The sequence below is a fragment of the Pseudomonas inefficax genome, assembly GCF_900277125.1.
Lineage (GTDB): Bacteria > Pseudomonadota > Gammaproteobacteria > Pseudomonadales > Pseudomonadaceae > Aquipseudomonas > Aquipseudomonas inefficax.
This window is the reverse complement of the sequence record NZ_OPYN01000200.1, coordinates 57,672-113,281: the sequence shown is the minus strand read 5'-3', so window position 1 is coordinate 113,281 and position 55,610 is coordinate 57,672. Positions and strand designations below refer to the sequence as shown.

55 protein-coding genes and 5 tRNA genes (2 of these 60 cut by a window edge) are annotated in these 55,610 nt (G+C 62.8%); 35 read left to right on the top strand and 25 right to left on the bottom strand.

Annotated elements, in window-relative coordinates:
- The 4 genes from mprF to JV551A3_RS24530 form a co-directional block, all read right to left on the bottom strand.
- On the bottom strand, positions 1–2,608 hold the 5' portion of the coding sequence (gene mprF, locus JV551A3_RS24545; RefSeq protein ID WP_133974788.1) for a bifunctional lysylphosphatidylglycerol flippase/synthetase MprF. Its footprint begins 35 nt before the window's first position; the window shows 2,608 of its 2,643 coding nt (coding positions 1–2,608); the start codon lies at positions 2,606–2,608; its stop codon lies off the left edge, out of view.
- 261 nt (positions 2,609–2,869) lie between these two features.
- Positions 2,870–2,946, bottom strand: a tRNA-Met gene (locus JV551A3_RS24540).
- 123 nt (positions 2,947–3,069) lie between these two features.
- A tRNA-Met gene (locus tag JV551A3_RS24535) sits at positions 3,070–3,146 on the bottom strand.
- 136 nt (positions 3,147–3,282) lie between these two features.
- A tRNA-Met gene (locus tag JV551A3_RS24530) sits at positions 3,283–3,359 on the bottom strand.
- A gap of 220 nt (positions 3,360–3,579) precedes the next feature.
- Between JV551A3_RS24530 and dinB the strand changes: the two genes are divergently transcribed.
- Positions 3,580–4,638, top strand: coding sequence for a DNA polymerase IV (gene dinB, locus JV551A3_RS24525; protein ID WP_166674298.1), 1,059 nt, complete (start codon positions 3,580–3,582; stop codon positions 4,636–4,638).
- Positions 4,639–4,802: 164 nt separating this feature from the next.
- On the opposite strand, the gene JV551A3_RS24520 is transcribed toward dinB, so the two are convergent.
- From JV551A3_RS24520 to JV551A3_RS24510, 3 genes are all read right to left on the bottom strand, one after another.
- Positions 4,803–5,756: a hypothetical protein gene (locus tag JV551A3_RS24520; RefSeq protein ID WP_133974784.1), complete on the bottom strand. Its 954-nt coding sequence runs from the start codon at positions 5,754–5,756 to the stop codon at positions 4,803–4,805.
- Positions 5,757–5,776: 20 nt separating this feature from the next.
- On the bottom strand, positions 5,777–7,492 hold the full coding sequence (locus JV551A3_RS24515; protein ID WP_112254243.1) for a proline--tRNA ligase: 1,716 nt from the start codon (positions 7,490–7,492) through the stop codon (positions 5,777–5,779).
- Positions 7,493–7,652: 160 nt separating this feature from the next.
- Positions 7,653–8,918, bottom strand: a complete 1,266-nt coding sequence (locus JV551A3_RS24510; RefSeq protein WP_133974782.1) for an OprD family porin — start codon at positions 8,916–8,918, stop codon at positions 7,653–7,655.
- A gap of 690 nt (positions 8,919–9,608) precedes the next feature.
- Between JV551A3_RS24510 and JV551A3_RS24505 the strand changes: the two genes are divergently transcribed.
- Together JV551A3_RS24505 and JV551A3_RS24500 are read left to right on the top strand one after the other, a co-directional pair.
- Complete coding sequence (locus tag JV551A3_RS24505) at positions 9,609–10,028, top strand: HIT family protein (RefSeq protein ID WP_133974780.1); 420 nt, start codon at positions 9,609–9,611, stop codon at positions 10,026–10,028.
- A gap of 1 nt (position 10,029) precedes the next feature.
- Complete coding sequence (locus JV551A3_RS24500; RefSeq protein ID WP_112254240.1) at positions 10,030–10,236, top strand: SlyX family protein; 207 nt, start codon at positions 10,030–10,032, stop codon at positions 10,234–10,236.
- 139 nt (positions 10,237–10,375) lie between these two features.
- On the opposite strand, the gene JV551A3_RS31270 is transcribed toward JV551A3_RS24500, so the two are convergent.
- Positions 10,376–10,969 (bottom strand): cold-shock protein, encoded by a 594-nt coding sequence (locus tag JV551A3_RS31270; protein WP_133974776.1) that lies wholly within the window; start codon positions 10,967–10,969, stop codon positions 10,376–10,378.
- 279 nt (positions 10,970–11,248) lie between these two features.
- Between JV551A3_RS31270 and JV551A3_RS24485 the strand changes: the two genes are divergently transcribed.
- From JV551A3_RS24485 to JV551A3_RS24395, 18 genes are all read left to right on the top strand, one after another.
- Positions 11,249–11,722 (top strand): Dps family protein, encoded by a 474-nt coding sequence (locus JV551A3_RS24485; RefSeq protein ID WP_084854477.1) that lies wholly within the window; start codon positions 11,249–11,251, stop codon positions 11,720–11,722.
- Positions 11,723–11,977: 255 nt separating this feature from the next.
- Positions 11,978–12,307 (top strand): ribbon-helix-helix domain-containing protein, encoded by a 330-nt coding sequence (locus JV551A3_RS24480; RefSeq protein ID WP_133974774.1) that lies wholly within the window; start codon positions 11,978–11,980, stop codon positions 12,305–12,307.
- 92 nt (positions 12,308–12,399) lie between these two features.
- A complete protein-coding gene (locus JV551A3_RS24475; RefSeq protein WP_003254776.1) occupies positions 12,400–12,621 on the top strand; it encodes an FmdB family zinc ribbon protein in 222 nt (73 codons plus the stop codon).
- A gap of 95 nt (positions 12,622–12,716) precedes the next feature.
- Positions 12,717–14,492 carry an aspartate--tRNA ligase gene (gene aspS / locus JV551A3_RS24470; RefSeq protein WP_112254237.1) on the top strand — a complete coding sequence of 592 codons (1,776 nt, stop codon included), beginning with the start codon at positions 12,717–12,719 and terminating at the stop codon, positions 14,490–14,492.
- A 114-nt stretch (positions 14,493–14,606) separates the two neighbouring features.
- A complete protein-coding gene (locus JV551A3_RS24465; RefSeq protein WP_133974772.1) occupies positions 14,607–15,353 on the top strand; it encodes a YebC/PmpR family DNA-binding transcriptional regulator in 747 nt (248 codons plus the stop codon).
- A 184-nt stretch (positions 15,354–15,537) separates the two neighbouring features.
- On the top strand, positions 15,538–16,062 hold the full coding sequence (ruvC, locus tag JV551A3_RS24455) for a crossover junction endodeoxyribonuclease RuvC (protein WP_112254235.1): 525 nt from the start codon (positions 15,538–15,540) through the stop codon (positions 16,060–16,062).
- Positions 16,063–16,171: 109 nt separating this feature from the next.
- Complete coding sequence (ruvA, locus tag JV551A3_RS24450) at positions 16,172–16,789, top strand: Holliday junction branch migration protein RuvA (RefSeq protein WP_112254234.1); 618 nt, start codon at positions 16,172–16,174, stop codon at positions 16,787–16,789.
- Positions 16,786–17,832, top strand: coding sequence for a Holliday junction branch migration DNA helicase RuvB (gene ruvB / locus JV551A3_RS24445; protein ID WP_112254233.1), 1,047 nt, complete (start codon positions 16,786–16,788; stop codon positions 17,830–17,832). Before ruvA ends, ruvB begins: the two co-directional genes overlap by 4 nt.
- Positions 17,833–17,957: 125 nt before the next feature.
- Positions 17,958–18,410 carry a tol-pal system-associated acyl-CoA thioesterase gene (gene ybgC / locus JV551A3_RS24440; RefSeq protein WP_015271472.1) on the top strand — a complete coding sequence of 151 codons (453 nt, stop codon included), beginning with the start codon at positions 17,958–17,960 and terminating at the stop codon, positions 18,408–18,410.
- Positions 18,411–18,412: 2 nt separating this feature from the next.
- On the top strand, positions 18,413–19,108 hold the full coding sequence (gene tolQ, locus JV551A3_RS24435) for a protein TolQ (RefSeq protein ID WP_015271471.1): 696 nt from the start codon (positions 18,413–18,415) through the stop codon (positions 19,106–19,108).
- A 14-nt stretch (positions 19,109–19,122) separates the two neighbouring features.
- Positions 19,123–19,575 carry a protein TolR gene (tolR, locus tag JV551A3_RS24430; RefSeq protein ID WP_003254760.1) on the top strand — a complete coding sequence of 151 codons (453 nt, stop codon included), beginning with the start codon at positions 19,123–19,125 and terminating at the stop codon, positions 19,573–19,575.
- Positions 19,575–20,672: a cell envelope integrity protein TolA gene (tolA, locus tag JV551A3_RS24425; protein WP_112254232.1), complete on the top strand. Its 1,098-nt coding sequence runs from the start codon at positions 19,575–19,577 to the stop codon at positions 20,670–20,672. Before tolR ends, tolA begins: the two co-directional genes overlap by 1 nt.
- A 26-nt stretch (positions 20,673–20,698) precedes the next feature.
- Positions 20,699–21,970 carry a Tol-Pal system beta propeller repeat protein TolB gene (tolB, locus tag JV551A3_RS24420; protein WP_046617157.1) on the top strand — a complete coding sequence of 424 codons (1,272 nt, stop codon included), beginning with the start codon at positions 20,699–20,701 and terminating at the stop codon, positions 21,968–21,970.
- 53 nt (positions 21,971–22,023) lie between these two features.
- Entirely contained in the window at positions 22,024–22,524 is a 501-nt protein-coding gene (gene pal, locus JV551A3_RS24415; RefSeq protein ID WP_012273762.1) for a peptidoglycan-associated lipoprotein Pal, read from the top strand.
- Positions 22,525–22,530: 6 nt separating this feature from the next.
- Positions 22,531–23,337: a tol-pal system protein YbgF gene (gene ybgF, locus JV551A3_RS24410; RefSeq protein ID WP_112254231.1), complete on the top strand. Its 807-nt coding sequence runs from the start codon at positions 22,531–22,533 to the stop codon at positions 23,335–23,337.
- Positions 23,338–23,497: 160 nt separating this feature from the next.
- Positions 23,498–24,145 (top strand): 7-carboxy-7-deazaguanine synthase QueE, encoded by a 648-nt coding sequence (queE, locus tag JV551A3_RS24405; RefSeq protein ID WP_133974770.1) that lies wholly within the window; start codon positions 23,498–23,500, stop codon positions 24,143–24,145.
- A gap of 17 nt (positions 24,146–24,162) precedes the next feature.
- On the top strand, positions 24,163–24,837 hold the full coding sequence (gene queC, locus JV551A3_RS24400; RefSeq protein ID WP_133974768.1) for a 7-cyano-7-deazaguanine synthase QueC: 675 nt from the start codon (positions 24,163–24,165) through the stop codon (positions 24,835–24,837).
- 60 nt (positions 24,838–24,897) lie between these two features.
- A tRNA-Lys gene (locus tag JV551A3_RS24395) sits at positions 24,898–24,973 on the top strand.
- 161 nt (positions 24,974–25,134) lie between these two features.
- Here JV551A3_RS24395 and JV551A3_RS24390 read toward each other — a convergent pair.
- The 3 genes from JV551A3_RS24390 to JV551A3_RS24380 all read right to left on the bottom strand — a co-directional run bounded on the left by JV551A3_RS24390 (position 25,135) and on the right by JV551A3_RS24380 (position 29,737).
- A complete protein-coding gene (locus tag JV551A3_RS24390; RefSeq protein WP_112254228.1) occupies positions 25,135–26,094 on the bottom strand; it encodes a cation diffusion facilitator family transporter in 960 nt (319 codons plus the stop codon).
- A 146-nt stretch (positions 26,095–26,240) separates the two neighbouring features.
- Positions 26,241–28,304, bottom strand: coding sequence for a methyl-accepting chemotaxis protein (locus JV551A3_RS31535; protein ID WP_133974766.1), 2,064 nt, complete (start codon positions 28,302–28,304; stop codon positions 26,241–26,243).
- 80 nt (positions 28,305–28,384) lie between these two features.
- Entirely contained in the window at positions 28,385–29,737 is a 1,353-nt protein-coding gene (locus JV551A3_RS24380; RefSeq protein WP_133974764.1) for an APC family permease, read from the bottom strand.
- A 444-nt stretch (positions 29,738–30,181) separates the two neighbouring features.
- Here JV551A3_RS24380 and JV551A3_RS24375 point away from each other — a divergent pair, with 444 nt between their 5' ends.
- Positions 30,182–31,690 carry a YdgA family protein gene (locus JV551A3_RS24375; protein WP_133974762.1) on the top strand — a complete coding sequence of 503 codons (1,509 nt, stop codon included), beginning with the start codon at positions 30,182–30,184 and terminating at the stop codon, positions 31,688–31,690.
- Between the two features lie 278 nt (positions 31,691–31,968).
- Positions 31,969–33,027, top strand: a complete 1,059-nt coding sequence (nadA, locus tag JV551A3_RS24370; protein WP_112254224.1) for a quinolinate synthase NadA — start codon at positions 31,969–31,971, stop codon at positions 33,025–33,027.
- A gap of 109 nt (positions 33,028–33,136) precedes the next feature.
- On the opposite strand, the gene JV551A3_RS24365 is transcribed toward nadA, so the two are convergent.
- The gene (locus tag JV551A3_RS24365) at positions 33,137–34,573 is read right to left on the bottom strand and encodes a M48 family metalloprotease (RefSeq protein WP_025340255.1); all 1,437 of its coding nucleotides are present in this window, start codon (positions 34,571–34,573) and stop codon (positions 33,137–33,139) included.
- Positions 34,574–34,696: 123 nt separating this feature from the next.
- Between JV551A3_RS24365 and JV551A3_RS24360 the strand changes: the two genes are divergently transcribed.
- Positions 34,697–34,936: a sulfurtransferase TusA family protein gene (locus JV551A3_RS24360; protein WP_008097503.1), complete on the top strand. Its 240-nt coding sequence runs from the start codon at positions 34,697–34,699 to the stop codon at positions 34,934–34,936.
- Between the two features lie 19 nt (positions 34,937–34,955).
- Complete coding sequence (locus tag JV551A3_RS24355) at positions 34,956–36,026, top strand: AI-2E family transporter (protein WP_133979196.1); 1,071 nt, start codon at positions 34,956–34,958, stop codon at positions 36,024–36,026.
- A 120-nt stretch (positions 36,027–36,146) separates the two neighbouring features.
- Here JV551A3_RS24355 and JV551A3_RS24350 read toward each other — a convergent pair whose 3' ends face one another.
- Together JV551A3_RS24350 and JV551A3_RS24345 are read right to left on the bottom strand one after the other, a co-directional pair.
- Positions 36,147–36,620 (bottom strand): peroxiredoxin, encoded by a 474-nt coding sequence (locus JV551A3_RS24350; protein ID WP_013973794.1) that lies wholly within the window; start codon positions 36,618–36,620, stop codon positions 36,147–36,149.
- Between the two features lie 11 nt (positions 36,621–36,631).
- A complete protein-coding gene (locus tag JV551A3_RS24345; protein ID WP_003254741.1) occupies positions 36,632–37,192 on the bottom strand; it encodes a glycine cleavage system transcriptional repressor in 561 nt (186 codons plus the stop codon).
- 259 nt (positions 37,193–37,451) lie between these two features.
- Here JV551A3_RS24345 and dapA point away from each other — a divergent pair, with 259 nt between their 5' ends.
- The 5 genes from dapA to JV551A3_RS24320 all read left to right on the top strand — a co-directional run bounded on the left by dapA (position 37,452) and on the right by JV551A3_RS24320 (position 41,157).
- Positions 37,452–38,339: a 4-hydroxy-tetrahydrodipicolinate synthase gene (gene dapA / locus JV551A3_RS24340; protein ID WP_133974758.1), complete on the top strand. Its 888-nt coding sequence runs from the start codon at positions 37,452–37,454 to the stop codon at positions 38,337–38,339.
- Positions 38,340–38,354: 15 nt separating this feature from the next.
- Positions 38,355–39,476, top strand: a complete 1,122-nt coding sequence (gene bamC / locus JV551A3_RS24335; protein WP_133974756.1) for an outer membrane protein assembly factor BamC — start codon at positions 38,355–38,357, stop codon at positions 39,474–39,476.
- A complete protein-coding gene (locus JV551A3_RS24330) occupies positions 39,477–40,235 on the top strand; it encodes an MBL fold metallo-hydrolase (RefSeq protein ID WP_112254219.1) in 759 nt (252 codons plus the stop codon).
- A gap of 30 nt (positions 40,236–40,265) precedes the next feature.
- Entirely contained in the window at positions 40,266–40,976 is a 711-nt protein-coding gene (gene purC / locus JV551A3_RS24325; RefSeq protein WP_004375217.1) for a phosphoribosylaminoimidazolesuccinocarboxamide synthase, read from the top strand.
- A 91-nt stretch (positions 40,977–41,067) separates the two neighbouring features.
- Positions 41,068–41,157, top strand: a tRNA-Ser gene (locus JV551A3_RS24320).
- A 94-nt stretch (positions 41,158–41,251) separates the two neighbouring features.
- Here the strand turns inward: JV551A3_RS24320 and JV551A3_RS24315 are convergent.
- The 5 genes from JV551A3_RS24315 to JV551A3_RS24295 form a co-directional block, all read right to left on the bottom strand.
- On the bottom strand, positions 41,252–41,599 hold the full coding sequence (locus JV551A3_RS24315) for an addiction module antidote protein (RefSeq protein WP_133974754.1): 348 nt from the start codon (positions 41,597–41,599) through the stop codon (positions 41,252–41,254).
- On the bottom strand, positions 41,596–41,904 hold the full coding sequence (locus JV551A3_RS24310) for a type II toxin-antitoxin system RelE/ParE family toxin (protein ID WP_133974752.1): 309 nt from the start codon (positions 41,902–41,904) through the stop codon (positions 41,596–41,598). Before JV551A3_RS24310 ends, JV551A3_RS24315 begins: the two co-directional genes overlap by 4 nt.
- Positions 41,905–42,093: 189 nt before the next feature.
- Positions 42,094–42,366 carry a DUF3077 domain-containing protein gene (locus JV551A3_RS24305; RefSeq protein WP_025340252.1) on the bottom strand — a complete coding sequence of 91 codons (273 nt, stop codon included), beginning with the start codon at positions 42,364–42,366 and terminating at the stop codon, positions 42,094–42,096.
- A gap of 135 nt (positions 42,367–42,501) precedes the next feature.
- The gene (locus JV551A3_RS24300) at positions 42,502–42,765 is read right to left on the bottom strand and encodes a hypothetical protein (RefSeq protein WP_133974750.1); all 264 of its coding nucleotides are present in this window, start codon (positions 42,763–42,765) and stop codon (positions 42,502–42,504) included.
- A 335-nt stretch (positions 42,766–43,100) separates the two neighbouring features.
- Positions 43,101–43,718 carry a LysE family transporter gene (locus tag JV551A3_RS24295; protein WP_133974748.1) on the bottom strand — a complete coding sequence of 206 codons (618 nt, stop codon included), beginning with the start codon at positions 43,716–43,718 and terminating at the stop codon, positions 43,101–43,103.
- Positions 43,719–43,974: 256 nt separating this feature from the next.
- Here JV551A3_RS24295 and JV551A3_RS24290 point away from each other — a divergent pair, with 256 nt between their 5' ends.
- From JV551A3_RS24290 to JV551A3_RS24270, 4 genes are all read left to right on the top strand, one after another.
- Positions 43,975–44,166, top strand: coding sequence for a YhfL family protein (locus JV551A3_RS24290; RefSeq protein ID WP_046616491.1), 192 nt, complete (start codon positions 43,975–43,977; stop codon positions 44,164–44,166).
- Positions 44,167–44,599: 433 nt separating this feature from the next.
- Positions 44,600–46,237 carry a malate dehydrogenase (quinone) gene (gene mqo / locus JV551A3_RS24280; RefSeq protein ID WP_133974745.1) on the top strand — a complete coding sequence of 546 codons (1,638 nt, stop codon included), beginning with the start codon at positions 44,600–44,602 and terminating at the stop codon, positions 46,235–46,237.
- A gap of 258 nt (positions 46,238–46,495) precedes the next feature.
- Entirely contained in the window at positions 46,496–47,140 is a 645-nt protein-coding gene (locus JV551A3_RS24275) for a hypothetical protein (RefSeq protein ID WP_133974743.1), read from the top strand.
- The gene (locus tag JV551A3_RS24270; RefSeq protein WP_133974741.1) at positions 47,140–47,757 is read left to right on the top strand and encodes a helix-turn-helix transcriptional regulator; all 618 of its coding nucleotides are present in this window, start codon (positions 47,140–47,142) and stop codon (positions 47,755–47,757) included. Before JV551A3_RS24275 ends, JV551A3_RS24270 begins: the two co-directional genes overlap by 1 nt.
- Before the next feature lie 119 nt (positions 47,758–47,876).
- Here JV551A3_RS24270 and JV551A3_RS24265 read toward each other — a convergent pair whose 3' ends face one another.
- Positions 47,877–48,212, bottom strand: a complete 336-nt coding sequence (locus JV551A3_RS24265; protein ID WP_133974739.1) for an ArsR/SmtB family transcription factor — start codon at positions 48,210–48,212, stop codon at positions 47,877–47,879.
- Positions 48,213–48,262: 50 nt separating this feature from the next.
- Here JV551A3_RS24265 and xenA point away from each other — a divergent pair, with 50 nt between their 5' ends.
- A complete protein-coding gene (gene xenA, locus JV551A3_RS24260) occupies positions 48,263–49,354 on the top strand; it encodes a xenobiotic reductase XenA (protein ID WP_133974737.1) in 1,092 nt (363 codons plus the stop codon).
- Positions 49,355–49,472: 118 nt separating this feature from the next.
- Here the strand turns inward: xenA and JV551A3_RS24255 are convergent, their stop codons facing one another.
- The 5 genes from JV551A3_RS24255 to JV551A3_RS24235 form a co-directional block, all read right to left on the bottom strand.
- Positions 49,473–50,720 (bottom strand): NAD(P)/FAD-dependent oxidoreductase, encoded by a 1,248-nt coding sequence (locus tag JV551A3_RS24255; RefSeq protein ID WP_133974735.1) that lies wholly within the window; start codon positions 50,718–50,720, stop codon positions 49,473–49,475.
- A gap of 2 nt (positions 50,721–50,722) precedes the next feature.
- Positions 50,723–52,300, bottom strand: coding sequence for an aldehyde dehydrogenase (NADP(+)) (locus JV551A3_RS24250; protein WP_133974733.1), 1,578 nt, complete (start codon positions 52,298–52,300; stop codon positions 50,723–50,725).
- Between the two features lie 157 nt (positions 52,301–52,457).
- A complete protein-coding gene (locus JV551A3_RS24245; protein WP_133974731.1) occupies positions 52,458–53,405 on the bottom strand; it encodes a dihydrodipicolinate synthase family protein in 948 nt (315 codons plus the stop codon).
- Positions 53,406–53,451: 46 nt separating this feature from the next.
- The gene (locus JV551A3_RS24240; RefSeq protein ID WP_112254211.1) at positions 53,452–54,378 is read right to left on the bottom strand and encodes a 4-hydroxyproline epimerase; all 927 of its coding nucleotides are present in this window, start codon (positions 54,376–54,378) and stop codon (positions 53,452–53,454) included.
- Between the two features lie 23 nt (positions 54,379–54,401).
- Positions 54,402–55,610 carry the 3' portion of an APC family permease gene (locus tag JV551A3_RS24235; protein WP_133974729.1) on the bottom strand. The gene runs 408 nt beyond the window's last position, so only the last 1,209 of its 1,617 coding nucleotides appear in the window; its start codon lies off the right edge, out of view — the gene reads right to left on this strand; the stop codon is at positions 54,402–54,404.

Below are 55,610 nucleotides of genomic sequence, written 5' to 3'. Positions count from 1 at the left end.
TCAGGGCGGCGGTGTCGGCCAGTGCCACCAGCGGGTCGAGCCCGGCCGGCACGGCCATGTAGCGGGGTTCCCAGTCCGGTTGGAACTTGTCCTTGAAGCGTCGAAGCCCCTGGAAGTTGTAAAGCTGCTCGCCACGGCGGAACACCATCGAGCCCAGGCGCTGGGTCAAGGGCGCGCCACGCCGCGGCTGCAGGCCGGAAAGCGGCACCATGCCCAGGCTGAAGCGGGCGTAGTCATGGCGTTTGTAGTGCAAGATCAGGCCAATCATCATGAACTCCATGGTCAGCTTCGGGGCCTCGGGGTGCGCACGCATCAGGTCGAGGCTGGCCAGTTCATTGCCATGGGTTTCAAGCAGGTTGGCGAAAGCCACCGGGCGGCCCTGGAAGCGGATCAGGGCAATGCGGAAATGCTGCAGGTACTCAGGGCTGAAGCGCCCCAGCGAGAAGCCTTTCTCACGCACGTTCTTGCCGCCGAGCCAGGCGTCGGAAATTTCCTTCAGCTCTGCCAGCGGAGCATGCCCGGGTTCGTGGATTTCCAGGCTCAGGCCATCACGGCCGCCACGATTCCAGGTGTAGCGCAAGTCCTTCATCTCCTTGCCCTTGGCTTCGAGGTCGAAGCGGCGCAAGTCGACCCGGGCTTCTTCGCCCAGCTTCAGCGCGGTCAGGCCGATGTCCATGTAGAACGGCAGGTTCTCGGCGCGCACCTGATAGAACACCGGGCGGGCATGGTGCAGGTCGCACAGGTCGCGGAACTGCCAGATCATCTCGGCGCGCTCCTGGGCCGGGCCGATCGGGTCGTACAAGGCTACCAGGCTGCGACCGCGACGGGCGTACATGAGGAAGGCGTTGTCAGCAGGGTGGAACAGCAGCGCCTTGTCGCCGGTCAGGGCCAGGCCGCCGTCGGGCTGGTCAGAGGCCAGCAGAATGCGGTTGGCCCGCTGCAGTTCCTGTTCATCGGGCAGGTGGATCACCGGTGGTGCCGTGCGCAGCAGCCAGGTCAGGGCCACCGCCGCCAGCAGCAAGGCGCTGCCCATGGCGGCGCGCAAGCCGCGCGGGGCGTCGGCATCGAGGGTGAACTGCCACCACAGCTGATGGCTGTAGGGCACATCCTGGTAGGCGAACAGCAACAGCCACACCGATGCGCCCACCACACAGGCGCTGGCCACCAGAAACACCGGCGAGAACGGCAACTCGAGCAAGCGGCTGGGGCGGTAGAAGGAGCGGCGGAACAGAGCGAGCAGGGTGGCAGTAAGGGTCAGCAGGCAGGCCTCTTCCCAATCGAAGCCCTTGAGCAGCGACAGCAGGGCGCCGACCAGCAACAGCACGGTGGTCAGCAGCCAGGCGGCGGACAGGCGCCGGCGCAGGCCCTGGGCCAGCAGCAGGCACAGCACGCCGATCAGGCTGGCGCCGAAGTGCGAGGCGTCGATCAGGCGGTGCGGTACCAGGAAACCCATGTGCTCCAGGCGGGTGTCGATCTCTGGCGTGGCCCCGGAGAAAAGCAGCACCACCCCGGACAGGAACACCAGGATCGACAGGATCGGCGCAGCCAGCCCGGAAGCGGCCTTGATAGCCTGTTGCGCGAACAGCAGGCGCCGGGCTTCGTTGGCCAACAGCAGCACGCAGGCCAGCAGCAGCGGCAGCACCACGTAGATCAGCCGATACAGCAGCAGTGCCGCTGCCAGCGGCGCCGCGCCGAGTTGGTCGGCAAACGCCGCCAGCAGGATCGCTTCGAACACCCCGACGCCGCCCGGTACGTGGCTGAGCACACCTGCGGCCAAGGCCAGCAAGTACACCAGGACAAAGGCACCAAATGGCGGTGCTTCGGGCAGCAGCAGATACAGCACGGTGGCGGCAGCCGCGACATCCAGTGCGGTGATCAGCAGTTGCAGGGCGGTCAGGCGGGCGCCGGGCAGGCGCAGTGTGCGCCGGCCTAGTTGCACCAGCAGGTTGTCGGCCAGTGGTTGTTCGGCCAGGCGCCGGCGGTACAGGCCGAACACCAGCACGCTGCACAGCACCAGCACGGCTATGGCGATAGCCGCCAGCAAGCCTGTCGCCAGGCCCAGTGCGGCCGAGGCCGCCGGCAGGTCGCTCAGGGTCGCCAAGGCGGCCAGGGGCGGTAGCGCACAGCCCAGCGATAGGCTGGCGAACACGCTCATCCGCGCCACTTCGCCTGCGCCGACCCCTTGCCGCGCGTACAGGCGGTAGCGCACCGAACCTCCCGACAGCATCGACAGGCCGATGGCGTTGCCGATGGCAAAGGCACTGAAGCCGCCCAGCAGCAGGCTGGGCAGCGGCAGTTTCACACCGGCATAGCGGCTGGCCGACCACTCGTAACCCAGCAGAATCAGGAAGCCGGCCACGGTTGCCAGCAAGGCCCCCAGCAGTGCCTGGGTCGGTACGCTGAGCATGGCATCGTGCAAGGCATAGATATCCAACTCGCTCAACAGGTGGCGGCAGGCGATCAAGGCCATGGTGAACAACACCAGGGTCACTACCAGGCTGATGGGCTGACGGTAGCGGCTCAAGCGCTCGAGCAAGGGCAGGCGTTGCACGGCCCCCGGCAGCGCCGAGGCGAGCGGCGCTGCCGGTTCTGGGTTTGGCGAAGTCATTGGTTGCCTCGGGCATGCAGCGCGAGGAGAGGGGAAGGTGCGGCCAAGTGAAAGTCCCTTAGAAAAACGTATCCCATGTTACTCCGGGCTCGGGCGCTTGCAGCGGCCTGGCCGGGTTAAAGATAGTTCATCCAAGGCACGCCCTTTCTAGCCAGGGGGTGGCTGAGGGGGCGAGGGAATTCGAGGCGAGGAAAAAGCAGAGGTGCGAAAACGACAAACCCCGCGCTGCTGTTACACAGGCGGGGTTTGTTCTGACGAATATGGTTGCGGGAGCCGGATTTGAACCGACGACCTTCGGGTTATGAGCCCGACGAGCTACCAGGCTGCTCCATCCCGCGTCAGAGGGCGCATTCTACAGCTTGGCGATTGGTTGTCAAGCTTTTTGAACTTCAGGCTAGCGATGCACATTTTCAGAGGCAAAGAAAAAGGCCACTGTGTATACAGTGGCCTTTTCTTGAATCTGGTTGCGGGAGCCGGATTTGAACCGACGACCTTCGGGTTATGAGCCCGACGAGCTACCAGGCTGCTCCATCCCGCGTCAGTGGGGGGAATTCTACAGCTTGTGGCGAGTGTGTCAAGCGCTAACGTTTGATTTCTCGACACTTTTTGCTGGCAGAGGTTTTCTGCGCACAAAGAAAAAGGCCACTGCGTTAACAGTGGCCTTTTCTCGAATCTGGTTGCGGGAGCCGGATTTGAACCGACGACCTTCGGGTTATGAGCCCGACGAGCTACCAGGCTGCTCCATCCCGCGCCTGTGAGATCGAATTCTACGGATTTTCTCTCCCTTGTCAAGCAAAAGTTCTGAAAAAACCTTTTTTGTTCAAACCCTTAGCGTATTCAAATGAATGCAGCTCAGGCACGGTGGGGCTTTCAGGCCGATTGTCGTGTGCCGAAGCGGGTGAGCTGTTTCACAACAGTACGCATGCGATACTATCTGTATGAATTTACAGTGCTGACGGTCATCCATGTCCTTGCGCAAGATCATCCACGTCGACTGCGATTGCTTCTATGCCGCGATCGAAATGCGTGACGACCCGCGCCTGGCCGGCCGGCCCATGGCGGTGGGGGGCTCGGCCGACCATCGTGGGGTGATCGCCACCTGCAACTATGAGGCGCGTGCCTACGGTGTGCGTTCGGCCATGTCGTCGCGGCACGCGCTGAAACTGTGCCCGGACCTGCTGATCGTCAAGCCGCGCTTCGAGGCCTACCGCGAGGCCTCGCGGGAAATTCACACGATCTTCCGCGACTACACCGAGCTGATCGAGCCGCTGTCGCTGGACGAGGCCTATCTGGATGTGAGCGACAGCCAGTGGTACTCAGGCAGCGCCACGCGCATTGCCGAAGATATCCGCCGCCGCGTCGCCCGCACCCTGCATATCACTGTCTCGGCCGGTGTGGCGCCGAACAAGTTCCTGGCCAAGATCGCCAGTGACTGGCGCAAGCCCAATGGTCTGTTCGTAATTACCCCGGACGAAGTGGAGGCATTTGTCGCCGCCCTGCCGGTGGCCAGGTTGCACGGAGTGGGCAAGGTAACGGCAGACAAGATGGCGCGGTTGGGTATCGAAACCTGCCTGGAGCTGCGCGAGTGGTCGCGTCTGGCGCTGGTGCGCGAGTTCGGCAGCTTTGGCGAGCGGTTGTGGGGGCTGGCGCGGGGTATCGATGAGCGTGCGGTACACAATGACAGCCGCCGACAGTCGGTCAGCGTGGAAAACACCTACGACACCGACCTGCCGGACCTGGCCAGTTGCCTGGCACGGCTGCCCGAACTGCTGGAAAGCCTGAACCAGCGTATCGCCCGCATGGACAGTAGTTACCGGCCGGAAAAACCCTTCGTCAAGGTCAAGTTCCATGACTTCAGCCAGACCACCATGGAGCAGGCGGGGGCGGGCAGGGACCTTGAGAGTTATCGCCAGTTGCTGGGGCAGGCGTTTGCCCGTGGTGGCAAGCCGGTGCGCTTGTTGGGGGTGGGCGTGAGGTTGCGGGACTTGCGCGGGGCGCATGAGCAGCTGGAGCTGTTTGCGCCTGAATAAAAGGCCTGGGTCTGGCTGCACGGCCCCCTGTGGGAGTGGCCTTGTGTCGCGAAAGGGCCGCGCGGCGGCCCCAGGATTCAGCAGTGATGCATCAATTGTCGGGGCTGCTCTGCAGCCCTTTCGCGACACAAGGCCGCTCCCACAGGGAATGCGTTGCGTAGCAGTTACTGCGCGCCCGGGTCAGCCACCAACCTGCCAGTGGCCTTGGTCAGCGACTGCAGAAACTCCTGCTGCAACTCCGGGTCGTTGCGGGTCAGTTCGATCAGGCTCTGTTCCATTTCACTGGCTTCCTCTTCCAGGCCCAGTTCGGACAAGCGCTTGACCCGGTGTACCCATTGGCCGACATCGTCATCTTCGAGGTCATCGAAGATCAGTTCATGGGCTTCGAGCAGCTTGTTGCGCAGGGTGGCGCTGACCAGCAGGCTGGCATCGCCACGTACCCCGTTGTCCTCGTCCAGCACCTGCAGGTGCAGGGTGCCGATGTGGTTGAGGTTCTGCTCGGAGAACGGGCTGTCGAGCAGGTTCAGGCGCAGCACGCCGTTCCTGTCGGTGGTCAGCTCGTGGGTCATCTTGCCAGCCTTCACCTCGACCAGGCGCTCGCTCCAGGGCAGGCTGGTAGATTCCTCACGCTTGCCTTTCTGCACTTCGCTGATCCCGGCCAGGTTCTGTTGGGCACGGCCGTTGGACGGCACGTTCATGAACGGGTTGAGCCCGTCCACGCCGTAGCTGAGCCAGTCGTGGGTGATGCTTTCCGGCAGGTTGCCCAGGGCGAACACATTGACCACGTTGGCACCCACGCCTGCCACCACAGCCACCGCACCCAGCGGGATCTCGTAGATCTCCCGCCAGGGTTGGTAAGGCGTATAGCGGTCATAGCTGCGGGTGACTTCGAATTCGGTGACTTCGAAGCGCTTCTGCTCATGCACGCGCACACGCCGTTGCGGAAGCTCCATCACCTTCGGCTCGCCGACATCGATCTGCAGGGTGTGCTCGAGCAGTTTGCGCTCGACGCGCTCCTCATGGTCGCTGCGCTGGGACATCTGGTTGGCGCAGCCACTGACGAGCAGGGCGCCGCACAGTGCGGCGCCCCCCAGGGGAAAGGTACTTCGCTTGGACATGATCACTCGTGCATTGGTTATCAGCGGCGAACGCGGGCCTGCAGGAAGGTCAGCACTTCATCGAGCGGCAGCGGTTGGGCGTCCTGCTCGGTGCGGTGCTTGTACTCCAGGTTGCCATCGGCCAGGCCGCGATCGCTGACGACGATGCGGTGCGGGATGCCGATCAGTTCCATGTCGGCAAACTTGATGCCTGGGCTGGTCTTCTTGTCACGGTCGTCCAGCAGCACTTCGTAGCCGGCAGCAGTCAGTTCGGCGTACAGCTTGTCGGTCGCCTCGCGAACCACCTCGGTTTCGTAGCGCAGCGGGACCAGGGCGATCTGGAACGGAGCCAGGGCGTCGTTCCAGATGATGCCCTTGTCGTCATAGCTCTGCTCGATGGCAGCTGCGACCACGCGGGACACACCGATGCCGTAGCAGCCCATGGACAGGGTGACCGGTTTGCCGTTCTCCCCCAGTACCTGGCACTTCAGTGCCTCGCTGTACTTGGTGCCAAGCTGGAAGATGTGGCCCACTTCGATGCCGCGCTTGATCACCAGGGTACCCTGGCCGTCCGGGCTCGGGTCGCCTTCGACCACGTTACGCAGGTCGGCGACCTGTGGAACCGGCAGGTCGCGCTCCCAGTTCACGCCGAAGTAGTGCTTGTCGTCGATGTTGGCGCCGATGCCGAAGTCGCTCATCAGGGCAACCGAACGGTCGATGATGATTTCCAGCGGCAGGTTCAGCGGGCCGAGCGAACCTGCGCCGGCACCGATGGCCTCGCGCAGTTCGGCGTCGCTGGCCATGACCAGCGGGTCGGCAACCTGTTCCAGCTTGGCGGCCTTGATTTCGTTGAGCTCATGGTCGCCACGCACGATCAGTGCAACCAGCTTGCCCTCTTCGGCGCCGCGCACGATCAGGGTCTTGACGGTCTTCTCGATCGGCAGGCCGAAGTTTTCCACCAACTGGGCGATGGTCTTGGCGTTCGGCGTGTCAACCAGGCGCAGCTCCTCGGTAGGGGCTGGGCGCACGGTTTCACGCGGGATGGCTTCGGCCTTCTCGATGTTGGCGGCGTAGTCGGAGCTGTCGCTGAAGATCACATCGTCTTCGCCAGACTCGGCCAGTACGTGGAACTCGTGCGAGTAGCTGCCACCGATGGAGCCGGTGTCGGCCTGCACCGGGCGGAAGTCCAGGCCCAGGCGGGTGAAGATATTGGTGTACGCCTGATGCATGCGATCGTAGGTTTCCTGCAGGGAAGCCTGGTCGGCATGGAACGAGTAGGCGTCCTTCATGATGAACTCGCGGCCGCGCATCAAGCCGAAGCGCGGGCGGATCTCGTCACGGAACTTGGTCTGGATCTGGTACATGTTGAGCGGCAGCTGTTTATAGCTGGACAGCTCGTTGCGGGCCAGGTCGGTGATCACTTCTTCGTGGGTCGGGCCGACGCAGAAGTCGCGCTGGTGGCGATCCTTCAGGCGCAGCAGCTCGGGGCCGTACTGCTCCCAGCGGCCGGATTCCTGCCACAGTTCGGCGGGCTGGATGCTGGGCATCAGCACTTCCAGGGCGCCGGCGGCGTTCATTTCCTCACGCACCACGGCCTCGACCTTGCGCATCACCCGCAAGCCCATCGGCAGCCAGGTGTACAGGCCGGAGGCCAGTTTGCGGATCATGCCGGCACGCAGCATGAGCTGATGGCTGATGACCACTGCGTCGGCAGGGGTTTCTTTCTGGGTGGCGAGCAAATATTGACTGGTGCGCATGGTGAGCCGTGTCGATTGCCTAAGACATTGAAATGACCCCGCATTGTACGGGGGCGAAACGAAGGCGTACAGGATGCCCCAGGGCGTGACACTTGTCAGCCAAGAAAAAGCCCGGCGTGATCGCCGGGCTTTTTCAAGTGCGGGGCACTGCAAGCCAGGCTTACAGGATGCTCAGCGGGTACTCCACGATCAGGCGCAGTTCGTCGATCGATGGGGAATCGTAGTAGGTACCATCGGAAGAACGATAGGTAGCCTGACGTACGCGGAAGCTCAGGTCTTTCGCCGGGCCGCTCTGCAGCACGTACTTGATATCGACGTCGCGTTCCCATTCCTTGCCGTTGCTGGTGCCGGTGACGTTGGCATCGGTACCGCGTACATAACGGGTCATGAAGGTCAGACCCGGAATGCCGTATTCGGCAAAGTTCAGGTCGTAGCGAGCCTGCCAGGATTTCTCGTCTTCGGCGTTGAAGTCGGAACGGGCCACGGAGTTGGCCAGGAAGATGGTGCCGCCACCGTCGATGCCGTAGCCGTAGTCGCCGTCACCGGTAACTTTCTGGTAGGCCAGGGTGAAGGTGTGAGCGCCGATGTTGTAGGCGCCCGACAGGCTGAACGCGCGGTTGTCCAGTTTGTCGCCATCGAATGCGCGGTACTCGGCCGAGCCTTCGCTCTTGGTGTCATAGATGTTGAAGTCGAACACCAGGCCTTGCTTGTCCGAGATCGGCAGCGCCCAGTTGACGTTGGCGTAGTACTTGCGCCAGTAGTCTTCAACCTTCGAGTAGTACAGGCTGGTGCTGAGGTTGTCGGTGAAGGCGTAGGTACCACCTACCACGTTGGCTTCCTTCAGGTGGAAGCTGTCGCGGTCGGTCTGCTCCTGGGCGGTCAGGCTGGTGAAATGACCAGCGTGCAGGGTCAGGCCCTCGATCTCGTTGCTGGTGATCAGGGTGCCCTGGGCGATTTCTGGCAGCAGGCGGCTATCGTCGGTGGCGAAGACCGGCAGGGCGGTGAACTGGTCACCCACTTTCAGCACGGTGTCGGAGATGCGGAATTTGACCGCGCCGCCGCCCTTGGAGTAGTCATCCTGCGAACGGCCGTCGGAGCCGGTCGGGAACAGGCCGGTACCGGCGCGGCCCTTGCCGCTGTCCAGTTTCAGGCCGAGCATGCCGATGGCATCCACACCCACACCCACGGTGCCCTGGGTGAAACCGGACTCGAAGGTGCCGAGGAAGCCCAGGCCGGTTTCTTCGCGACGGCTCTGGCCGCCTTCGTTGTTACGGAAGTCACGGCTGAAGTACAGCATGCGGGTCTTGACGTTCAGCTTGCTGTCTTCGATGAAACCTTTGGACTCGTCCTGGGACGAGGCCACTGCCAACTGCGAGGTCCCTGCCGCAACGGCCAGGGCGATCATGCTCCACTTCATCACGCGCATCGTGATTTGCTCCTTTGGTTTTTAGGAAGAGTACCGCTGCGTCCAAGTGTTTTAGTTATATGGGGCAGCTCTTTCTTGTTATGTCGGCGAAAATGTATAGCACGCTGACTGTTGTTGGCGATATGGGTATAAACATCCTTTGCGGAACTTTTTCACCATGTCGCTTTCAGGTATTTCCATGTCGCAAATCACGCCCGATTCAAGGGCCGTTCAACACCAGCGCTGTTTCTTTCACCGTAATGAATCTGTAACTACCGATTCCGGTTGGGAAACTCCCTGGTAACCAATGCCGCTGTTGTTATTTGTCGCGTACACCTGTCGATGCAGATGTCGTGCCGACTTGGCGTGAAAGGAATGCAACAAGCGTGCTCAAAATTCGCAACGCTTCATGAAATTTTCACAAAACCCGCTACCGGGGGTCGGAAAGTGCCGTAAATACGGGGCGGGAGCCGCCTGGCGGGGTATTACAGTCAAGAATCATTAAAATTTGAAAAGCTGTCATGAAAGTCAATGTGTTACCGCAACTTGTTCATGCAGTGTCACCTGTGGGGTGGCATGTGTGGTGCCAGGTGTATCGGCAGCCTCATTTTGGTGCGAAAAGTAGCGCTGTGTTACCGGGAATGTGCAGGGTATCCTTGCAGGCCTGTTTTCCGCGTGAAGCGGGTTGGTTCTGCCTGAAGGAGATTTGCCGTGTTCGTCCTCGATTCGCGTTTGCAGCAGGATTCGCTGGTGCTGGGGGAATTTGCGCTGTGCCAGTTGCTGCTGAGCAAGGATGCCAACTATCCATGGTTCATTCTGGTGCCCAAGCGCGCCGGCATCAGTGAACTGTTCGAGCTCGATGTCGCGGAGCAGCAGCAGTTGTGGCAGGAAACCACCCTGCTGGCCGAAGCGCTGAAGGCCAGCTACGGCGCCGACAAGATGAATGTGGCCACCCTGGGCAATGTGGTCAGCCAGTTGCATATGCACGTGATCGCGCGCCAGCGCGACGACGCCGCCTGGCCGGCACCGGTGTGGGGCAAGTGCCCGGCAGTGGCCTATACCGATGAGCAGGTCGAAGCCATTCGCCAACGCCTGCGTGAACTGAAACTCGATGGTTACACAGAGGCCTGATATGTCGTTGGAAATGCGAATGGTCGAGCTGGAAACCCGTCAGGCGTTCCAGGATGACACCATCCAGGCGCTGAATGACGTGGTGGTCGAGCAGGGGCGGGTGATCGAACGGCTGCAGTTGCAGATGGCCGAGCTGATCAAGCGTTACGAAGAGATGGTTGGCCAGTACGGCAGCGAAGGGGACGAGGCGCCGCCGCCTCATTACTAATACCTGAAACTACTGCACCCATTGCGCTGAGTGCACACGAACCCTGTGGGAGCGGGCAAGCCCGCGAACACCGGCAAAGCCGGTGCCATGCACCGCGTCGCTTGGTTCGCGGGCATGCCCGCTCCCACAGGGGGGATAATCAGCGGCGGGTTACCGCAACCACATCCTCGGCCTGCAGGCCCTTGTCGCGGTGCATCACGGAAAACTCCACACGCTGGCCTTCCACCAGGATGCGGTGGCCTTCGCCGCGAATGGCGCGAAAGTGCACGAAGATATCATCGCCCGAGTCGCGGGAGATGAAGCCGAAGCCTTTGGATGTATTGAACCACTTCACGGTACCGGTATCACGATTGCCGGCATCCTGCGCCGCGTGTTGGCTGGCGCGGGCCTTGCGCGGGCTGCGGGCAAAGCCCACGGCCAGGTGCACGGCCACGGCCAGTGCTGCGCAGACCAGTGCGGCCAGGTTGCCCATTTCCGGGCGGGCCAGCAGTGTCAGGGTCTGCAGTACCACGGCCACTACCAGCAAGGCGCACGCCAGGTGCTGCAACTGCTGCCGCGCGCCGCGGTAGTACAGTGGCACGACCGGGGCCAGGACCAGGTTGAGCAGGCCGAGCAGGGCCAGGTAGACCGCGTCGGGTTGTTGCAGGAAGGGTGAAGCATCGGTTTTCAGGCTGGGTATGAGCGATAGCAGCAAGGCTGCCACGCCCGTCACCAGATGGACGATCTTGAACATGGGGGTTGGCTCACAGTTATAAGGCCGATCACAGGAAGAGCGGGCTGCACGGTGCGCATGAGGTGTAGGGCGCGAAAACGTGACAGGCCAGCCTATGCACCCGGCAATGACAATCCGCACGGGTGGCACCGTGCCTATTTAACAGTAAAGCCGCAGGGTACTCAAACCGCAGGCCGCGCGGAGCGATGTGTTGCGCCATGTCACATGCGGCGTGCACCAAGTGTTGCTACAGTGGTCGGCACCCGCTTGGGTCTCAAGCCTTATGGAAAGGGGAACTTCATGGCAATCGATATCGGTATCAGTGAAGAAGATCGCAAGTCCATCGTCGATGGGCTGTCCCGGCTGTTGTCGGATACCTACGTGCTGTATCTGAAAACCCATAACTTCCACTGGAACGTCACCGGTCCGTCGTTCCGTACCCTGCACCTGATGTTCGAAGAGCAGTACAACGAACTGGCGCTTGCGGTCGACTCGATCGCCGAGCGCATTCGCGCCCTGGGCTTCCCGGCACCCGGGTCCTATGCATTTTATGCACGGCACTCATCGATCAAGGAGGAGGAAGGGGTACCGCCTGCCGACGAGATGATCCGCCAGCTGGTGCAGGGCCAGGAAGCCGTGGTGCGTACCGCGCGCAGCATCTTCCCGGTGGTGGACAAAGTCAGTGACGAGCCGACCGCCGACCTGCTGACCCAGCGTATGCAGGTGCACGAGAAAACCGCGTGGATGCTGCGGGTGCTGCTCGACGGTAATTAAGTTCACAAATTCGTCCGCCTGCACTGATCCTTGTGGGAGCGGCCTTGTGTCGCGATGGGCTGCGCAGCAGCCCCAAGATTGCAGCCTCAGCAAAGAATGCCGGGGCTGCTGCGCAGCCCATCGCGACACAAGGCCGCTCCCACAGGTCCTGTTAAGGCCTTATGTATTTTGTACAGGAAGATTTTGCCGCTGCTTCAAGCTCGCCGATCAGCGCTTCATAGGCCACCTGGTACCTGTGACGAGGAAGTGTGGCGCATGATGCAAGCAAGCAAACGTGTGGCTGGCCAGGGGCGTTGGCCAGATAAACAGTGCATCGACCCGTTCAAGGCGGATTTCGACATGTTGCAGACCCAGCCGGTGTCGCGCTCGGTGCGGCTCAACGGTTTTTCCACCTGCCTGCGGCTGGAAGCCGTCTACTGGGGTATCCTGGAGCGCATCGCCGCGGCAAACCGCTGCTCGGTCAGCGCGGTGCTGTCCTACGTGGACCGCGAGGTGCACCTGCGACAGGGTGGGGTGCGCAACTTCAGCGGGCTGATCCGTGTTATCTGCGTCGCCTGGCTGCTGGACCCGCCAAGTGTGCGCTGATCGCCTGGCGGGCTGCGCAGTGCTTGCTAACCATATATAATCCCGCTTTTTGCTGCCCCGGCAGCCAGCGTTGTGGTTGACGAGAGACACCCATGCCCCTTTATGACTATCAATGTGCATCCTGCGAGCACCGCATGGAAGTGCTGCAGAAGATCAGCGCCGCGCCGCTGACCGATTGCCCGGCCTGCCAGGCGCCGGCGCTGAAGAAACTGCTGTCGGTGCCAGGCTTCCGCCTGAGCGGTAACGGTTGGTACGAAACCGACTTCAAGACCGGGGCAAAAAAGAATCTGGCAGGCGGCGACAAGGCCGACTGAGTTGAATGCTGTGACCGGGTCTTGCAGTATTAGCCCTCTGCGGGCGGCCAAGGCCTCCACCGAATACACGAATCACGAGAAGCGAAACCACCATCATGATGCGCAGCCATTATTGCGGCCAACTGAACGAGAGCCTGGACGGCCAGGAAGTCACCCTTTGCGGCTGGGTCCATCGTCGCCGCGACCACGGCGGGGTGATCTTCCTCGACATCCGTGACCGCGAAGGCATGGCCCAGGTCGTGTTCGACCCGGATCGCGCCGAAACCTTCGCCGCCGCCGACCGCGTGCGCAGCGAATACGTCGTGCAGATCACCGGCAAGGTTCGCAAGCGCCCTGAAGGTGCGGTGAATGCCAACATGGCTTCCGGCGCCATCGAGATCCTCGGCTACCAGCTGAACGTGCTCAACGAAGCGGAAACCCCGCCGTTCCCGCTGAACGAATACTCCGACGTCGGCGAGGAAACCCGCCTGCGCTACCGTTTCATCGACCTGCGTCGCCCGGAAATGGCCGACAAGCTGCGCCTGCGTTCGCGCATCACCAGCAGCATTCGTCGCTTCCTCGACGAAAACGGCTTCCTCGATGTCGAGACGCCGATCCTGACCCGCGCCACCCCGGAAGGCGCGCGTGACTACCTGGTGCCTAGCCGTACCCACGCCGGCAGCTTCTTCGCCCTGCCGCAGTCGCCGCAGCTGTTCAAGCAGCTGCTGATGGTCGCCGGCTTCGACCGCTACTACCAGATCGCCAAGTGCTTCCGTGACGAAGACCTGCGTGCCGACCGCCAGCCGGAATTCACCCAGATCGACATCGAGACCAGCTTCCTCGATGAAAGCGAGATCATGGGCCTGACCGAAAGCATGATCCGCAAGCTGTTCAAGGAAGTGCTGGACCTGGAATTCGGCGAATTCCCGCACATGACCTTCGAAGAAGCCATGCGCCGCTACGGCTCCGACAAGCCGGACCTGCGTATTCCGCTGGAACTGGTCGACGTTGCCGACCAGCTCAAGGACGTCGACTTCAAGGTGTTCGCCGGCCCGGCCAACGATCCGAAGTGCCGCGTTACCGCCCTGCGCCTGCCAGGCGGCGCCAGCATGCCGCGCAGCAAGATCGACGAGTACACCAAGTTCGTCGGCATCTACGGTGCCAAGGGCCTGGCCTACATCAAGGTCAACGAGCGCGCCAAGGGCGTCGAAGGCCTGCAGTCGCCGATCGTCAAGAACATCCCCGAGGCCAACCTCAACACCATCCTCGACCGCGTTGGCGCCGTTGACGGCGACATCGTGTTCTTCGGTGCCGACAAGTTCAAGGTGGTCAGCGAAGCCCTGGGCGCGCTGCGTATCCGCCTGGGCCACGACTTCGAGCTGCTGACCTGCGAGTGGGCACCGATGTGGGTGGTCGACTTCCCGATGTTCGAAGAGAACGAGGACGGCAGCTTCACCGCGCTGCACCACCCGTTCACCGCGCCGAAGTGCACCCCGGAAGAGCTCGAGGCCAACCCGGCCACGGCCCTGTCCCGTGCCTACGACATGGTCCTGAACGGTACCGAGCTGGGTGGCGGTTCGATCCGTATCCACCGTAAAGAGATGCAGCAGGCCGTGTTCCGCCTGCTGGGCATCGAAGCGGCAGAACAGGAAGAGAAGTTCGGCTTCCTGCTCGACGCCCTGAAGTTCGGTGCACCGCCGCACGGTGGCCTGGCCTTCGGCCTGGACCGCCTGGTCATGCTGATGACCGGCGCCCAGTCGATTCGTGAAGTGATCGCCTTCCCGAAAACCCAGAGCGCCGCGTGCGTCATGACCCAGGCCCCTGGCATGGTCGACGCCAAGGCCCTGCGCGAGCTGCACATCCGACTGCGCGAACAGACCAAGGTCGAGTAAGCAGTCCCCGGGCGCATCCACATGGATGCGCCTTTGCGTTTCGGCGCAGGCAATTTCCCGTCCCGCCCCGTACAGGGGCGGGGCTGTTTGTGATTCAAAGGATTCGGAGTCGTTATGGCTGGTCATTCCAAGTGGGCGAACATCAAGCACCGCAAAGAGCGCCAGGATGCCAAGAGAGGCAAGATCTTCACCAAGTGGATCCGCGAACTGACGGTCGCTGCCAAGCAGGGTGGTGCTGACCCGGCATCCAACCCGCGCCTGCGTCTGGCGCTGGACAAGGCCCTGGGCGCCAACATGAGTCGCGACATCATCGATCGTGCCGTGGCCCGTGGTGCCGGCACCAACGAAAGCGACAACGTCGAAGAGCTCAGTTACGAAGGTTACGGCCCGGGTGGCGTGGCGATCATGGTCGAGGCCATGACCGACAACCGCAACCGTACCGCCGCCGCCGTGCGTCATGCCTTCTCCAAGTGTGGTGGCAACCTGGGCACCGACGGTTCGGTGGCCTACCTGTTCGAGCGCAAGGGGCAGATCAGCTTTGCCCCGGGCGTGGAAGAAGACGCGCTGATGGAAGCGGCGATGGAAGCCGATGCCGACGATGTGGTGGCCAACGACGACGGCTCGTTCGAGGTGTTCACCTCGTTCAACAGCTTCTACGCCGTGCGCAATGCCCTGGAAGAGGCGGGCTTCAAGGCCGCTGACGCGGAAATCATCATGCAGCCGACCACCAGCGCCGAACTCGACCAGGACGGTGCCGAGAAGGTGCTCAAGCTGATCGACATGCTCGAAGACCTGGATGACGTGCAGAACGTCTACTCCAATGCCCAGATTTCCGATGAGATCATGGAAAACCTCGGCTAAGGTGTCCTGGCGACCCCGGCAGGGGCTTTGAATATTTCAGTGCCTGTATCGGCCCTTTCGCGGGTAAACCCGCTCCCACAGGTAATGCACCGACCTCGAATGCGGTGCAGTCTCTGTGGGAGCGGGTTTACCCGCGAAAGGGCCGGTACAGTTTGCAAAGAAGCAACAATTTACGACAGGCACTATGACTCTGATTCTTGGTATCGACCCCGGCTCGCGCATCACCGGTTATGGCGTGGTACGCCAGACCGCCCGTGGTTGCGAGTATGTGGCGTCGGGCTGCATTCGTACCGGCAGCGGCGAGCTGCACGAGCGGCTGCAGATCGTTTTTCGTGGCGTGGGTGAAATCATCGCCCTGCACGGCCCGGTAACCATGGGCATCGAGCGGGTATTCATGGCCCGTAACGCCGATTCGGCGCTCAAGCTCGGCCAGGCCCGTGGCGCGGCTATCGTCGCAGCCGCCGAAGCCGGCCTGGAAATCGCCGAATACAGCGCCACCCAGGTCAAGCAGGCGGTAGCCGGTACTGGTGGGGCCAACAAGGAGCAGGTGATGATGATGGTCATGCACTTGCTGAAACTGACGCAGAAGCCGCAGATCGACGCCTCCGACGCCCTGGCCATCGCCCTGTGCCACGCCCATACCCGCTCCAGCCTGGTGCCGCATGGCCTGGCTACGGCGCGGCGACGCGGCGGGCGCTTGCGTCTTTAGGGGCTTCATGCGCTGATACACATTTTGTTCGGGTGATGCATTCACCCGCTGCATTTGCTGATAGGGTTGAGCGGTCTTTGACCGGCTCCCCGAGAGGAAGGATCGGAACGTGATTGGACGTTTGCGCGGCACCCTGGCGGAAAAACAGCCGCCGCACCTGATTATCGACGTCAACGGCGTGGGTTACGAACTGGAAGTTCCCATGACCACGCTGTACCGTCTGCCCAAGGTGGGCGAACCCGTAACCGTGCACACCCACCTGGTGGTGCGCGAGGATGCTCACCTGCTCTACGGTTTTGCCGAAAAGCGCGAGCGCGAGCTGTTTCGCGAGCTAATCCGTCTGAACGGCGTAGGGCCGAAGCTGGCCTTGGCGCTCATGTCCGGCCTGGAGGTGGACGAGCTGGTGCGCTGCGTGCAGGCCCAGGACACCTCGGCCCTGGTGCGCGTGCCCGGTGTCGGCAAGAAGACCGCCGAACGCCTGCTGGTCGAGCTCAAGGACCGCTTCAAGGCCTGGGAAACGTCCCCGGCCATGTTTACCCTGGTCTCCGACGGGCCGCTGCCGGCCGCCAGCGCATCCACAGCCGAAGCCGATGCTGTCAGCGCCCTGGTTTCGCTGGGCTACAAGCCGCAGGAAGCCAGCAAGGCAATCGCCGCGATCAAGGACAAGGCCGGCCTGAGCAGTGAGGAACTGATCCGCCGCAGCCTGAAAGGGATGATTACCAAGTGATCGAAGCCGACCGCCTGATCGCCGCCAGTGGCCGCGACCGTGAAGAAGTCCAGGACCGTGCGATCCGCCCGCTGCGGTTGGACGAGTACATCGGCCAGCCGGTGGTGCGCGAGCAGATGGCGCTGTTCATCCAGGCCGCCCGTGGTCGCAGCGAGTCGCTCGACCATACGCTGATCTTCGGTCCGCCCGGCCTGGGCAAGACCACCCTGGCCAACATCATCGCCCAGGAAATGGGCGTGTCGGTCAAGAGCACCTCGGGGCCCATCCTCGAGCGCCCGGGCGACCTCGCGGCCATGCTGACCAACCTCGAACCGCATGACGTGCTGTTCATCGACGAGATCCACCGGTTGTCCCCAGTCGTCGAAGAGGTGCTGTACCCGGCGATGGAGGACTTCCAGCTCGACATCATGATCGGCGAAGGGCCGGCGGCCCGTTCGATCAAGCTCGACCTGCCACCGTTCACGCTGGTGGGTGCCACCACCCGTGCCGGCATGCTCACCAACCCGTTGCGGGACCGTTTCGGTATCGTCCAGCGCCTGGAGTTCTACAGCGACAAGGACCTGGCCACCATCGTCAGCCGTTCGGCCGGCATCCTCGGCCTGGCCATCGAGGACCAGGGAGCCTACGAGATCGCCCGCCGGGCACGTGGCACGCCACGTATCGCCAACCGCCTGCTGCGCCGCGTGCGCGACTACGCCGAGGTGCGCGGCAAGGGCCAGATCACCAAGGCCGTGGCCGACCTGGCGCTCAACCTGCTGGACGTCGACGAGCGCGGTTTCGACCACTCCGACCGCCGCCTGCTGCTGACCATGATCGAGAAATTCGACGGTGGCCCGGTTGGCGTGGACAACCTGGCGGCAGCCATCAGTGAAGAGCGTCACACCATCGAGGACGTGCTCGAGCCGTACCTGATCCAGCAGGGCTACATCATGCGCACGCCGCGCGGCCGCGTGGTCACCCGGCATGCTTACCTGCACTTTGGCCTGAACGTGCCCGGGCGCCTGGGGGAGGGTGGGGATTTTTCCGAAACGGGCGATGAGTGACAGATCGAAAACGGCTTTTCGTGGTCCTACCGCTGGCATGCCGAGGGTGCGCTGGCAATAAGACATTAATGAAGAAAAAACAGTTGCCACAGCGGATTGGCAAGCTGAGGAGTAAGCACTAGAGTATGCGCGCGCAAAATGGCCTGGAACCTTTCGCACACCGTTGTCGCGTCTATTACGAGGATACCGATGCCGGTGGCGTGGTGTATTACGTCAATTACCTGAAATTCATGGAGCGCGCGCGTACCGAGCGGCTGCGGCACCTGGGTTTTTCCCAGGCGCAGCTGGCCGAAGACAACCTGCTGTTCGTGGTCCACTCCAGCGAAGCGCGCTATCACGCGCCGGCGCGGCTGGACGACGAACTGCGGGTCACCGCGCAAGTACTTGAACTCAATCGCGCCAGCCTGCGCTTCGTGCAGCAGGTCTGGCGGGAAAAGGATGAAACGCTGCTCTGCGAAGGGCAGTTCCTGGTGGCCGCCGTGCGTGCCGACACTTTCAAACCCCGAGCCATACCCCCGGAGCTGCGTGACGCCTTTGCGGCGGACGGCTCGGGTACTCAATCGAATGCAGGAGAATAAGCGTGGAAGCTAACGTCGTCGACCATACCTCCATGTGGAGTCTGGTCAGCAATGCCAGCGTGTTGGTACAGCTGGTAATGCTGACCCTGGTGGCCGCCTCGGTCACCTCATGGGTCATGATCTTCCAGCGCAGCACCATGCTGCGCGCCGGTCGTCGTGCGCTGGATGCCTTCGAGGAGCGCTTCTGGTCGGGCATCGACCTGTCCAAGCTGTACCGCCAGGCAGGCAGCAACCCAGACCCGGATTCCGGTGTCGAGCAGGTTTTCCGTGCCGGCTTCAAGGAGTTCTCGCGCCTGCGCCAGCAGCCGGGTGTTGACCCGGATGCGGTCATGGAGGGTGTTGCCCGTGCCATGCGCGTAGCCATCTCGCGCGAGGAAGAAAAGCTCGAGCAGAGCCTGCCGTTCCTGGCCACCGTCGGTTCGACCAGCCCGTATATCGGCCTGTTCGGTACCGTATGGGGCATCATGAACTCCTTCCGCGGCTTGGCCAGCGCCCAGCAGGCCACCCTGGCCACGGTTGCCCCGGGTATCGCCGAAGCGCTGATCGCCACCGCCATCGGCCTGTTCGCGGCAATCCCGGCGGTCATCGCCTACAACCGCTTCTCGGCCCGCAGCGAAGTGCTGATCGGCCGTTACTACACCTTCGCCGACGAGTTCCAGGCGATCCTGCACCGCAAAGTGCACACCAGCGAAGAGTAATCAGGTAGAAGCCCATGGCCCGAGTTCGCCACAAACGCAAGCCCGTCGCCGAGATGAACGTGGTGCCCTACATCGACGTGATGCTGGTACTGCTGGTCATCTTCATGGTGACGGCGCCCATGCTCAACCAGGGCGTGAAGGTAGACCTGCCCAAGGTTTCCAGTGAAGCCTTGCCGCAGGACAACAACGTCCAGATCCTCACCATCTCCATCAAGGCCGACAAGACCTACTACTGGAACCTCGGCAGCGAAGTCGATACCGACAAGCAGATGGACAAGGCCATGACCTTGCCTGCCATGACCGACGCGGTGACCAAGATCATCGCCGCCGGCCGTGACCAGGGCAAGCAGACCCAGGTGTTCATTCGTGGCGACAAGGCTGTCGACTATGGCGCGGTCATGGGTGCCATGGGCGGGTTGCAGAAGGCCGGTGTCGGTAACGTTGGCCTGATTACCGAGGCGCCCTGATGCAACAGCGAGAGCCATCCGCCTCGGAAAGCTACTTCTGGCCCAGTATCTGGGCCATCGGCCTGCATGTGCTGGTGTTCGCCTTGCTGTTCGTCAGTTTTGCCATGACGCCTGAGCTGCCGCCATCCAAGCCGATCGTCCAGGCTACCCTGTACCAGCTCAAGTCCAAGAGCCAGGCGACTACCCAGACCAATCAGAAGATTGCCGGGGAAGCCAAGAAAACCGCTTCGCGCCAGACCGAGGTCGAGCAGCTGGAACAGAAGAAGGTCGAGCAGGAGGCCGTGAAGGCCGCGGAACAAAAGAAAGCCGACGCTGCTCAAAAGGCCGAAGAGGCCCGCGAGGCCGCCGAAGCCAAAAAAGCCGAGGCAGCTGCCGAAGCCGCCGAGGCCAAGAAAGCCGCCGAAGCCAAGAAGGCCGAAGAGGCGAAGAAGGCTGCCGAGAAGCAACAGGCCGACATCGCCAAGAAGAAGGCCGAGGAAGAAAAGAAGAAAGCCGAAGAAGAGGCCAAGAAAGAGGCCGCTGAAGAGGCGAAGAAACAAGCCGCCGAGGACGCCAAGAAAAAGGCTGCCGAAGAGGCCAAGAAGAAAGCAGCCGAGGACGCCAAGAAGAAAGCGGCGGCCGAGGACGCGAAGAAGAAGGCAGCTGAAGAGGCCAAGAAGAAGGCCGCTGCAGACGCCCAGAAGAAAAAGGCACAGGAAGCGGCCCGCAAGGCGGCGGAAGACAAGAAAGCCCAGGCTTTGGCCGAGCTGTTGTCCGACACCACCGAACGGCAGCAGGCCCTGGCCGACGAGCAGGGTGACCAGGTGGCCGGCGACTTCGACGACCTGATCCGCATGCGCGCGGCCGAGGGCTGGGCACGTCCGCCTTCCGCGCGCAAGGGCATGACGGTGGTCCTGCAGATCAACATGTTGCCGGACGGTACCATCACCAGCGTCAGCGTGGCCCGGTCCAGTGGTGACGGCCCGTACGACAGCTCGGCGGTGGCAGCTGTGAAGAACATCGGTCGCTTGACCGAGATGCAGGGTATGAAGCCGAGCGATTTCAACCAATATCGTTCGTTCAAGATGACATTTACACCTGAGGATCTAGCGTTGTGATTAAACGTCTGAGAGGACTGCTGGTCATGCTGTGCTGCGTGGCAGGCATGGCCGTGGCAGAGGAAAAGAACATCCTGGTCACCAGCGGCAGCGACCGGGCCACGCCCATCGCGGTAGTGCCGTTCGGTCTGCAGGGCGGCAGCGTGTTGCCGGAAGACATGGCCGATATCATCGGCAACGACCTGCGCAACTCCGGCTACTACTCGCCGATTCCGCGGCAGAACATGATCAGCCAGCCCTCGCAGGCCAGCGAAGTGATCTTCCGTGACTGGAAAGCGCTGGGCGCGCAGTACGTGATGGTTGGCAGCATCGTGCCGTCGGGCGGTCGCCTGCAGGTGCAGTACGCGCTGTTCAACGTCGCCACCGAGCAGCAAGTGCTGACCGGTAGCGTGGCCGGCAGCGTCGACCAGCTGCGCGACATGGCGCACTATATTGCCGACCAGTCGTTCGAGAAGCTCACTGGCATCAAGGGTGCGTTCTCCACCCGCATGCTGTACGTGACGGCCGAGCGCTTCTCCACCAACAATACCCGCTATACCCTGCAGCGTTCGGATTACGACGGTGCACGTGCGGTGACCCTGCTGCAATCGCGTGAACCGATCCTGTCGCCACGCTTTGCTCCGGATGGCAAGCGCATTGCCTATGTCTCGTTCGAGCAGAAGCGCCCGCGCATCTTCGTCCAGCACATCGATACCGGCCGCCGCGAGCAGGTCACCAACTTCGAAGGCCTGAACGGTGCGCCAGCCTGGTCGCCGGACGGCACGCGCCTGGCGTTCGTGCTGTCGAAGGACGGCAACCCGGACATCTACGTGATGAACGTGGCTTCGCGTCAGATCAGCCGTGTCACCGCCGGCCCGGGCATCAACACCGAGCCGTTCTGGGGCAAGGATGGCAACACCCTGTACTTCACCTCCGACCGTGGCGGCAAGCCGCAGATCTACAAGCAGTCGGTCAGTGGCGGTGGTGCCGAGCGTGTAACTTTCGTGGGTAACTACAACGCCAACCCGAAACTGTCGGCGGACGAAAAGACCCTGGTGATGATCCATCGCCAGCAGGGCTTCACCAACTTCAAAGTTGCGGCCCAGGATTTGCAGCGCGGAAGTGTAAAGATTCTCTCGGAAACGAGTCTTGATGAGTCTCCCACTGTTGCGCCAAACGGCACCATGCTAATCTACGCCACCCGCCAGCAGGGCCGGGGAGTCTTGATGCTCGTGTCGCTTAATGGCCGCGTGAGGCTCCCACTTCCTACCGCTCAAGGCGAAGTCAGAGAACCGTCCTGGTCCCCTTACCTGAACTGATTGCGGCGTAATACTTTTGCTTAACACACTGGGGTTTCATTAGGAGTTTCACGATGGAAATGCTGAAGTTTGGTAAATTTGCTGCGCTGGCTCTGGCCATGGCCGTAGCTGTAGGTTGCTCCTCGAAGGGCGGTGACAACGCAGGCGAAGGCGCTGCTGTAGATCCGAACGCTGGCTACGGTGCCAACACTGGCGCTGTTGACGGCTCCCTGAGCGAAGAAGCTGCCCTGCGCGCAATCACCACCTTCTACTTCGAATACGACAGCTCGGACCTGAAGCCAGAAGCCATGCGCGCTCTGGACGTTCACGCCAAGGACCTGAAGTCCAACGGCAACCGCGTTGTTCTGGAAGGCAACACCGACGAGCGCGGCACCCGCGAGTACAACATGGCTCTGGGTGAGCGTCGTGCGAAAGCCGTTCAGCGCTACCTGGTTCTGCAGGGCGTTTCCCCTGCTCAGCTGGAACTGGTTTCCTACGGCGAAGAGCGTCCAGTTGCCACCGGCAACGACGAGCAGTCCTGGGCTCAGAACCGTCGCGTAGAACTGCGTAAGTAAGTTCTCATGCGTATGTGCCGCCGTGTAGTAACCGTCCTCGCACTCAGCCTGCCGCTCGCGGCCTGGGCTGAGGTCCCTGTAGTAGATGACAACGCAGGCAGCTATCCGCCTGCGGGTTATGGCACGAGCGGCGCCTATGCCGGGTCAGGGGCTTCGGCCCCTGCCTCTGCACAGGGCCAGCTGTTCATGCAGCTGCAACAGATGCAGGATCAGCTTTCCCGCCAGCAAGGCATCATCGAAGAGCTGCAGAACGATGTGTCGCGCATGAAGCAGGAAAACCTGGAGCGTTACCAGGACCTGGACCGTCGCATCAACAGTGGCGCCGCGCCTGCCGCGACCCCTGACAATTCCTCCGGTGGTGGTGCATCCGGTACCGCCCCCGATGCAGCAGCAGGTGCTGCTGCGCAACAACCGGCCGCCAGTAGCGAGCCCGGTGATCCGGCGAAAGAAAAGCTCTACTACGATGCCGCTTTCGACCTGATCAAGCAGAAAGACTTCGACAAGGCCAGCCAGGCGTTCAACGCCTTCCTGCGCAAGTACCCCAACAGCCAGTACGCCGGCAATGCCCAATACTGGCTGGGTGAAGTGAACCTGGCCAAGGGCGACCTGCCGGCCGCCAGCCAGGCCTTCGCCCAGGTCAGCCAGAAGTATCCGAAGCACAGCAAGGTGCCGGATTCGCTGTACAAGCTGGCCGACGTCGAGCGCCGCATGGGCCACACCGACAAGGTCAAGGGTATCCTGCAGCAGGTCATCACCCAGTATCCCGGCACCTCGGCCGCGCAACTGGCTCAGCGTGACCTGCAGAAGCTCTAAGCAGCACCGTTTGAAAGAAACCCGCGCCTGTCGCGGGTTTTTTCGTTAGAATCACTGCCCTTTTTTCGTAAACACGCTGCTGCGGATAACGCTATGTCGAGTCCGCGGCAGTGCCTGACGGAGGCGGGCAGCCTGTTTAGCTGTCACGCCCGTGGCGAGCATGCAAGACACATTACGCATTACCGAAGTCTTTTACTCCTTGCAGGGTGAAACGCGAACGGCTGGGTTGCCCACGGTATTCGTGCGCCTCACCGGTTGCCCCCTGCGCTGCCAGTACTGTGACAGTGCCTATGCCTTCAGTGGCGGTACCATTCGCACCCTCGATTCGATCCTCGAGCAGGTCGCCGGCTTCAAGCCGCGCTACGTCTGCGTCACTGGTGGTGAGCCATTGGCCCAGCCCAACGCCTTGCCGCTGTTGCAGCGCCTGTGTGACGCCGGTTACGAGGTTTCGCTGGAAACCAGCGGCGCATTGGATATTGCCGGCACCGACACCCGCGTCAGCCGCGTGGTCGACCTGAAGACCCCAGGCTCCGAAGAGTCGCACCGTAACCGCTACGAGAACATCGAGCAGCTGACCCGCAACGATCAGGTCAAGTTCGTCATCTGTTCCCGTGAGGACTACGACTGGGCGGTCTCCAAGCTGATCCAGTACAACTTGGCCGAGCGCGCCGGCGAGGTATTGTTCTCGCCCAGCCACCACCAGGTAAACGCTAGCGAGCTGGCGGACTGGATCGTCGCCGACAACCTTCCCGTACGCTTCCAGCTGCAGTTGCACAAGCTGCTGTGGAACGACGAACCCGGACGTTGATTGAGGAGCAAGCACACATGACCGACAAACGCGCAGTAATCCTGTTGTCCGGCGGCCTGGACTCGGCCACCGTGGTCGCCATGGCCAAGGCCGAAGGCTACAGCTGCTACACCATGAGTTTCGACTACGGTCAGCGCCACCGCGCCGAACTTGACGCCGCCGCCCGCGTTGCCCGCGACCTGGGCGTGGTCGAGCACAAGGTGATTGGCCTGAACCTGGACGGCATCGGCGGTTCGGCGTTGACCGACAGCAGCATCGATGTGCCGGAAGCCCCAGGTGAAGGTATCCCAGTCACCTACGTGCCGGCGCGCAACACTGTGTTCCTGTCCCTGGCCCTGGGCTGGGCAGAGGTGCTGGAAGCTCGCGACATCTTCATTGGCGTCAATGCCGTTGATTACTCCGGCTACCCCGATTGCCGCCCGGAGTTCGTCGAAGCCTTCGAGCGCATGGCTAATCTGGCGACCAAGGCCGGCGTCGAAGGGCAGGGCTTCCGTATTCAGGCGCCGCTGCAGAACATGAGCAAGGCGCAGATCGTGCAGGCCGGCATGGCTCGCGGCGTGGATTACAGCCTGACTGTTTCCTGCTACCAGGCCGATGATGACGGCCGCGCCTGCGGCAAATGCGACAGCTGCCGCCTGCGTGCCGACGGCTTCAAGGCAGCTGGTGTCGAAGACCCGACGCGATACTTTTGAAAAAAGTTTGATGGGGTGTTGATTTCCCGTTAGAAATCAGTATTATACGCGCCATCCAACGGGTCGTTAGCTCAGTTGGTAGAGCAGTTGGCTTTTAACCAATTGGTCGTAGGTTCGAATCCTACACGACCCACCATACTCAGTACGTCAAAGCCCGCTACCGGCAACGGTGGCGGGCTTTTTCGTTTTCGGCGCTTTGGTGCCGCTTTGCGGCCCTTTCGCGACACAATGATCGGCGTACACAGGACCTTGTGGGAGCGGCCTTGTGTCGCGAAAGGGGCGCAAAGCGCCCCCAGCTTATTCAGCCCACTCCGGATCCCCGGTAAACACCACCGTCAGCCAACGGTCCGGCCCTTCCCCCCCCACGGCATCACCGATCTCGTTGCGCCACGCATCCCATTCATCGATGGTTTTCGCGGCCATGGCCTTCGGCACGATGAAATACAGTTCGATCTCCCGCGAGCGCCCGACCTTGGCCACATAGGCGCGGTACGACTGCAACCCATGGCGTGCAACGAAGGCTTTGGCGACTTCATCGACGTGCAGCTTGAGGTCGCCGGGGGTCACAAGGAAGATTTCCGAAAGGGCCTGGCGCACCACCGACATCGGCAACGGCACGATCACCAGGCAGACCAGCGCCAGCACCGCCGGGTCGATGTACGGCGACACCCATTCCAGCGACGTGCCCTGCACCGCATAACCAAAGCAGAAGGCGATCAACAGCGCGGCGGTGATGCTGGCCGACATCACCCAGCCCTTGACGTCCATGCGCACGAAATCCGAGCCCAGCTTGCGGTTGGCGCGGGCCTCGACAATGGCGATGGTCACGCAGGCGATCACGGTCAGCACCGCATAGACCATGGCGATACCGAACTCCAGGTGGCGCCCGCCTTGCAGCAGGCTGCTGACGGCGTTGATCAGCGCATAAATGGCCACGCCGCTGAGCAGGATGCCGTTGAGCGCCAGCACCATCGGCTCCAGGTGCCAGAAGCCCATGGTGAAGCGCTCGCGCAGCTTGCGTGACATCTGCACGCTGGTGGTGTGCGCGGTAATCAGCCTGACCACCACCAGTGACAGCCCGCTCATGCTGGCATCGACCAGCGAATAGACGCCGTCGAACACGATGGAGAACGAGCCCGAGGCCAAGCCGAAGGCGATGCCGATGACGGCGATGAACAGGGTGACGGCGATCGAGGTGCGTAGCAGGCCCTGTTCGCTGGTGATGTCGAAGAAGGAAGATCTGGTTGGGGTTTGCATGATTGTGCTCGGTAAATAGCCCTGCTGTTGTGTTGTATGTGCTGGCCTCTTCGCGGGTAAACCCGCTCCCACAGAGTTATGCTCTGACCTTGAAGGCGGCGCCGACCTTGTGGGAGCGGGTTTACCCGCGAAGAGGCCCTGACAGGCTAGACGCGGAACTGCTCCATCAGCGCTTGCTGCTGGTTGGCCAGCCGGTTCAGGGCCTGGCTGATCCGCGCCGACTCGTCTGCCTGGCCGGCGAGCGATTCGGTCACATCACGAATGCCGGCCACATTACGGTTTACTTCCTCTGCCACCGCACTCTGCTCTTCGGCCGCCGAAGCAATCTGCAGGTTCATGTCGCTGATCACCGCCACTGCCTCGCCAATGCGTTGTAGGGCTGGCACCGCCTGTTCCATCCGTGCGGCGCTGTCCTGGGCCTGACGCTGGCCTTCGTGCATTGCGCCCACCACATCCTGGGTGCCTTGTTGCAAACCTTCGATGACCTGGCGAATTTCCTCCACCGACACCTGGGTACGCTGGGCCAGACCGCGCACTTCATCGGCCACTACGGCAAAACCACGCCCGGCTTCGCCTGCGCGCGCAGCTTCGATGGCGGCGTTGAGCGCCAGCAGGTTGGTTTGCTCGGCAATGGTGCGGATCACTTCCAGCACCGAACCGATCTGCCCGCTGCGGCCTTCCAGCGCGCGCGCCTCGTCCATGGCAGTGTTCATGCCGGCATTCAAGCGGTCGATGCCCTGGCGGGTGCTGTCGATCAGTTGCAGGCCCTCGCGGCTGGCCTGATCGGCAGCGCGTGCGGCCTGGGCCGCCTGCGAGGCGTTGTGCGCAACATCCAGGGCGGTGGCGCTCATTTCATTGGCGGCGGTGGCCACCTGTTCGATTTCACGGTGCTGTTGCTGCATGCCGTTGCTGGTCTGGCTGGCGATGGCTGCCGACTGGTCGGCAGTACTGCGGGCCTCCCGCAGAGAACCTTTGACCTGGGCTATAACCGGTTGCAGCTTGTCGAGAAAGCGGTTGAACCAACCGGTAAGCTGGCCCAGTTCGTCCTGGCGGGCGTAATCCAGGCGGCGGGTGAGGTCGCCTTCGCCGCTGGCGATGTCTTCCAGGCGCGCAGCCACGGCCAGGATTGGCCGGGTCACGCCGCGCGCGGTCAGCCACACCAGCAGCAAACCGACTACCGCAGCGCCCAGGCCAACCAGCAGGCTGGTGAGGTTGGCGCTGTGGTTGTGCGTGTCCAGGCGCTGGTTGAGGGCCACGGCAGGCGCCTGCAGCACGCTTTCCGGCAGTTCCAGCAATACCTGCCAAGGGGCGGCGTCAGGGATTGGCGTGAACGGGTGGGCAACCCGCAGCAGGCCGCCGGCTACCGTCTTGTCCATCGGCTCGCCCAGCTTGCTGTCGTCGCGGCTATTGCCGGCCAGCAGGCCGGCCGCGCTGGCGATGCTGACCTGGCCCTGGCCATCGAACAGCTCCCGGCGGCCGTCCAGGCTCAACTGCTGCAGGTTGGAAAGGCCGATGTCCAGGCCTACCACGCCGACCACCTTGCCGTGCTCCAGCAGCGGCAGCGCGATGCTGGTCATCAGCACCTGTCGGCCATTCACTTCGTCGAGGTATGGCTCGAGCATGCAGGTTCTGGCGGTGTCCTGCGGGCAGGTCAGCCAACGGTTCTTCGCCGCGCCGTTGCTGCCGATGCTGGCGTCGCCGAGCATCGATTCCGGCATGGCTTCAAGCTCCAGGGTGCCTGGGCTGGGTTGTGACCAGTACAGCGAGAAGCGCCCGGCCTCGTTGCTGCCCATGGCATCCTGGCCGAGGTACTGGCTGTCCGGGCCCAGGGCGTTGGGCTGGAATACCAGGTACAGGCCGATCACATCCGGGTTGCCAGCCAGGCTGGCGCGGGCCTGGCGCGTCAGCTCGGCGCGCAGGTCGTTGCCGCCACGGGCCTTGAGCACCTGCACCAGGCGGGCAAAGCCATTGCCGTACTGGTAGGCGTCCATGAAATAGCGCTGGATGCGCAGGGCCTGGGTTTGGGCATGGGCCTGCAGGCGCAGGCGTGCGCTGCTGTCGAGCATTTCGGTGTTGGCTTGGTTGACCAACGCCGCGCTGCGCCGCGCCTGGGCCAGCGATGTGGTTACCAGCAGGGCGACGATGGCCAGCAGGCAGAGGCCGGCGAGCAGGGTGATCTTCCATTGGATGGAGAGGCGACGCAGCGGCATGAGGGCTTTCCTTTTCGATCAAATGCAACGCCCGCGATCAGGCGCGGGCGTTGTCGGCAGCATGGGTCATTCAGCGACGGTCATTCAGCGACGTAGTTAGGCGGCGCGTTCCTGAAAGCCTTGGTCAGCCAGGCCAGGTAGAGCACGCCGAGCACTGCCCAGACGCCACCGAACAACAGCGAGTGGGCGTTCAGGTCCAGCCACAGCGAGACGATGATGCAGAAGCCGATGGTCGGCAGTACCAGGTACTTTAGCTGGTTGGCCAGGCCTTGGCGCTTGCCTTCGCGCAGGTAGCAGTGGTTGATCACCGACAGGTTGACGAAGCTGAACGCGACCAGCGCACCGAAGTTGATGATCGAGGTGGCGGTGACCAAGTCGAAGAAGATCGCCGACAGCGAAATCAGCCCCACCACCGCGATATTCAGCACTGGCGTCTTGTAGCGCGAGTGCAGGCGGGCGAACAGGCTGGCCGGCAGCACGTTGTCGCGGCCCATCACGTACAGCAGGCGCGACACGCTGGTTTGCGAAGCCAGGCCCGAGGCGATGGTGTTGATCACGGTGCAGGCGATGAAGATCGACTGGAACAGCTTGCCGCCCACGTACAGGGCGATTTCCGGCAGTGCCGCTTCGTGGTCATGGAAGCGCGCCATGGTCGGGAAGTAAGCCTGGATGAAATACGACACGGTGATGAACACCACGCCGCCGATCAGCGCGGTGAGGAAGATCGCCCGTGGGATGGTCTTGCTCGGGTTGTGGGTTTCTTCGGACAGGCAGGTGACGGCGTCGAAACCAAGGAACGAGAAGCACAGGATGGTCGCACCGGCGGCCAGGGCGCTGAACTGGGTCTGGTCGTCGGCGAACGGCAGCAGGCTCCAGGCGGTACCCAGCCCTTCACCTTGGTCCAGGCCGCGTACGCACAGGTAGATGAACACGGCGATGATCGCCACCTGCACGGCCACGAAAAGCAGGTTGAAGTGCGCCACCAGGTTCACGCTGCGCATGTTGATCAGGCTGATCAAGGTGACGAAGCCGGCCACCCACATCCATTCCGGTACTTCCGGGAACATGGCCGAAAGGTACAGCTTGGCCAGCAGCGCGTTGACCATTGGCAGCAACAAGTAGTCCAGCAGCGACGACCAGCCGACCAGGAAGCCCACGTGCGGGTTGATCGCCCGTTGGGTGTAGGTGTAGGCCGAGCCCGACTGCGGGAAGCGCTTTACCAGGGTGCCGTAGCTCACGGCGGTGAACAGGATCCCGGCCAGCGCCAGGATGTAGGCGCTGGGTACGTGGCCGGCAGTTATCCCGGAAACGATGCCGAAGGTGTCGAACACGGTCATCGGGGTCAGGTAGGCCAGGCCGATGATGATCACGTGCCACAGACGCAGGGTTTTGCGGAGTTGGCCGTTGCCGGAGGCGCTGTGGTCAGGCTGCATGCTGGCATGGCTCCTGCGGCTGGGCGTACACGGCGGGCACGGGGTACTGCGCATGCGACAAGGGCGAGCGGGTGGGCTCCATGTTGTTCACCTTTTATTGTTGGAGCAGCGGGGACGCGGGGAGCGCGCAAAGTGGTGAAAATAAAAAACGATGGGTAGCAGAGTGTCAAGTTAAACATGACAAGATGTTGCTAGATTGAAATATTTATCGATCAAAGTGGGGTTTTGTTCGGTTTTTGCGCGTTTTTTTGCGGTTTTGATCAATTCTGGTGTTCGCAAAAATTAACGAATGCCGGTCTTGCTTGGAAGCGTGTCAGGCGCTTCCCAAAAACGGGATTTCTTGAGCCTGGCCAGCGCCAGGGCTGGGTTGCGGTGGTACTCTTGGCGTCCTGTGTGGCCCTTGGCCGCCTACGAAGCCCTTATGGACAGCAATCGGTTCTATTCATGAAGAAATCAGTTGGCATCCTTTCCGGCCTGGCTATCGCCATCGCCGTCGCAACCACCGCTGGCGCCTGGTACACCGGCAAGCAGCTGCCAGCAGAGCTGGACAACGCCCTGGTCCGCAGCAACGCGGAACTCAAGAAAGCCCTGGTGAGCACCGGTGGCAGCATGAGCATCGAACGGGTGTCGCTGGAGCAGCACTTCTTCAGCAGTACCGCCCAGTACCGGCTCAAGGCCCGCGATATCAACCTGGGCGAAGGCGAAGTGATGAATTTCGATGTGGGCGTGACCGACCAGATCGAGCACGGCCCGTTTCCCTGGTCACGGGTAAAGGCATTGAAGCTGATGCCGGTGCTAGCAGTCAGCAACAGCACACTGCAGAAGGACGACACCACCGCACCGTGGTTCGCCGCAGCGGGCGAGCAGGCCCCGGTCAGCGCTCAGACCAGCCTGGGCTACGACGGCAAAGTGGTCAGCCAGGTTCAGCTGGCACCGGTCAAGCTCGACGAAGCGGATGGCAACAGCCTCGACTTCTCGGGGATGCAACTGCAAGTCAGTGGTGACCAGGAAGGCAAGGCCTCGAACTTCCACGGCCAGGCCGACCGGTTCGTGATGAAACTGGTACGCGATGACCAGCCGCCAGCCACCTTCGAGCTCAACGGCCTGAAAGTCGGCGGCCAGTTGGCGGCCACCGCGCATGAGGCCATCTATGTGGGTAACGTCGATCTGGCACTGGCCGAAACCAAGGTCACCCTTGGGCCCAAACAACAGGTGCTGGTAATCAAGGCGCTGGAGCAGAACGCCCTGCAAACCCTTGACGGCCCGGATACCGTGGGTGGTCGCGTGGAGTACAAGGTCGGGGATATCACCTGGGATGGCCGTGCCGTGGGCAAGGCGCAGATGGCGGTGAGCATCACTTCGGTCAACGCGCCAGCGCTACAGGCGCTGTCGAGCTGGTATCAGGCGCACCTGCCGGAATTCGAGGCCGCAGCTGCCGCTGGCCAGCCGGTGCCGGAAATCCAGATGAACGATGAGGAGAAGGCCAGGTTCCAGGGCGAGCTGCAGAAACTGCTGGCTGCCAAGCCCCGGGTGGCGGTGGAAAACCTTTCGTTCAGGACTGCCAATGGCGAAAGCCGCTTTGACCTGTCGATGGGCTTCGCCGCCCCGGCCAGCTTCGACCTGCCGCCAGACCAGTTGAGCAAGCAATTGATCACCGAGGTGAAGAGCAAGCTGTCGTTGTCCAAGCCGATGATTGGTGACCTGGCAACCTTGCAGGCACTGCTGGATGGCCAGACCGACGCCCAGGCCATTGCCATGCAATCGAGCCAGGCCGGGGAAATGGTCGGCATGATGGCGCTGCAGAGCGGCATGGCCACCGTGCAGGGCAATGATGTGGTAAGCAGCCTGCACTATGCCGATGGCATGGTCGACTTCAATGGCAAGAAGATGACCGTGGAAGAGTTCGCCATGCTCATGGCGGCGCACCTGGCGGCCCTTTCGCCGCAGGGCTGATCGTTTCTCCTGTCCCGGCCTCTTCGCGGGCGCGCCCGCTCCCACAGGGTCTGCACAATTCCTGTGGGAGCGGGTTTACCCGCGAAAGGGCCAGCACAAGCAACACAAAAACCGCTTTAGAAATCGCTGGATTGTCTGTAGCCTTCGGCCTCCGATAATAATCCGCGCCCGCAGAGGGCCGTGGCGGCCTTCGTGCCGTCCGGCACCCTTAGCCGATCTGTCAGGGCCGGGTGATACACTCGATTCGACGCGCGCACGCGCCTGCAGGTCCAGCGATCATGACCCAGATTTCCGAACGCCTGTTGGTTCAGGCCCACCTCGACGCCAAGCAGCCCAACCCGCTGACAGCCGAGCAGGAGGCCGAATACCGTGCGGCCATCGCTGCCGAGCTCAAGGCCCAGAACGCCGTGCTGGTCGCCCACTATTACTGCGACCCGGTCATCCAGGCGCTTGCCGAGGAGACCGGCGGCTGCGTGTCCGACTCGCTGGAAATGGCCCGCTTCGGCAAGAACCACCCGGCCGAAACCGTGATCGTTGCCGGTGTGCGCTTCATGGGCGAGACCGCAAAAATTCTCACCCCGGAAAAGCGCGTGCTGATGCCGACCCTGGAAGCCACCTGCTCGCTCGACCTGGGCTGCCCGGTGGACGAGTTCTCGGCGTTCTGCGACCAGCATCCCGAGCGTACCGTGGTGGTCTACGCCAACACTTCCGCTGCCGTGAAGGCCCGTGCCGACTGGGTGGTGACCTCGAGCTGCGCGCTGGAAATCGTCGAGAGCCTGATGGACAACGGCGAAACCATCATCTGGGGCCCGGACCAGCATCTGGGGCGTTATATCCAGAAGCAGACCGGTGCCGACATGCTGCTGTGGGACGGTGCCTGCATCGTTCACGAAGAGTTCAAGTCGCGCCAGCTGGCCGACATGAAGGCGCTGTACCCGGATGCGGCGATTCTGGTGCACCCCGAGTCGCCGGAAGCGGTGATCGAGCTGGCCGATGCGGTGGGCTCCACCAGCCAGCTGATCAAGGCTGCCCAGACCTTGCCGAACAAGACCTTCATCGTCGCCACCGACCGCGGCATCTTCTACAAGATGCAGCAGCTGTGCCCGGACAAGGAGTTCGTCGAAGCCCCCACCGCCGGTAACGGCGCGGCATGCCGCAGCTGCGCGCACTGCCCGTGGATGGCGATGAACACCCTGGAGCGTGTGCTGGATTGCCTGCGTAACGGCACGAACGAGATTTTTGTCGACCCGGCGTTGGTGCCCAAGGCGATCAAACCGTTGAACCGGATGCTGGACTTTACCCAGGCGGCGCGCCTGAAGCTGTCCGGGAACGCCTGACTTCAGACCGCGTCGCTTTCTTCGCGGGTAAACCCGCTCCCACAGGTACTGCGCCGCTTGTAAGGGCGGTGCAGTATCTGTGGGAGCGGGTTCACCCGCGAAGAGGCCCTCAACGCCCCATCATTTCCTGAACCATGCGCTGCTGCTCCATGATCTCGCGCTGGCGCTGGTCAATCTGTGCTGCCAGCGGGAAGTTGCCACCCGACCGGCGCTTGGCGTAATCCAGCTGCTGGATCGCCTGGTCGAAATCGCCCACCAGGGTGAAGTACTCGGCCCGCGCCCGGTGCAAGCCAATGGTATTGCCCGAAAGGCCCCGTACTTCGGCCATGTCGTACCAAACGTCCGGGTCATCCGGCCGGCTCTTCACCAGTTCGTTCAGCACCTTTTCCGCCTCGGCGGGCTTGTTCAGCTTCACCAGCAGATCGGCACGCACCTGCTTCAGCGGGTAGTTGCCCGGGTACAACCCCTGCATGCGTTCGGCGCGCTGCTGCGCGTCGGCCAGGCGGTTGTTGGTGATGTCCAGGTCGATCTGCGCCAGGTTGTAGGTAATGTCGTTGGGCGCCTTGGCCAGCAGCGGCTTGAGCAGTTCACGTGCCTCGTTCAGTTGGCCGCCCTTGATCTGCGCCAGTGCCAGGCCGTAGCGTGCGGCGTCCAGCTTGGGGTCTTCGTCCAGCTGGGCGCGGAAGCGCTTGGCCGCCAGCCCCGGGGTGCCTTCGTAGGTCAGTGCCACCCGGGCGCGGATCAGCTGGTAGCGCATGCTGTCCTCCACGCCGCCCTTGGGCGCCTGCTCGGCACGGTTGCGGGTGTCGGCGATACGCGACTCGGTTACCGGGTGGGTCAGCAGGAATTCCGGCGGCTTGGCGTCGTAGCGATACTGCCGGGCCAGGCGCTCGAACATGGTCGGCATGTTGCGCGGATCGTAGCCGGCCTTTTCCAGGTTCTGGATGCCGATGCGGTCGGCTTCCTGTTCGTTCTGCCGCGAGAAACGCCGCTGTTCCTGGATTGCCGCCGCCTGGGTACCGGCGATCACACCGATACCGGCATCACCGCCGCCACCGGCGGCCAGCACGATGCCCGCCAGCAACGCCGCCATCATCGGCAACTGCATGCGCTGCTGGGCCTCGACGCCACGGGCGAAGTGGCGCTGCGACAAGTGCGCCAGTTCGTGGGCCAGTACCGAGGCGTACTCGCCTTCGGTCTGGGCGTTGAGGAACAGCCCGCCGTTGACCCCGACGATACCGCCCGGGGCGGCAAAGGCGTTGAGCTCACGGCTGTCGATGAGGATGAATTCCAGGCGGCGGTCCTGCAGTTGGCTGGTTTCGGCCAGGCGGTACACGCTGGTTTCGACGTAGTCCTTGAGCTGCGGGTCGTTGAGCTGGTTGACCTGGCCACGCAGCAGGCTCAGCCAGGCACGGCCGAGCTGGTGCTCCTGTTGCGGCGAGACGATCGCGGAACTGGCATCACCCAGGGATGGCAGGTCGTCAGCATGGCCTGGGAGGGCCAACAGGCAGGCCAGCGTCAGCAGGGTAGGGCGCAGTAGATTCATGCATGAAGCTCGCGTCGGTCAAAGATACCTACTGTAGCGGGCTCACACGTTGGCGACCAGTGGCGCTATCCTAGCCGGCCAAATCCAGTTACAGCCTGGCAATGCCTTTTGGAGAGCCCCGCAATGAGTGACACCCTGACCTGTGACGCCGAACTGGACGCCAGCGGGCTGAATTGCCCTTTGCCGCTGCTGAAGGCAAAAATGGAGCTCAACCGCCTGGCCAGCGGCGCGGTGCTCAAGGTAATCGCCACCGACGCTGGTTCCCAGCGCGACTTCCGCACTTTCGCCCAGCTGGCAGGTCATACCCTGCTGCGGGAAACGGCCGAGGCCGGCACCTACACTTACTGGCTGCGCAAGGCCTGAGCCTTTCCAAGGATCGTCAATGTTCAAAGTGCTTCGCGACTGGATGCAGCGCTACTTCTCCGATGAGGAAGCGGTGGTGCTGGCGGTCCTGTTGTTCCTGGCTTTTACTGCGGTACTCACCCTGGGTGGCATGCTTGCGCCGGTGCTGGCGGGTATGGTGCTGGCGTTTCTGATGCAGGGGCTGGTCAACGCCCTGGAGCGTGTACGGGTGCCGACCCGGTTGGCGGTGCTGCTGGTGTTCGCCCTGTTCATGGGCGCGCTGGCGGTATTCATGCTGGTACTGGTGCCGCTGCTGTGGCACCAGTTGATCACCCTGTTCAATGAACTGCCGGGCATGCTCGGCAAATGGCAGTCGCTGCTGTTGCTGTTGCCCGAGCGCTATCCGCACCTGGTGTCGGACGAGCAGGTGCTGCATGCCATCGAGTCGGTGCGCGGGGAAATCGGCAAGTTCGGTCAGTGGGCGCTGACCTTCTCGTTATCGAGCCTGCCGCTGCTGGTCAACGCCATGATCTACCTGGTGCTGGTGCCAATCCTGGTGTTCTTCTTTCTCAAGGACCGCGAACTGATTGGCCGTTGGGTCAGCGGTTACCTGCCACGCCAGCGCACCCTGCTGAACCGGGTGGGCAGCGAGATGAACCGGCAGATCGCCAATTACATCCGCGGCAAGGGCATCGAGATCCTGATCTGCGGCATTGCCACCTACATCGCCTTCATCAGCCTGGGGCTCAACTACGCCGCGCTGCTGGCGCTGCTGGTAGGGCTGTCGGTGGTGGTGCCTTACGTGGGCGCGGTGGTAGTGACCGTGCCGGTGACGTTGATCGCGTTGTTCCAGTGGGGCTGGGGTGACCAGTTCATCTACCTGATGACGGTGTACGCGATCATCCAGGCGCTGGACGGCAACGTGCTGGTGCCGTTGCTGTTCTCCGAGGCGGTGAGCCTGCACCCGGTGGCGATCATCTGCGCGGTGCTGCTGTTTGGCGGGTTGTGGGGGTTCTGGGGGATCTTCTTTGCGATCCCGCTGGCGACGCTGATCAAGGCGGTGTTGGATGCCTGGCCGCGGCAGGAGCCTAGCGTCTCGCCGATGCTTTGATGTAACTGGGGCCGCTTTGCGGCCCATTCGCAGCACAAGGCTGCTCCTACCGGGATCGCTCAAACCCTTGTAGGAGCAGCCTTGTGCTGCGAATGGGCTGCAAAGCAGCCCCAATCAATATCAAGCCTTGTTCAGGGCCTGAGCAGCAGCCAATACGGCATCCACATGCCCCGGCACCTTCACCCCACGCCATTCCTGGCGCAGCACACCGTCCTTGTCGATCAGGAAGGTGCTGCGGTCAACGCCCATGTATTCCTTGCCATACAGCTTCTTCAGCTTGATCACGTCGAACAGCTGGCACAGGGCTTCGTCCTTGTCGCTGATCAGCTCGAACGGGAAACCTTGCTTGGCCTTGAAGTTCTCGTGCGACTTGATGCCATCGCGCGACACGCCGAACACCACGGTGTTGGCCGCGGCAAAGGCATCATGCTGGTCGCGGAAGCCCTGGCCCTCGGTGGTGCAGCCCGGGGTGCTGTCCTTCGGGTAGAAGTACACCACCACTTGCCGGCCCTTGAGCTCGGCCAGGCTGACGGTTTGCCCGCTGGTGGCCTGGGCCTGGAAGTCGGCAACGGGTTGGTCGAGTGCTACAGCCATGGTCGGTTTCCTTACATTGGGTTCTGTGGACGCCATGGCTCGATCAGCGCATCGAGGTTCAGGGCATCGGCAAAGTCCAGGAACTGGTCACGCAGCCAGCTGATCTGGGTGCCGGCCGGCAGAATCACGGTGAACTGGGCATTGAGCATGCTGCTGCCGGTCTGCGGTGCCAGGTAGGTATCGCAGGTCATGGCTTCCAGCTCGACGCGGTGGTCGAGGAAGAACTGGCACAGCTCGTTGATGATGTCCGGGCGGTAGGCGGCGCTCACGTAGGCCACATAAGGCAGGGCCTGCGGGCGCACTTCCTGGTCGGCACTGCGCACCACGTCCAGGGTCAGGCCGTGCTTCTTGCCCAGGCCCGGCAGGGTGGATTCAAGGCGCGCCAGGGCGTCCCAGCTGCCGCCTACCTGCAGTACCAGGGCGCTGGTCTCGCCGTGGCGGCTCAGGCGCGAGGTGACCACCGCGCAGCGGTTTTCGAAGGCAGCGCGGCTGAGGACGTTGGCCAGCTCCATGGGGTTGGGGCCCAGGGCGCTGATGACAAGGAATTGTTCGCGGACGGTGGGGGTGGACATGCAGCATTCCTAAAGCGATGAGCGGTCGGCACAGGACGGGCGAAAGCCTCCTGTCGGCAGGGCCCGGGGCTCGCATGCGAGGTCGTGGACGCTGGCGGGGAGCAAGGTCGACGGCCCGGCGGGCCGCGCTGCACCGATCAAAGCATCAAGGGTAGCGAAATAAGCCGCCGAGGGGAATGCTCCGCCTGCCTGCTTCGCTTGTGCAAGGCCGATGCCCCCAGTACCATTACCGCTCTCTTTTTCCGGCAGGAGCAGTTACATGATTGCGGGCAGTATGGTGGCATTGGTCACACCCATGGATGCACAAGGGCGTGTGGACTGGGGCAGCCTCGACAAACTTGTAGACTTCCATCTGGAAAACGGCACCCATGCGATCGTCGCTGTCGGCACCACCGGTGAGTCGGCCACGCTGGATGTCGAAGAACACATCCTGGTCATCAAGCACGTGGTCGAGCGCGTCAAGCGCAGCAACAAGCCGATCCCGGTCATCGCCGGCACCGGTGCCAACTCTACTGCCGAAGCCGTGCACCTGACCCAGAACGCCAAGAATGCCGGCGCCGACGCCTGCCTGCTGGTGGTGCCGTACTACAACAAGCCGACGCAAGAAGGCCTGTACCAGCACTTCAAGCACATTGCCGAAGCCGTCGACATCCCGCAGATCCTCTATAACGTACCTGGCCGCACCTCCTGCGACATGCAGGCCGATACCGTGATCCGCCTGTCGAAGGTCGACAACATCATCGGTATCAAGGAAGCCACCGGCGACCTGGTACGCGCCAAGGCCATCCTCGACGGCGTCGACAGCGACTTCATCGTCCTGTCCGGCGACGACCCGACTGCCGTCGAGCTGATCCTGATGGGTGGCAAGGGCAACATCTCCGTCACCGCCAACGTCGCCCCGCGCGAAATGGCCGACCTGTGCGAGGCCGCCCTTGAGGGCAATGCCGAGAAGGCCCGCGCAATCAACGAAAAACTCATGCCGCTGCACAAAGACCTGTTCTGCGAAGCCAACCCGATCCCGGTGAAATGGGCGCTCGTCGAAATGGGCCTGATGCAAAAGGGCATTCGCCTGCCGCTGACCTGGCTGAGCGAAGGCTGCCACGAAAAAGTCCGTACTGCCTTGCGCCAGTCCGGCGTACTGGTTTAAGAGGAAGTACACCGCATGAAGCGACTGGCTGGTCTTTCTGCCCTTGCCCTGATCATCTCCAGCACCAGTGGGTGTGGCTGGCTGTGGGGCGAGGATGGCTATTTCCGCGACCGCGGCAGCGATTACCTGCAGGCGCGCCCGACTGCGCCGATGCAGCTGCCGCCGGACGCCAGCAACGTCAAGCGCCTTGACCCGCTGCTGCCGATTCCGCGCAACGTCGCCGACGACAGCGCCACCGGTGAGTACGAGGTGCCGCGCCCGCAACCGTTGACCGGTAGCGGCGCCCAGGTTACCGACTACAGCCTGCAGCGCAGCGGCAGCAGCCGTTGGGTGCTGGCCCAGCATTCGCCGGCCGAAGTGTGGCCGGTGGCTCGCCAGTTCTTCGAGGACAACGGCTTCCGCATCGCCGAAGAGCGCCCGCAGACTGGCGAATTCAACACCACCTGGCAGCGTTTCGACGAACTGTCGGCATCGCTCGGCCAGCGCCTGGCCAGCACTGCCAGCAGCGCTGATAGCGAAGTGCGCGTGCGGGTACGCATGGAGCCTGGCGTGCAGCGCAACACCTCCGAGGTGTATGTGGTCAGCGTCGAGCGCCCGGCCGGCAGCACTGCCGAGCCTGATTTCCCGTCCACCTCCAGCAACAGCGGCGCCGATGCCCTGCTGGTCGACGAAATGCTTGCCAGCATGAACCGCAGCGCCGAGAAGGGCGGTTCGGTGTCGCTGCTGGCCGCGCGCGATTTCGACGCGCCAAGCCGCGTCAGCCTAAGCGAAGACGGCAGCGGCAACCCGGTGCTGTACCTTGGCGCCGACCTGGACCGCGCCTGGTCCAGCGTGGGCCGTGCCCTGGAGCAGGGTGGCGAGTGGCGTGTCGAGGACATCAACCGCAGCCTGGGCCTGTACTACATCAACCTGTCCGAAAAGCCTGAAGACAAGCAGAACCAGCCTGGTTTCTTTGGCCGCATGTTCGGCAGCGAGCCGACCAAGGAAGAGCGTGAAGCCCGTGCTGAGCGTTATCAGGTTCGCCTGAGCAAGGTTGGCGAGAGCGTGCAGGTCACCGTCGAGAAGAACATCAACACCGTGGCCCCGGCCGATGTCGCCCGCCGCGTGCTGAGCGCCATTCAGGACCACCTGGGCTAAGTGCGCTTCGCGGTACTCGGAAGCGGCAGCCAGGGAAACGGCACGCTGATCGCCCGTGGTGACACGTTCATCCTGGTCGATTGCGGTTTTTCCCTGCGCGAGACCGAGCGGCGCCTGGCGCTGCTCGGCGTGTCGGCTGCCCAGCTCAGTGCGGTACTGGTCACCCACGAACATGCCGACCACGTGCATGGGGTCGGCTTGCTGTCACGGCGCTACAATGTACCGGTCTACCTCAGCCAGGGGACCTTGCGCGGCATGCGCAAGCCGGTGGAGGTGGCCGGTTTTCTCGCTTGTGGCGACAGCCTGCGTATCGGCAGCCTGGAAGTGACGGCGGCGCGGGTCGAGCACGACGCCTACGAGCCGCTGCAGTACGTGGTCAGCGATGGCCAGCGGCGCTTTGGCATGCTGACCGACCTGGGCTCGTACGACGCGCTGCTGCTGGAGCGTTACCAGGGCCTGGATGCACTGCTGATCGAGGCCAACCATTGCCGTGACCTGCTGGCACGCGGTCACTACCCGGCCTTCCTGAAACAGCGGGTGGGCGGCATGCAAGGGCATTTGAACAATCACCAGGCCGCGCGCCTGGTGCACGAGTTGGGCTGGAGCAACCTGCAACACCTGGTGCTGGCCCACCTCAGCAGCAAGAACAACCTGCCACACTTGGCCCGCCAGTGCTTCGTCGACACCCTCGGGTGCGACCCGGACTGGCTCCAGGTGGCGAATCAGGAACACGGGCTCGACTGGCGCGAAATCGCCTAGCCCAACACCTCAAGCAAGCGGAGCCCAATCATGGAAAAACGCGACGAACTCTACCGCGGCAAGGCCAAATCGGTTTACAAGACCGACGACGCCGACCGCTTGATCCTGCTGTTCCGTAACGACACTTCGGCGTTCGACGGCAAGCGCATCGAACAACTCGACCGCAAAGGCATGGTGAACAACAAGTTCAACGCCTTCATCATGCAGAAACTGGAAGAAGCCGGCGTGCCGACCCAGTTCGACAAGCTGCTGGGCGACAACGAGTGCCTGGTGAAGAAGCTGGACATGATCCCGGTCGAGTGCGTGGTGCGCAACTACGCCGCCGGCAGCCTGGTCAAGCGCCTGGGCGTGGAGGAGGGCATCAAGCTGGAGCCGTCCACCTTCGAGCTGTTCCTGAAGAACGACGAGAAGGGCGACCCCTTCATCAATGAGTCCCACGTTGTCGCGTTCGGCTGGGGCACCGCCGAACAGCTGGCCGAAATGAAAAAGCTGTCGCTGAAGGTCAACGAAGTGCTGAGCAAGCTGTTCGATGACGCCGGCCTGCTGCTGGTCGACTTCAAGCTGGAGTTCGGCGTATTCCACGGCCAGATCGTGCTGGGCGACGAGTTCAGCCCGGACGGCTGCCGCCTGTGGGACAAAGAGACCCGCAAGAAGATGGACAAGGACCGCTTCCGCCAGGGCCTGGGCGACGTGATCGAAGCCTACGAAGAAGTTGCCAAGCGCCTGGGCGTGCCGCTGTAAGCGGTGCGTTCACGCAAGCGCCTGATACCACGCGATTTTTTTGAAAAAAAGATTTGCGTTTCAAAAGAACGCTGGTATGATGCGCGGCATTGGAGAGATGCCGGAGTGGTCGAACGGGACGGATTCGAAATCCGTTGTACTGGCAACAGTACCTAGGGTTCAAATCCCTATCTCTCCGCCATACAAGATGAAGCCCCTGGAAACGAAAGTTTCCAGGGGCTTTTTCGTTCTAGAGCCAACGGGTAGTTCAGACAACCCGTTTGGTGGACGATCTATTAAGAGGCTGGAAGCTTCTGGAGTGGCCTCACTGTCAGCTCAACCCCCAAGGCCAGCATCAGCTTCTGAATAGTGGAGAAGCGTGTTTTATCGCCACCCCTCAGAGTCTTGTAAAGGGATTCGCGATTAACCCCCGCGTCTTGCGCAAACTGGTTCACTCCCTTGGCTTTTGCCACTTCGCCCAAGGCATGCATCAGAATTTGAGCGTCGTTAGACTTCATTGCTTCTGCCAGGAAAGCCGCGATGGTTTCGGGGCTGTCTAGAAACCGGGAAGCCTCGAACCGTTTGGTATTGCTCAAGTCCAGCTCAAGGATTGGCATGTCCTCGGAAGTGAATTTGTCGCTCATCGTTGTTTACCTCGTACAGCATCAAGAATTTCCTTGGCTCGCTTGATGCCTCTGGGTTGATCCGTTTTATCGCTGCCATACAGCATCAGGTAGCGGGTCGAGCCCGTTCGTACGAAGTAGATTCGATATCCGGGCCCGACAAACACGCGCATTTCACTGACACCGTCGCCTACCGATTCGATATCGCCGAAACTGCCATTTTCTGCTCGGGCGATTCTTGAGGTTATAGCACCTCTGCCGATCGGGTCTTTGACGTCATCCAGCCAATCGTCAAATTCTGGCGTCGTGTCAAGCTGATTCGGCATGCCTTCAATGTAGCCTACTGGCTACTCCTTGTCGATGAGTGAGCGACCGCGTGCTCCGCGATGAGGCTAAGGGGACGAGTGGAGCACAGCAATAGCCTGAGCAGGGTTTGGCTTAGGTTTGGGAAATGGACTACATGGCGTCTAATGATGCCCCTGGATGGTTATGTCTCCAGAGGCTATCTCGTTGCCTTATTTTTTCATCATCCCCAATTCGGCATCATCCAGCAGCGCCTTTGCCATCGCGCTCAGGTAGTGCGATGCCCAGATCAGTTTCTGGTCGCCGTCCATCAGGCCGGTGATGATCAGGTCGCGGACGTAGCCCATCAGTTCGGATGCCTGTTCACGGGCGTCCTGGCAGGGGATGCCGGGTTCGATGCGGAACAGCGGGTGGGTGTTGTTTTCGCCTTGGTAGAAGCAGGTCTTGCCGACTGTGGTGGGTTGTTTTGTGTCGTCGGTGGGCATTGTTTTATCTCCCTGGAATCTTGATTGTCTGGGCCGGCCTCTTCGCGGGTGAACCCGCTCCCACAGGATTACTACTGCCTTCGATGCGGCACCGTACCTGTGGGAGCGGGTTTACCCGCGAAGAGGCCTGGCCTGCTAATGCAGGGTGTACGGCTCAGCAGGTAAATGGGCCTGCATCTGCAATTGCATCAATGCCGACTCGACCAGGCCCTGAACTGCCTCCATTTCATGGATCACGGCCTGCATCACGACCGAGCTTGGGGCCGTGGGTTTGAGTTGCACGGACTGGCGGGCCACGAACAGGGCGCAGAGTACGTACTCGGAGGACTGGACCAGTGTGTCTTGCAGAGCCTGGGTGGAGTCGAGGGAGTGGGGTGGATCGGGGACCATCTTGCGCATAGTTAGCTCTAGAGTCAGTCGAGCTGCTACGGACTTGCTGTCAAACAAGAGGGTGGCAGCGGTACGCGGGTTGACAGACCGAGGACTCCGGAGACTCGGCGCACACGAGGTGCCCCACGTACTGCCGCCATAACGGGTGTACGTGCACGGAGAAGTTGTCGGCCTGTCAAAGCCGGTCGTTGAGTTGACAACGACAAGCCGAGACTAGAGCGCGACCCAATCCGTCGCAACAGTTTGAGCGGTTTGGCAGTATGTTTGGGAAATGGCCTACAAGGAAGGGGATTATTCTGAGTTTCAACTGTAGGACCGGGAGCGCAAAGCGCCCCCCAAGGCCTTCAGCGCATTGCCGCCAGTTTGATGCCGAATCCCACCAGGCAAGCCCCCGCCAACCGCTCGAACATATTGGCAACCCGCGGATTGGCGCGCATCCGTTCGGCCAACTGGTGCGTCAGCACCACGGCGATCAACCCGTACAGGAAGGTCACCACCGCCACTGTCGCCGCGAGGAAGCCGAAGGTCACCAGCCCCTGGTGTTTCACCGGGTCGACGAACAGCGGGAAGAACGCCATGTAGAACATGATCGCCTTGGGGTTGAGCAGGGTGATCATCATGGTCTGGCGCAGGTACTGGCCGTTGTCCATGCGGCTGGCCCGTGGCGCGCCACCGGGTTTGCTCAGCAGCATGCGCAGGCCCAGGTAGGCCAGGTACGCGGCGCCGGCCCACTGCACCACATGGAAGGCAGCAGGGTAGGCCGCCAGCAGGGTGGCAACGCCAGCCACTGCCAGCCACAGCAGCACCTGGTCACCCAGGATCACCCCACAGGTCGCGGCCATGCCGGCCTTGATCCCGCCCTTGCCGGTGGCGGTAATCAGGGCGAAGTTGCCCGGGCCGGGGATGGCCAGGACGATGATGAAGGCAATGACGAACGCGCCGTAGTCGGTGACGCCGAGCATGGGAAACTCCTGTTGGTAGTGCGTAGGCAGAGTTCAAGACTATCGTCGCCACCGGCCCGCTTTTCAACCGTCTACCAGGAAATTGGAAGCAAGCTCTTGTTTTCAGAAGTGCGCGACATTTCCTGCAAGGCAACTTGTTGCAGCGCGCGTGCAACCAGCCAGTGCACTTTTGCAGCTTGGATCCAATGCTCATGTTCTGTATCATCCCGGCGCCATCAGAATGATGGCCGAAGATGATTCATTTAAAGGACTTAGTATGAAAAAGCTGTTCAAGGCTACCGTAGCCGTTGCTGTCGTTTCGGGTGTTGCCCTGCTGTCGGGTTGCACTGGCCAGGTTTACAACCAGCCGAAAAACTGCAGCTACGACTACCTGTTCCACCCTTCGGTTTCCATCTCCAAGATCATCGGTGGCTGCGGCCCGATCGATAAACTGCCTCAGCAGCAGTAATCTTGGCGGTACCCTGATCGCGACGCTTGCGGCGTGATCCAAGGCCCCCGGTCATGTACATGGCCGGGGGTTTTTGTTTGTGGCGCACTTCAGCCTGTGCCGGCCCTTTCGCGGGTGAACCTGCTCCCACAGGAATTTCACCGGACTTGAGTGCGGCATGGTACCTGTGGGAGCGGGTTCACCCGCGAAGAGGCCAGTACAGGCGTGAGACAACCCGTCACCTTGACTCCCAGGCCGGCAATTTGTTTGTGCTGGCATTTAAGCTACAATCGGAAAAACGATTCAGCCTTGTCGGTCAATTCGACAAAAGGCCGAGTCGTTTTCTGGTTCTCTGGCTGCTGAACAATGATCAACAACAAGCCTGCGCTGCAGAACACGCTTTACCTGGGCCAGCCACAGGCCCACCCTCTGTTCTCCTGACTGGAATCGATCAATGTTCAAGAAAGCTGGCAAGACCTTGCTGGGTCTGGCTGTCGCTGCAAGCGTCATGCAAGCGCACGCCGCAGAAACCAAGAAAGTAGATGTGCTGCTGGTCGGCGGCGGCATCATGAGTTCGACCCTGGCCGTGTGGCTGCACGAGCTGGAGCCAAGCTGGTCGATGGAAATGGTCGAGCGCCTGGATGGCGTGGCCGAAGAAAGCTCCAACGGCTGGAACAACGCCGGTACCGGCCACTCCGCGCTGGCCGAGCTGAACTACACCCCGGAAGACAAGGACGGCAACGTCAACATCGCCAAGGCCATCGAAATCAACGAGGCCTTCCAGATCTCCCGCCAGTTCTGGTCGTGGCAGGTGCGCCAGGGCGTGCTGAAGAACCCGCACTCGTTCATCAACACCACGCCGCACATGAGTTTCGTGTGGGGCGATGACAACATCAAGTTCCTGAAGAAGCGTTACGAGGCGCTGCAGGCCAGCCCGCTGTTCCGCCCGATGCAGTACTCCGAGGACCACGCGCAGATCGCCAAGTGGGTCCCGCTGATGATGGAAGGCCGCGACCCGAACCAGAAGCTGGCCGTGACCTGGACCCCAATCGGCACCGACGTCAACTTCGGCGAGATCACCCGCCAGTTCGTCGGCCACCTGAAAACCCAGGAAAACTTCGACCTGAAGCTGTCCAGCGAAGTGCAGGACATCACCCGCAACAAGGACGGCTCGTGGCACGTCGAGTACAAGAACCTGAAGGACGGTAGCGAGTCGGCCACCGACGCCAAGTTCCTGTTCATCGGTGCCGGCGGCGGCGCACTGAAGCTGCTGCAGAAGTCGGGCATTCCTGAAGCCAAGGAATACGCAGGCTTCCCGGTGGGCGGCTCGTTCCTGGTGACCGAGAACCCGACCGTGGCCATGCAGCACATGGCCAAGGCCTACGGCATCGCCTCGACCGGCGCGCCACCCATGTCGGTTCCGCACCTGGACACCCGCGTGCTGGACGGCAAGCGCGTGATCCTGTTTGGCCCATTCGCCACCTTCTCGACCAAGTTCCTGAAGAACGGCTCGTACCTGGACCTGCTGAGCAGCACCACCACCCACAACGTGTGGCCGATGACCAAGGTCGGCATCGATCAGTACCCGCTGGTGGAGTACCTCGCTGGCCAGCTGATGCTGTCTGACGACGACCGCTTTGAAGCCCTGCGCACCTACTTCCCGAACGCCAAGAAGGAAGACTGGCGCCTGTGGCAGGCCGGCCAGCGCGTGCAGATCATCAAGCGTGATGCCGAGAAGGGTGGCGTGCTGAAGCTGGGCACTGAAGTGGTCGCTTCCGAAGACCGCACCATCGCCGGCCTGCTGGGTGCATCGCCAGGTGCGTCGACTGCTGCACCGATCATGCTGAACGTGCTGGAAACCGTGTTCAAGGAGAAGGTCGCTACCCCTGAGTGGCAGGCCAAGATCAAGCAGATCGTGCCGAGCTACGGCACCAAGCTGAACGACTCGGCGGCGGCCACCCAGAAGGAGTGGAACTACACCGCTGAAGTGCTGCAGCTCGAGAAGCCTCCGGTGATCGACGAGAGCGTCGGCACCACGGTTGCACCGAGCCAGCCGGTCGAGAGCAAGCCTGAGAATGACATGGCGCTGTAATTGGCCATTGTTGTGAAGAAGCCACGTGGGAGACCTCGTGGCTTTTTTGTTGCCTGTACCGGCCCTTTCGCGGGTAAACCCGCTCCCACAGGGACCGCGCTGGCCACAGGCTTGGCGCTATCCCTGTGGGAGCGGGTTTACCCGCGAAGAGGCCAGTTCAGGAAACCACTGATCGGAAACCCTGCTCAGCCCTAATAAAAACATATTTTGATGCTTAAATTAATCTTGTCAGTCGATCCCCTCCAGGAGGGTGCTGTCATGAACATCAAGATCGCCACCTTACTGCTGCTCGCCCTGTGCGCCCAGCCGACATTGAGCCAAAGCTACTCCTACTCCAGCGAAACCCCCGCCGCCAAACCCGCCGAAGCTGCTGCAATGACCACGCGCATGGCCCTGCGTGACCTGTGGGTCGAGCACATCTTCTGGGTGCGCAACTATGCCGTCGCCAACCAGGCCGGCAATGCCAAGGAGGCCGAAGTCGCCGCCAAGGAAGTGGTCACCGACGCCACCAGGATCGCCAACAGCATTGCCCCGCTGTACGGCCAGCCTGCTGCCGATCAGTTGCTGAAACTGCTGGCCGGCCACTGGGGCGCCATCAAGCACTACAGCGACGCCACCGTGGCCAAGGACAAAAAGGGCCAGCAAGCCGCGGTCAATGAGCTGACCAGCAATGCCAAGGCCATCGCCGCGTTCCTGGCTAAGGCCAACCCGAACCTGCCCGAGGCGACCCTGCTGACGCTGCTCAGCGCCCACGGCGGGCACCACGTGGCCCAGATCGACCAGCAGGCGGCTGCTGACTACGTGGGCGAGGCGCGCACCTGGGCGATGATGCGCGAGCATATCCTGACATTGTCCGATGCCCTGGCTGCGGCATTGGTCAAACAGTTCCCGGACAAATTCTGATGCTCGAAGGCCTGGGCCGTACCCAACAGGACCTGCTCCACGCGTTGTTGCGTCAGCCATCCGGCATGAGCATCGACGACCTGGCGCAGGCCCTGGCCATCACCCGCACGGCCGTGCGCCAGCATCTGGCAGCGCTGGAGCGCGACGGCCTGATCAGGCGTGGCGCTACCCGGCCCACCGGGCGCCGCCCGGAGCAGCTGCACGAGCTGACCGAACATGCCCGCGAACTATTCCCGCGGCAGTACCCATTGCTGGCCAACCTGCTGATTGCGCAAGTGGCCGGCTTGCTGGGGCAGGAGGCGTTGCTGGCGCTGATGCGCCAGCTGGGGCGCAAGCTGGCGGCGGACCTTGAGCACCAGGTGGTGGATGAGGCGCGCATCGTCGAGCACATGAACCATGCCGGGTACGAAGCGCAGGTGTTCTTCCGCTCGGGGGGCGAGCCGCAGATCGTTGCGCACAATTGCGTGTTTCATCACCTGGCCAAGGCGCACCCGGTGGTTTGCGAGCTGGACCTGGCGCTGATCGGGGCCTTGGGTGGAGGCGAGGTCAGCCATGAGGAGTGCATGCTCAGGGGAGGGCTGGTGTGCCGGTTTGCCCTGGGCAAGAAAGAAGATTGATGTTGCCTGTGCTGGCCTCTTCGCGGGTAAACCCGCTCCCACAGGATAATCACTGCCTTCAAGACCTGTGCGACCTCTGTGGGAGCGGGTTTACCCGCGAAGAGGCCAGCACAGGCAAATCATTGCTGGCGCAGAATGCAGTCCAGCAACCCTGGAAACCGCTCCCCCAGCATCTCGCTACGCAACGAGTTCATATGGGTCGTCCCCACATTGCGGGTATGCACCAACCCCGCATCACGCAGCACGCGGAAATGGTGTGACATGCTCGACTTCGGCCGGCCGCCGTCCAGCTCGCCGCAGCTGGCTTCGGCCACGCCCGCCAGGTGACGCACGATACCCAGGCGCACCGGGTCGCTCAGGGCATAGAGCAGGCGTTCCAGGGTGAGGTCTTCAGAATTGGGATGTTGATAGGCTCGCATGGGCGTCATGATAACGGGGCTATCATTAATTGCCATAGTTCGATTATGATCGAACTATCGTAATCAACCAGCTCGGGAGTTTGCCCATGTCCGCCTTGTTCGAACCCTATACCCTCAAGGACGTCACCCTGCGCAACCGCATTGCCATTCCGCCGATGTGCCAGTACATGGCCGAGGACGGCATGATCAACGACTGGCACCACGTGCACCTGGCCGGCCTGGCCCGTGGCGGTGCCGGCCTGCTGGTGGTCGAGGCCACTGCCGTGGCACCGGAAGGGCGCATCACCCCCGGTTGCGCCGGTATCTGGAGCGATGCCCACGCCCAGGCTTTCGTGCCGGTGGTGCAGGCAATCAAGGCCGCCGGTTCCGTGCCGGGTATCCAGATTGCCCACGCCGGGCGCAAGGCCAGCGCCAACCGCCCGTGGGAAGGTGATGACCACATTGCCGCCGACGACGCCCGCGGCTGGGAAACCATCGCCCCGTCCGCCATCGCCTTCGGCGCGCACCTGCCGCAAGTGCCGCGCGAGATGACCCTGGAAGACATCGCCCGGGTCAAGCAGGACTTCGTCGATGCTGCCCGCCGTGCGCGCGATGCCGGTTTCGAGTGGATCGAGCTGCACTTTGCCCATGGTTACCTGGGCCAGAGCTTCTTCTCCGAGCATTCCAACAAGCGTACCGACGCCTACGGTGGCAGCTTCGACAACCGCAGCCGCTTCCTGCTGGAAACCCTGGCAGCGGTGCGTGAGGTATGGCCAGAGAACCTGCCACTGACTGCGCGGTTCGGTGTGCTGGAATACGACGGCCGTGATGAGCAGACCCTGGAAGAGTCGATCGAACTGGCGCGCCGCTTCAAGGCTGGCGGCCTCGACCTGCTGAGCGTGAGTGTCGGCTTCACCATTCCTGACACCAAGATCCCGTGGGGCCCGGCGTTCATGGGGCCGATTGCCGAGCGCGTGCGTCGTGAGGCGAAGCTGCCGGTGACTTCGGCGTGGGGTTTTGGTACGCCGCAACTGGCGGAAGCGGCGCTGCAGGCCAACCAGCTGGACCTGGTATCGGTTGGGCGTGCGCACCTGGCCGACCCGCACTGGGCTTACTTTGCGGCCAAAGAGTTGGGGGTGGAGAAAGCCTCCTGGACCTTGCCGGCGCCTTATGCGCACTGGCTTGAGCGTTATCGCTGAGTGATGCCGGGGGCTGCTGCGCAGCCCTTTCGCGACACAAGGCCGCTCCTACAAGCGTACGCGGTCCCCTGTAGGAGCGGCCTTGTGTCGCGAAAGGGCCGCAAAGCGGCCCCCGAATCTAGAACCGATCCAACCGGTAAGCCCCCATCTCCGGTCCACCGGCCCGCTCGGCCAACCGCCCCACCCATTCCGCCGTCACCGCCGCCTGGGTCAACCCCAGGTGCTGATGCCCGAACGCCAACAGCACCCGCCCATCACACACCCGGTCAATCACCGGCAACGAGTCCGGTAATGAAGGCCGCAAGCCCATCCACGGCGTCGCTCCCTCCACACTCAAATCCCGCCGGAACAACCCCTTGCTCAAGCGGTGCAACTGCCACGCCCGCTGCATGCTCGGCGGCGCGTCCAGCCCGGCGAATTCCACCGTGCCGGCCAGGCGCAAGCCCTCGGCCATGGGCGTCATGATGAACTTGCGCTCCAGCGATGTAACGGCAAACGGCAAACGCTGATGCTCGCCAGGCAACATCAGGTGGTAGCCGCGCTCGGTGTCCAGTGGTACCTGCTTGCCGGTCAGCGCGCCGGTCAACCGCGCAGAATGCGCACCACAACTGATCAGCACCTGGCGGGCCTCCAGCGTGCCCTGGTCGCTGGCCAGGCTGACCCCGCCGCTGTGCAGCCGCCCGCCGTCGACCTGCGCCTGGATAAAGCGCACGCCACTGGCCTTGGCCGCTTCGAACAGTTCGCACACCACCCGGTAGGGGTCGATGAAGTGCCCGGTACGTGGGAAGAACAGCCCACCCTGCAACGACGGGCTCAGTTGCGGCGCCGCCTCGCGCACGGTGTCGGCCGACCAGAAGTCTACCGCCACCGCCTGCTGTTGCATGCGTGCGCGCAAGGCCTCCAGGGCCTGGCGCGACTCCGGCCGCTCGAATACCAGCAGCGAGCCATCTTCCTGGAACAGCTCGCTGCGCCCGATCGAACCCAGCAGCCGCTGCCAGGCGCCCAGGCTGCCTTCGTTCAACGTGCGGATGCCGGCCACGCTGCGCTGAAACGGGCCTGGGCGCAGGTTGAGCAGCAGGCGGGTGAACCACGGCATGGCCTTGGGCAGGTACTTCCAGTCCAGGCGCAGCGGGCCCATCGGGTCCAGCAGCATGCGCGGCAGGCGTTTGAGAATCGACAGGTCGGCAATCGGGAATACCTGCTCGGTGGCCAGGTGCCCGGCGTTGCCGTAGGACGCGCCATGGCCGGGTGCCTGGCGGTCGACCAGGGTCACCCGGCGGCCCTGGCGGGCCAGTTGCAGGGCACAGGCGACGCCGACAATGCCGGCGCCGACCACGGCGATATCGGTTTCAGCGGTTTCGACCATGCTCAGCCTTCCCGTTTACCGTCGAGCAGACGCCGCAGTTGCAACGGGTTGCCGTGCTGCAGCGCCTGCGGCAGCAGGGCATCGGGGAAGTCCTGGTAGCACACCGGGCGCAGGAAGCGCAGGATCGCCGCCGTGCCCACCGAGGTGGTGCGGGCGTCGGAGGTGGCCGGGAATGGCCCGCCGTGCACCATCGCGTCGCATACTTCTACACCGGTCGGCCAGCCATTGACCAGGAGGCGGCCAGCCTTGCGCTCGAGGATCGGCAGCAGCGCGCGGGCGCTGGTGATGTCGGCATCGTCCAGTTGCAGAGTGGCGGTCAGTTGGCCCTCCAGATGCTCGGCCACCTGGCGGACTTGCTCATCGTTGGCGCAGGCCACCACCAGCGACGCCGCGCCAAAGACTTCGGCCTGCAGCGCCGGGTCGGCGAGGAACGCTTCGGCCTGGGTCACGAACAGCTGCGCCTGGCACTGGTTGGGGCCTTGCCCGACCAGGCCACTGGCGGCGGGCTGGGCATTGGCGTTTGCGGCCAGGGCGCCAACACCAGCCTGGTAGGCACTGAAAATGCCCGGGGTAAGCATGGTCTGCGCCGAAGCCTGGCGCACATGTTCGCTGGCGGCGTCGATGAAACGCTGCAACGCCGGCCCTTGACGGGCAATCACCAGGCCGGGGTTGGTGCAGAACTGGCCGGCACCCTGGGTCAGCGAGGCGACGTAGCCTTGTGCCAGTGCCTCGGCGCGGGTCTGCAGGGCGGTGTCGAACAGGAACACAGGGTTGATCGAGCTCATTTCGGCGTACATCGGGATCGGTTCCGGGCGGGCCTGGGCCGCCTGCCACAGCGCAATGCCGCCACTGCGCGAGCCGGTAAAGCCAACGGCCTTGATGCGCGGGTCGCTGACCAGCGCAATGCCCACTTCACGACCGGAGCCGTACAACAGCGAAAACACACCGGGCGGCAAGCCGCACTGCTTCACAGCCTTTGCCACTGCCTGGCCGACCAGCTCGCTGGTGCCCGGGTGGGCGCCATGGGCCTTGACCACCACCGGGCAACCGGCGGCCAGGGCCGAGGCGGTGTCGCCACCGGCAACCGAGAAGGCCAAAGGGAAATTGCTGGCGCCGAATACAGCCACCGGCCCCAGGGCCACCTGGCGTTGGCGCAGGTCGGCACGTGGCAGGGGCTGGCGCTCGGGCTGCGCGTTGTCGACCCGCACGTCCAGCCATTCGCCGGCCCGCACCACACGGGCAAAAGTGCGCAGCTGGGTGCAGGTGCGGCCACGCTCGCCCTGGATGCGCGCCTTGGGCAGGCCGGTTTCGGCCACGGCGCGGTCGATCAGGGCATCGCCGAGGGCTTCGATTTGCGTGGCGATGCTTTCGAGAAATTGTGCCCGTTGTTCGAGCGAAGTTTCGCGGTAGGCATCGAACGCCGCCCAGGCCAGGGCGCAGGCCTGGGCCACGTGTTCGCCGGTGCCACCGAGGTAGGCCGGCTCCAGCGCCAGGCCGGTGGCCGGGGCGATGGCACGGATGGCTTCGCGGCTGCCGGTTACCGGCGTCTGGCCGATCAGCAGGTTGCCTGTGAGGGTCATGGAGCCTCCTTTGGAATCAATATCAAGGGAGAACGCAGCCCTTGTGGGAGCGGGTTTACCCGCGAAGCAGGCGACTCGGTGCCTGGCACCGGCTTCGCCGGTGTTCGCGGGTGAACCCGCTCCCACAGGGGCTGCGGCTCGGCCTGGAATCAGGTGATCAGGCCAGGTTCTGCTCAGCCGACCAGCTGGCGTACCAGGTGCGGAACAGCGCGTACTGCTGCTCGGCATAGTTGCGCTGGGTGTCGGTCAGTACATCGGTCTCGTTGAAGTGCAGGCTGTATTCGCTGTCGCCGTTCAGCACCATCAGGTGCTTGTAGTACAGCACCAGGTCGCAGCCTTCATCGAACGACGACAGCACCGCCAGCGCCGCTTCCAGTTCGCGCGCCAGGCGGCGGGCCTTGGCGTCACCCTTGGCCGCCTGCTTGCTCAGGCTCACCAGGTGCAGCACCTCACGCGGCAGGGCGTTGCCGATGCCGGTGATGGCGCCGGTGGCGTTGCAGTTGACGAAGCCATGCACCACCTGGGTGTCGACGCCGACCATCAAGGTCACATCATCATCCTTGGAGGTGATGTGCTCGGCGGCGTAGCGCAGGTCGGCGCCACCGCCGAACTCCTTGAAACCGATCAGGTTGGGGAACTCGCGGCGCAGCTCGAAGAACAGGTCGGCGCGGGTGGCGAAGCCATAGTACGGGCTGTTGTAGATCACCGCCGGCAGCTTCGGTGCGGCTGCCAGGATGGCCGAGAAGTGGTGCTTCTGGGCAATCAGCGAGGCACCGCGGCTGAGCACGCGGGGGATGACCATCAGGCCGGCGGCGCCAACCTTGGCCGCGTGGGCAGCGTGGGATACCGCCTCACGGGTGTTCACCGCGCCGGTACCGACGATAGTCGGAATGCCGGTGGCCACCAGGCGCGCCACGCCTTCCTGGCGCTCGGCCTCGGTCAGCAGTGGCCAGTCACCCATCGAACCGCAGTACACCACGGCGCTCATGCCAGCCTCGATCAGCTCGCGGCCCTTGCGCACCAAGGCGTCGAAGTCCGGCTTGCGCTCGGCGGTGCAGGGGGTCATCAGGGCGGGCATGGTGCCGGTGAAGATGTTGTTGGTCATTGTTGTCACTCCTCGCGATATTCGATTTTTTTGGAAAAAGCCGGGGTCAGATGCCCCAGGCGAACGGGTCCTGTTCGTCGATCAGCAGGGTGCTGTCGGCGGTCATGTAGGCGCGGCCGGTGATGAACGGGCGAATGCGATCGCCGTCGTGCTCGTAGCGGCCCTGGAACTGGCTGCCGGTGATGCTGGCCTGTACCCAGGTCTGGCCTTGGTCGAGCTTGCCGTCGGCGGCCAGGCAGGCCAGCTTGGCGCTGGTGCCCGTGCCGCAGGGCGAGCGGTCGTAGGCCTTGCCGGGGCACATCACGAAGTTGCGGCTGTCGGCGTTGGCGTCGTCGGCGAACAGTTCGACGTGGTCGATGGGCGCACCGTTTTCACCGGTGATGCCCTGGGCTTCGAGGGCCTTGAGCATCGCCCAGGTGTACTCGGTCAGCGCCTCGCGGTTGCCCAGCTCGATGCGCTGGCCGTGTTCGGAAACAAGGAAAAACCAGTTGCCGCCCCAGGCGATGTCGCCGCGCACCGGGCCATGGCCGGGCACGTCCACCAGCACCTGCTGGCGATAGCGGTAGGACGGCACGTTGCCGACGGTGACGGCGCCGTCTTCATGCAGGGTGGCGCTGACCTGGCCCACCGGGGTGTCGATCTTGTGCACGCCCGGTGCGATCAGGCCCAGGTGCTGCAGCGAGGCGACCAGGCCGATGGTGCCGTGGCCGCACATGTTCAGGTAGCCAGCGTTGTTGAAGAAGATCACACCGCAAGTGGCGTCGGCCGATACCGGTGGGCAGTACAGCGCTCCGACCAGCACATCGTTGCCACGAGGCTCCAGCAGGCAGGCGCGGCGCCACTGGTCGTGCAGCTCGCGCAGCTCGTCACGTTGCTCGGCCATGCTGCGGCCATGCAGTTGCGGGAAGCCTTTCATCACCAGGCGGGTAGGTTCCCCGCCGGTGTGCGAGTCGATGACGTGAACGTGTTTCATGGGCATATCCATTCGAGAGTGGGTCAGGAGACGACGGCGGCAGGGCGCTGGCCTGGGTAGCTTTCAGAGGAGGCTTCGCTTTCATCGTCGCCCTCCAGGCGCACCAGGTGTGCAGGTACGCCGGTGGCAGCACCCCAGTAGTAGATGCCCAGCGCACAGGCGGCCACGACCACGGTGTCGAACGGGTGGCCGAGCACGCCCAGGCCACCGAAGCTGCCCAGCCACGACAGCAGGATGGTCACGGCGTAGAAGCCGATCAGCCATGCCGACGAGCGCACTTGCTGGGCCAGCGACAGGTGCTGGGTCGGCACGAAGCGGCCGCACAGCAGGTACAGCACGAACATCACGATCTGCAGGGCCAGCAGCCAGGACACCGTCTTCCAGCCCGACCAGTACACGATCAGCGCGGCGATGATGAACGACAGCGGGCCAAGCACACCCATGCCCTTGACCCGGAACGGGCGCGGCATGTCGGGGGCGTTGCAACGCAAGGCGGCGACGGTGACCGGGGCCACGGCGTAGCTCAGTACCAGGGCGGCGGAAACCACGTTGATCAGCGCTTCCCAGGACGGGAACGGCAAGGTCCAGAACACCGACAGGCCAAAGGTCAGCCACAGTGCCGGGCGCGGGATGCCGGACTCGGCGTCGATGCGGGTGAAGTACTTGAAGAAGGTGCCGGTTTGCGCCCAGCCGTAGACCACGCGCGGGGTGGCGTTCATGTAGATGTTGCCGCAGCCGCTGGGCGAGATCACCGCGTCGGCCACCACCAGGTAGGCCAGCCAGCCCACGCCCAGGGCCAGGGCGATATCGCGGTAGGGCAGGGCCAGTTCCTTGGTCACTGCGGCCCAGCCGTTGCTCAGCATCTCGGTCGGCACGCTGCCAAGGAAGGCCAGTTGCAGCAGGGCGTAGATCGCGGTGGACAGCAGTACCGAAAGGATCAGTGCGATAGGGATGGTGCGTTGCGGGTTCTTCACCTCGCTGGCCACCGAAATGATCGGCGTCAGGCCCAGGTAGGCGAAGATGATGCCACCGGCCGATACCGCCATTTCAACGCCGGACAGACCGAACGGGGCAAAGCCCTGGACCTCGAAGTTTTCTGGCTTGAAGAAGGTGAACAGAACGCCGATTACCAGCAGCGGCACGATGAACTTGAACACGCTGACCAGGTTGTTGGCCTTGGCGAAGGTTTTCACGCTGCGGTAGTTGAGGAAGAAGAACAGCCCCAGCAGGGC

Coding starts and splice junctions, on each gene's coding strand:
- pal (WP_012273762.1), top strand. CDS start 22,024: ATGGAAATGCTGAAGTTTGGTAAATTTGCTGCGCTGGCTCTGGCCATG.
- JV551A3_RS24380 (WP_133974764.1), bottom strand. CDS start 29,737: ATGCAGCCTGACCACAGCGCCTCCGGCAACGGCCAACTCCGCAAAACC.
- ybgC (WP_015271472.1), top strand. CDS start 17,958: ATGCGCGCGCAAAATGGCCTGGAACCTTTCGCACACCGTTGTCGCGTC.
- JV551A3_RS24255 (WP_133974735.1), bottom strand. CDS start 50,720: ATGGTCGAAACCGCTGAAACCGATATCGCCGTGGTCGGCGCCGGCATT.
- JV551A3_RS24515 (WP_112254243.1), bottom strand. CDS start 7,492: ATGCGCACCAGTCAATATTTGCTCGCCACCCAGAAAGAAACCCCTGCC.
- dapA (WP_133974758.1), top strand. CDS start 37,452: ATGATTGCGGGCAGTATGGTGGCATTGGTCACACCCATGGATGCACAA.
- JV551A3_RS24500 (WP_112254240.1), top strand. CDS start 10,030: ATGTCGTTGGAAATGCGAATGGTCGAGCTGGAAACCCGTCAGGCGTTC.
- JV551A3_RS24390 (WP_112254228.1), bottom strand. CDS start 26,094: ATGCAAACCCCAACCAGATCTTCCTTCTTCGACATCACCAGCGAACAG.
- ybgF (WP_112254231.1), top strand. CDS start 22,531: ATGCGTATGTGCCGCCGTGTAGTAACCGTCCTCGCACTCAGCCTGCCG.
- ruvC (WP_112254235.1), top strand. CDS start 15,538: ATGACTCTGATTCTTGGTATCGACCCCGGCTCGCGCATCACCGGTTAT.
- tolR (WP_003254760.1), top strand. CDS start 19,123: ATGGCCCGAGTTCGCCACAAACGCAAGCCCGTCGCCGAGATGAACGTG.
- tolB (WP_046617157.1), top strand. CDS start 20,699: ATGCTGTGCTGCGTGGCAGGCATGGCCGTGGCAGAGGAAAAGAACATC.
- xenA (WP_133974737.1), top strand. CDS start 48,263: ATGTCCGCCTTGTTCGAACCCTATACCCTCAAGGACGTCACCCTGCGC.
- JV551A3_RS24250 (WP_133974733.1), bottom strand. CDS start 52,300: ATGACCCTCACAGGCAACCTGCTGATCGGCCAGACGCCGGTAACCGGC.
- bamC (WP_133974756.1), top strand. CDS start 38,355: ATGAAGCGACTGGCTGGTCTTTCTGCCCTTGCCCTGATCATCTCCAGC.
- JV551A3_RS24350 (WP_013973794.1), bottom strand. CDS start 36,620: ATGGCTGTAGCACTCGACCAACCCGTTGCCGACTTCCAGGCCCAGGCC.
- JV551A3_RS24375 (WP_133974762.1), top strand. CDS start 30,182: ATGAAGAAATCAGTTGGCATCCTTTCCGGCCTGGCTATCGCCATCGCC.
- JV551A3_RS24485 (WP_084854477.1), top strand. CDS start 11,249: ATGGCAATCGATATCGGTATCAGTGAAGAAGATCGCAAGTCCATCGTC.
- JV551A3_RS24360 (WP_008097503.1), top strand. CDS start 34,697: ATGAGTGACACCCTGACCTGTGACGCCGAACTGGACGCCAGCGGGCTG.
- JV551A3_RS24365 (WP_025340255.1), bottom strand. CDS start 34,573: ATGAATCTACTGCGCCCTACCCTGCTGACGCTGGCCTGCCTGTTGGCC.
- mqo (WP_133974745.1), top strand. CDS start 44,600: ATGTTCAAGAAAGCTGGCAAGACCTTGCTGGGTCTGGCTGTCGCTGCA.
- JV551A3_RS24270 (WP_133974741.1), top strand. CDS start 47,140: ATGCTCGAAGGCCTGGGCCGTACCCAACAGGACCTGCTCCACGCGTTG.
- JV551A3_RS24345 (WP_003254741.1), bottom strand. CDS start 37,192: ATGTCCACCCCCACCGTCCGCGAACAATTCCTTGTCATCAGCGCCCTG.
- JV551A3_RS31270 (WP_133974776.1), bottom strand. CDS start 10,969: ATGTTCAAGATCGTCCATCTGGTGACGGGCGTGGCAGCCTTGCTGCTA.
- JV551A3_RS24240 (WP_112254211.1), bottom strand. CDS start 54,378: ATGAAACACGTTCACGTCATCGACTCGCACACCGGCGGGGAACCTACC.
- JV551A3_RS24275 (WP_133974743.1), top strand. CDS start 46,496: ATGAACATCAAGATCGCCACCTTACTGCTGCTCGCCCTGTGCGCCCAG.
- queC (WP_133974768.1), top strand. CDS start 24,163: ATGACCGACAAACGCGCAGTAATCCTGTTGTCCGGCGGCCTGGACTCG.
- JV551A3_RS24265 (WP_133974739.1), bottom strand. CDS start 48,212: ATGGCAATTAATGATAGCCCCGTTATCATGACGCCCATGCGAGCCTAT.
- JV551A3_RS24520 (WP_133974784.1), bottom strand. CDS start 5,756: ATGTCCAAGCGAAGTACCTTTCCCCTGGGGGGCGCCGCACTGTGCGGC.
- aspS (WP_112254237.1), top strand. CDS start 12,717: ATGATGCGCAGCCATTATTGCGGCCAACTGAACGAGAGCCTGGACGGC.
- JV551A3_RS24315 (WP_133974754.1), bottom strand. CDS start 41,599: ATGAGCGACAAATTCACTTCCGAGGACATGCCAATCCTTGAGCTGGAC.
- JV551A3_RS24310 (WP_133974752.1), bottom strand. CDS start 41,904: ATGCCGAATCAGCTTGACACGACGCCAGAATTTGACGATTGGCTGGAT.
- queE (WP_133974770.1), top strand. CDS start 23,498: ATGCAAGACACATTACGCATTACCGAAGTCTTTTACTCCTTGCAGGGT.
- JV551A3_RS31535 (WP_133974766.1), bottom strand. CDS start 28,304: ATGCCGCTGCGTCGCCTCTCCATCCAATGGAAGATCACCCTGCTCGCC.
- JV551A3_RS24295 (WP_133974748.1), bottom strand. CDS start 43,718: ATGCTCGGCGTCACCGACTACGGCGCGTTCGTCATTGCCTTCATCATC.
- JV551A3_RS24245 (WP_133974731.1), bottom strand. CDS start 53,405: ATGACCAACAACATCTTCACCGGCACCATGCCCGCCCTGATGACCCCC.
- JV551A3_RS24300 (WP_133974750.1), bottom strand. CDS start 42,765: ATGCGCAAGATGGTCCCCGATCCACCCCACTCCCTCGACTCCACCCAG.
- JV551A3_RS24480 (WP_133974774.1), top strand. CDS start 11,978: ATGATGCAAGCAAGCAAACGTGTGGCTGGCCAGGGGCGTTGGCCAGAT.
- JV551A3_RS24510 (WP_133974782.1), bottom strand. CDS start 8,918: ATGCGCGTGATGAAGTGGAGCATGATCGCCCTGGCCGTTGCGGCAGGG.
- JV551A3_RS24465 (WP_133974772.1), top strand. CDS start 14,607: ATGGCTGGTCATTCCAAGTGGGCGAACATCAAGCACCGCAAAGAGCGC.
- tolA (WP_112254232.1), top strand. CDS start 19,575: ATGCAACAGCGAGAGCCATCCGCCTCGGAAAGCTACTTCTGGCCCAGT.
- JV551A3_RS24475 (WP_003254776.1), top strand. CDS start 12,400: ATGCCCCTTTATGACTATCAATGTGCATCCTGCGAGCACCGCATGGAA.
- JV551A3_RS24290 (WP_046616491.1), top strand. CDS start 43,975: ATGAAAAAGCTGTTCAAGGCTACCGTAGCCGTTGCTGTCGTTTCGGGT.
- purC (WP_004375217.1), top strand. CDS start 40,266: ATGGAAAAACGCGACGAACTCTACCGCGGCAAGGCCAAATCGGTTTAC.
- nadA (WP_112254224.1), top strand. CDS start 31,969: ATGACCCAGATTTCCGAACGCCTGTTGGTTCAGGCCCACCTCGACGCC.
- JV551A3_RS24305 (WP_025340252.1), bottom strand. CDS start 42,366: ATGCCCACCGACGACACAAAACAACCCACCACAGTCGGCAAGACCTGC.
- JV551A3_RS24355 (WP_133979196.1), top strand. CDS start 34,956: ATGTTCAAAGTGCTTCGCGACTGGATGCAGCGCTACTTCTCCGATGAG.